Raw genomic sequence first — 45,161 nt, forward strand, 5'->3', positions numbered from 1 at the left:
GGCGGGGCCCGCTGTCGCGCGGTGCCGCCTGGGTGTACCGGTTCGCGGTCCTCGAGGTGCTCCTGGTGCTCGCGTGCCTGCCCGGCCTCGTGGTCGCGCTGCTGCTGGACCGGCACCCCTCCAACCTGCCGCTCGCGGTGCTCGCGCTCGCGCCGGTCGGGCCAGCCCTGGTTGCCGGTGTCGCGGCGAGCGCCGCGTGGCGGCGCGACGACGACCTGTCGCCCGCCCGGCCGTTCGTGCGGGCGTACCTGCGGGACGTGCGCGCGACGCTGCTGTGGTGGCTGCCGACGGTGCTGCTGCTCGCGGTGCTCACGTTCAACCTCGTGCACCTCGACGCGGTCGACGGCGGCGCCGCGCTGCTGCCCGCCCTGCTGCTGGTGACCGCGGCGGTCGCCGTGTGGTCGGGTCACATGGTCGTGCTGACCGCCTCCTTCCACCTCCGCACCCGCGACGCCGCACGGATCGCGGTGGCCGCGCTGGTGCCCCAGTGGCGCCTGAGCCTCGGCGTGCTGTCGCTGCTGGTCGTCGCGGGCGCGGTGCTGCTGTGGTCGGAGATCGCGCTGCTGCTGCTCGCCTGGGCGTTCGTCGCGCTGCTCGCGGTGATGGCGCGACCGCTCGTGGCCCACGTCACCGAGAGGTACACCCGACATGACTGAGCCGGGCGCCGTCGTCGTGCCGCCGCTGCGCAGCCCCGCTCCGGCGCCGACGCCGGCGCGGCTGCCTCGCCTGGACCACGTCGCCTACGGCGGCGACTACAACCCCGAGCAGTGGCCGAAGGACGTCTGGGACCTCGACCACGAGGCGTTCGACGCCGCCCGCATCACGACCGTGACGCTGGGGGTGTTCGCCTGGTCGCTCACCCAGCCCGCCGAGGACGTCTACGACTTCACGGTGCTCGACGAGATCGTGCAGCGCGCGGCCGACGCGGGTCGCTGGATCTGCCTCGCGACCGGCACCGGCGCGCTGTCGCCGTGGATCGCGCGGGCCTACCCGGAGGTCACCCGCGTCGACTTCCAGGGGCGCAAGCACCGCTACGGCCAGCGGCACAACGCCTGCTGGAGCTCGCCCGCCTTCCGACGCCTCGCCGCCGGCATCGCCGGTAAGGTCGCGGAGCGCTACGGCGACCACCCGAACGTCGTCGCGTGGCACGTCGGCAACGAGTACGGGGGCGACGGCGGCGCCTGCTACTGCGACCTCTGCGCCGCCGAGTTCCGCGCCTGGCTGCGCGAGCGCTACGGCACGCTGGAGGAGCTGAACGAGGCCTGGTGCACGACGTTCTGGTCGCACCGCTTCACCGACTGGGACGAGATCGAGCCGCCCAGCGCGCTCACCGAGCACTGGAAGGACCGCCGCTACACCGCGTTCCAGGGCATCACGCTCGACTACCGGCGGTTCTCGACCGACAACGCGATCCGGCAGTTCGCGGAGGAGAAGGCGGCGATCCGTGCCCACTCGGACCTGCCGGTGACGACCAACCTCATGGGCTTCTTCGAGCCGCTGGACTACCACCGCTGGGCGCCGCACCTGGACTTCGCGTCCTGGGACAACTACCCGCCGCGGTCCGACGAGCCCTGGCGCACCGCGCTCACGCACGACCTGGTGCGCGGCCTCAAGGACGGGGCGCCGTTCTGGCTGATGGAGCAGACCCCGACGGTCACGGCGTCGCGCGACGTCAACCCGGTGCGCCGGCCCGGCGTGATGCGGCTGTGGTCCTGGCAGGCGGTCGCGCACGGCGCGGACTCGGTGCTGTTCTTCCAGATGCGCGCCTCGCGCGGTGCGTGCGAGATGACCCACGGCGCGGTGCTCGACCACTCGGGCCGCCTCGACACGCGGGCGTTCCGCGAGGTCGCCGGCCTCGGCGCCGAGCTGGAGCGGCTCGGCGACCTCGTGCTCGGAGGCCGCACCCCGGCGCGGTGCGCACTGCTGGTCGACTGGGACTCCTGGTGGGCCGTCGAGATGGCCGACGGTCCGAACCGGCTGATCGGCTACGTCCCGACCGTGCTGTCGTGGGGCCGGGCGTTCTGGGAGGCAGGTGCGCAGCTCGACGTCGTGCCGGTGACGGCGGACCTGTCCGGCTACGACGTCGTCGCGGCGCCGCTGCTGCACATGGTCAAGGGCGACCTGCCCGAGCGGCTGCGCGGCGTCGCCGAGCGGGGCGGCACCGTGCTCACCGGCTACCTGTCCGGACGCGTGGACGAGGACGACCGGCGCTTCCTCGCCGACGTGCCCGGGCCGCTCGCGGGGCTGGCGGGCGTGCGGGTCGCCGAGACCGACGCGGCCGAGCCCGCGGTCGGCAACCCGGTCGCGTTCGACGGCGGCCCGGTCGTCGACGGCCGCATGGTCTTCGAGGTGCTCGTGCCCGAGGGGGCGGAGGTGATGGCGCGCTACCGCGCCGACTTCTACGCCGAGGCGCCCGCGGTCACCCGGCACCGGGTGAGGGCTGCGGACGGGGGCGAGGGGCACGTCTGGTACGTCGGCACCCAGCTCGACCAGCCCGGCGTCACCCACGTCGTGCGGCGCGCGCTCGCCCGCCACGGCCTGCTCGGTCCCTACGCGGAGATCGAGGGCCTGGAGCTGGCGACGCGCGAGACGCCGTCGGGCGCCGTCGTCGACTTCCTGCTGCACCACGGGCCCGCGGAGGTCACGGTGCCGCTGCACGCGGCGGGCGAGGACGTGCTCACCGGGCGCCGCTACGCCGTCGGCGACCGTGTGACGCTGCGCCCGACCGACGTGGTCGTGCTGCGTCGCGACGAGCCCACCGAGGTGGCTGTTCCTGGATAGGTTCGGGGACGTGAGCACCGAGCCGTGGTGGCGCCGCGCCGTCGTGTACCAGGTCTACCCGCGCAGCTTCGCCGACTCCGACGGCGACGGCATCGGCGACATCCGCGGCATCCTGCAGCGGCTCGACCACATCGCCGCGCTCGGCGTCGACGCGGTCTGGCTGTCGCCGGTCTACGTCTCTCCGCAGGTCGACAACGGCTACGACATCTCCGACTACCAGGCGATCGACCCGACGTTCGGCACGCTGGCCGACCTCGACGAGCTCATCGAGGCGATGCACGCGCGCGGTCTCCGGCTCGTCATGGACCTCGTCGTCAACCACACCTCCGACCAGCACCCCTGGTTCCAGGAGTCGCGCGACCCGGCGAGCCCCAGGCGCGACTGGTACATCTGGCGGCCGGGGCGACCCGACCCCGACGACCCGGGTGCGACGCTGCCGCCGAACAACTGGTCGTCGGTGTTCCTGGGCTCGGCGTGGGAGCTCGACCCGGTCAGCGGCGAGTACTACCTGCACTCGTTCACCCCGCAGCAGCCCGACCTCAACTGGGCGGAGCCGGCGGTCCGGCAGGCCGTCTACGCGATGATGCGCTGGTGGTTGGACCGCGGGGTCGACGGCTTCCGCATGGACGTCATCAACCTCATCTCCAAGCCCGAGGGGCTGCCCGACGCCGAGCAGGGCAACCAGCTCGAGATGGTCGTCAACGACCCGGGCCTGCACCGCTACCTCGCCGAGATGCGGCGCGAGGTGTTCGACGCCTACCCCGACCGCACGTTCCTCACCGTCGGCGAGATGCTCGCCGTCACGCCCGAGCAGGCGGTGCTGGCGACCGACCCCGCGCGCCGCGAGCTCGACATGGTGTTCCAGTTCGAGCACATGGACGTCGACCACGGCGCGCTCGGCAAGTACGACCCGCAGCCGCTCGACCTGCGTGCGCTCAAGGCGTCGCTCGCGCGGTGGCAGGAGATGCTGGCCGGGCAGGGGTGGAACTCCCTCTACCTCAACAACCACGACCAGCCGCGCGTGGTCTCCCGCTGGGGCGACGACGGCCGCTACTGGCGCGAGTCCGCGACGCTGCTCGGCGGCGTGCTGCACCTGCACCAGGGCACGCCGTTCGTGTACCAGGGCGAGGAGATCGGGATGACGAACTACCCGTTCGCCCGCCCCGAGGACTACCGCGACGTCGAGGCCGCCCGCGCCTACGAGATCGCGACGATGATGGGTCTGCCCGAGGAGCTGATCCTCGGCAGCATGGCGCGGATGAGCCGCGACAACGCGCGCACCCCGATGCAGTGGGACGGCGACGCCGAGGCCGGCTTCACGACCGGGCGGTCGTGGCTGCCGGTGCACCAGAACCACCTGTGGCTCAACGTGGCGGCGCAGCAGGACGACCCGCACTCGGTGCTGTCCTTCTACAAGCGCCTGATCGCGCTGCGGAAGACGGAGGACGTGATCACCACCGGCTCGTTCCGGCTGCTGGAGCCCGACCACGCGCGGCTGTGGGCGTTCGTGCGCGAGTCCGGGGACCAGCGGCTCCTCGTCGTCGCGAACGTCTCGGGCGACCCGTTGCGGCTTCCGGCCGGCGACCCCTTCGCAGCGCTCGACGGCGGCCGGCTGCTGATCGGCAACTACCCGGACGGCGCCGGCGACGCACCCGGCGGGGCCGAGGGCGGCGCGGGTGCCGAGCCGGGCGTGCTGCGCCCGTGGGAGCTGCGCGCCGTCTACGTCTGACGATGGTCGGCGGGAGGGTCCGCGCGCCACACCGTGCCACGCCGGTCGTGGCCGATCCACCGCTCGATCTCGACCGCCAGGCGGGCCGCGCAGCAGCCCCGCCGCCCGGAGGTAGAGCGCCCCGGAGTCGGACCCGGCGAGCACGAGCCCGTCGCCGCCACGTCGCTTCGCCTCCGCGATCCGCCCGGGCAGAGGGTCGTCGGCGTCGCGCTCGATCCAGCCGCCCGCCACCACGAGCACGTCTGCACGCTCGGGCGTCCATCCGACCAGGCCCGCGTAGCGGGTGCCGTAGCAGCCGGTCACCTCGGTCGCGCCGTCGGACGTGACGAGCACCGACTCGACGTCGGCACCGAGGAGCCGGGCGCGGCAGAAGACGTCGTGGGGCAGGGTCGCGTCCATGTCCGCGACGCCGTCGAACATGAGGACCTCGACGCGCATGCCGGGACGATAGGTGGGCGGCGCGGAGCGCACCAGTGCTGGGTCGCCGCGCCCCGACACGGTCGGGCCGGGCGAGGCTCAGCCGCGGCCGACGTCGACGCGGCTCGGCAGGCCGCGCTCGAGAAGGAACGCCTCGAGCGCGAACGTCGCCATGCCCAGCGCGACCATGTTGCCCTCGACCTGCGAGCTCGCCAGCGTGACGACCCGGTAGGAGCCGGGCAGCGCCTGCGCCTCCAGCCGCTCCTGCGTGGCGGGGACCAGCCAGCGCCCGAGCTGCCAGACGGTCCACCCGGTCAGCGTGATGTGCTCGGGGTTGACCATGTTGACGAGGTCGCCGAGCGCCGCGGCGAGGTAGTGCGCGGTGCGGTCGACCAGCTGCTGCAGCGCGGGGTCGTCTCGGCGCAGGCCCTCGGCGACGGCGGCGACGAAGTCGCTCTGCATGTGCTCGGCCACCGCCGGGTGGTCCGGGTCGATCTCGGCGAGCGTCTGCACCATGCCCTCGGCGCCGACGTAGGCCTCGACGCAGCCCTGCCGGCCGCACCGGCATCCTCGGCCGTCGAGCACGAGCATCGTGTGGCCCCACTCGCCGGCGTTGTTGCTGGGTCCGCGCACGATCGCGCCGCCGATCGCCAGCCCGGCGCCGACGCCGGTGCCGAGGTTGACGACGGCGATGCTGCGGCTGACCCGCCCGACGCCGAACCAGAGCTCGGCGATCGCGATCGCCTTGAGCGGGTTGTCGATGCGCACCGGCAGCCGCAGCCGCTCGGTGAGCAGGTCGTGGATGCCGACGTCGTGCCACGACCAGTGGGGAGCGAACACCGACACGCCCGCCTCCGGCTGCACCTGGCCGGGCAGGCTGACGCCGACCCCGATGACGGCGTCGCGGCCCACCCCGGCGGCCGCCAGCGCCTGCTCGACGGCGTCGGCGATGCCCTCGACGACGTACCCGGGCGCGTGGACGTGCTCGTCGAGGGCGACCGAGCGGGTGGCCAGAGCACCGAGCGCGAGGTCGAAGACGGTCGCCTCGACGTAGGTCTCGGCGACGTCGACGCCGACGAGCCGACCGCGGTCGGGGTCGATCGAGAGCCGGGCGTGCGGGCGCCCGACGCCGGTGCTCACGGTCTCGGCGACGCGGACCACGCCCTCGCTGATGAGCTCGCTGGTGAGCGTCGAGACCGTCGCGAGGCTGAGCCCGCTCTCGCGGGCGAGCTCCATGCGGGTGGAGGGGCCCAGCGCGAACAGGGCGTGCAGGACCTCGAACCTGCTCTCGCTGCGGATGTCGCGCGCGGTGCGCCTCGCCATGATCGAATCCCCGTCCAGCCCCTGGGTGGTGTGGGACGTACCGTACGGCTCAGCGCGCCGCGGCGCCGTGCAGGGCCTGGTCGACGAGTCGCGGCACCAGGCTCTCGTCGAACGGCACCCGGAGCACGAGCAGCCGGTGGTAGCAGGCGCCCCAGAGCTGGTCGACGATCACGTCGAGGTCGGCGTCGGGCCGCAGCTCCCCCTGCTCCTGCGCGACCCGCAGCCGCTCGCGCGCGAGCTCGCGGCGCGGGCGGGCGTACTGCTCGGCCCAGGCGCGCGCGACCTCGGGGTCGGTCTGCGCGGCGCCGATGAGCGCCGCGACGGGCTCGGCCGCGGCATCGCGGGTCAGCCAGCGCACGAACGCGGTGAGCTGGGTGACGAGGTCCGCCTCGACGTCGCCGGTGTCGGGGAAGGCGAGCACCGGGGCGCTCTGCGCGAAGTACGCCTCGGCGGCGAGCGCACCGGGGGAGGGCCACCACTTGTACAGCGTGACCTTGCTGGAGCCGGCCTCGCGCGCGACGCGGTCGAACGTGATCGCGGGCAGCCCCTCCTCCAGCAGCAGCCGGCCGGTCGCGGCGAGCACGGAGGCCCGGACCTCGGCCGCGGGGCGGCGACCCCGGCCTCGCCTGACGCCTGCGCGCTCCTGGCTCACGCGATCTCCTCCCGGTGGTGGCTGACGCATCTTGTGAACGCACTGTACATTTCCCGCCGTGAGGATTAATGTACAGATCGTTCACATCTTGGGAGGAGTCCATCATGACGGGCAGCAACGAGCGGGTCGCGATCGTCACCGGCGGCTCGGGCGGCATCGGGCGGGCCAGCGCGCTGCGGCTGGCCGCCGACGGGACGGCGGTCGTCGTCCACTACCGCGGCAACGCGGTACGCGCCGAGGAGGTCGTGCGCGCGATCACCGACGCCGGCGGCCGTGCGCTCGCGGTCGGCGGCGACGTCGCGGACGAGGAGCAGGCGGCGGCGCTGTTCGACACCGCGGAGCGCGAGCTCGGCGGCGTCGACGTGCTCGTGCACACCGCGGGCATCATGCCGCTCGCGCCGATCGCCGACCTCGACCTCGCGGTCTTCGACGAGGTGCAGCGGGTCAACGTCCGCGGCACGGTCGTCGTCGACCAGCTGGCGGCGCGGCGGCTGCGTGCGGGTGGCGCGATCATCAACGTCTCCACGTCGATCACGCGGCTGCAGCCGCCCGGCTATGGCGCGTACGCGGCCTCGAAGGGCGCGGTCGAGGCGCTCACGCTGATCCTCGCGCGCGAGCTCCGGGGCCGCGACGTCACGGTCAACGCGGTCGCCCCTGGCCCGACCGCGACGCCGCTGTTCCTCGACGGCAAGAGCCCCGAGCTGGTCGAGCAGATCGCCAGCGGCAACCCGTTCGGCCGGCTCGGCGAGCCTGCCGACATCGCCGAGATGATCGCGTTCCTCGCCGGCCCCGGCCGCTGGGTGAACGGCCAGACCGTGTTCGTCAACGGCGGCGCGGCGTAGCGTGGCGGTCCGGAGGGTGCCGACGGTGCGAGCGGTCCGAGGTCGTGCGGCCCGACGGCGCGGGGTCGCGACGGCGCTCGCGGTCGCGGCGGTCGTGGCGCTCGCGGCCGGCTGCACCGCGCCGGACGGCGCCCCGCCCGTCACGTCGTCGGAGCAGCCGACCGGCTCGACGACGCCCAGCCCCACGAGCGGAGCGGGCGCGACCGAGCCGGGTCACGCCGTCGCGACGCTGGGCGAGCCCGAGGAGCTGACCACCGGCCTCGAGGCGCCGAGGGGGCTCACGTTCCTGCCGGACGGCTCGGCGCTGGTGTCCGAGCGGCGCACCGCACGCATCCTGCGCGTGCCGGCCGACGGCGGGGACGCCACGGTGGTGGGCGTCGTGCCGGACGTGACGCCGTCGGCCGAGGGCGGGCTGCTCGGGATCGCGGCCTCACCGGGGTTCGCCGAGGACCGCACGGTGTACGCGTACGTCTCCGGCGCGTCCCAGAACCGGGTGGTCGTGCTGACGGTCGCCGACGACCTCGGCTCGCTCGCCGTCGAGCGGGTGCTGCTCGACGGCATCGAGACCGCGGACCGCCACCACGGCGGCCGGCTCGTCCTCGGCCCCGACGGGCACCTGTGGATCGGGACCGGTGACGCGTTCGAGCCGACGAACGCCGCCGTCGAGGACTCGCTCAACGGCAAGGTCCTGCGCATCACGACCGACGGCGAGGTGCCCGCGGACAACCCGGGAGGCTCGCCGATCTTCTCCAGCGGCCACCGCAACGTGCAGGGCATCGCGTTCGGCCCGGACGGCACCGCGTACGCCTCGGAGCTGGGTCACCGCACGTGGGACGAGGTGAACGTGCTGCGACCGGGCGAGGACTACGGGTGGCCGGATACCGAGGGCATCGAGGGCGACACCGGGGTGGCGCCGATCGCGACGCTCCACCCGGACGAGGCGAGCCCGTCGGGCGTCGCGTACGCGGCGGGATCGCTGTGGATCGGTGCGCTGGGCGGCCAGCGGCTGTGGCAGCTGCCGGTCGACGGCGGGGTCGCCACCGCCGACCCGATCGAGCACCTCGTCGGCACCTACGGCCGGATCCGTACCGTCGAGGTCGCCCCCGACGGCGCGCTGTGGCTGGTGACGTCCAACACCGACGGCGCGACCTGGGGCGGCACGAGCCCGGCCGAGGGCGACGACCGGATCCTGCGCGTCGAGGTCGTGCCGCCGGCCGGGTGAGGCAGGTGCGTGGCCGAGGCCCCGTCCGCCGCGCTGGCGACGTCGGCGTTCGGCTCACGGACACGTCCGTGCCGGTGAGCGGCGCTCCACGGTGGGCCCCGTGGGGCTCGAACCCACAACCCACGGATTAAAAGTCCGCTGCTCTACCGATTGAGCTAGAGGCCCGGGGTCAGCGTAGTGACCCTGCCGGGCGCCGCCGTCAGGCGATCTGCACGGGCGAGGTGTGGTCGTCGGCGGGGAGGTCGCCGTCGACGGTGGCGGTGACGGTCTGCGGGCCCATCCGGATGCCGGCGCCGTAGCTGGAGAGGAAGGCGGTGTCGGCGGCGTCGCGGCCGGTCGAGATGCGCAGCAGGCTCGGGCGCGGCGCGAGCCGGGTGCCGTCGACGACGTACCAGCGGCCGTCCACCCACGCCTCGGTGACCGCGTGGAAGTCCATCGGCGACAGTCCCGGCGCGTAGACCGCCACCAGCCGGGCGGGCACGTCGAGCGCGCGCAGCAGCGCCACGGTCAGGTGGGCGTAGTCGCGGCAGACGCCGGCGCCTGCCAGCAGGGTCTCGACGGCGCCGTCGGTCACACGGCTCGAGCCCGGCACGTACCGGAGCCGGCCGTGCACCCAGTCGGCCGCCGCCTGCACCAGGTCGAGGCCGTCGGCGCCGCCGAGCTCGCGGCGCGCGACCGAGAACAGCCGGTCGGACTCCGCGTACCGGCTGGGGCGCAGGTAGATGTCGCGGTCGTCGGGGTTGTCCGGCGCGGTGGTCTCGAGGTCGTCGTCGCTGCCGACCTCGGCGTCGTACCGCAGCCGGATCGTGCGGCCGCCCGGGGTCTCCGGCGGCAGCGTGACGGTGTGGATGACGCCGCCGTGCGCCGTCGGGACCTCCGCAGCCTGGAGCGGGGCGCCGTCGATCGTGAGCGCGAGGGTCTCCTCGACCTGCAGGCCGGGCACGCGCGCGACCGCGAGCTGCATCACGAGGCGGGTCGCCCCGGCGAGCGTGGTGAGCTCCAGCTGGGCGCTGACGGTGCGTCGCATCGGGCGCCTCCTGGTCCTGGGAAGCCTCGATGCTAACCGGTCAGCGACCCAGCACCCGCTCCGTGTAGGCGTTGCCGAACACCCGGTCGGGGTCGACGGCGTCCCGCACCCGGCAGGCGTCGTCGAACCTCGGGTACAGCGCCGCCAGGTCCTCGGCCCGCCGCCGGTGCAGCTTGCCCCAGTGCGGGCGGCCGGCGTGCTCGGTCATGATCGCCTCGACGGCGCGGAAGTACCGCGCGTACGGCAGCCGCCGGGCCTGGTGGACGGCGACGTAGGCGGTGTCGCGGCCGTGCGCCGTCGACAGCCAGACGTCGTCGGCGGCGGCGAACCGGACCTCGACGGGGAACGGGACGTTCTCGCCCGTGCGGCGCAGCCACGCGTCGACCTCCCGCAGCGCCGGCACCACCCGGTCGCGGGGGATCGCGTACTCCATCTCGCGGAACACGACCCGGCGCGGGGAGGTGAAGACCTCGTAGGAGGGCGCGGTGTAGCGGCGCTCGCCGAGCGCGCGCGCCGCGACGCGGTTGATCGTCGGGGTGAACGCGCGGACGCTCGCGCACAGCTCGGTGGTGAGCGTGAGGGCGCCGTTGGAGAGGATCTCGTCGTCGAGCAGGCGCCGCAGCGGGTGCAGCGGCCCGGCGCCGGTGCCCGCGCGGTCGTTGATCTTGGTGAGCGCGACGTCGGTGTAGGGGAACCAGTAGAACTCGACGTGGTCGTGGGCGTCGACCAGCCCGCTGCCGTCGGTCGGCTCGATCGCCTCCAGCACCTCGGCGAGCGGGCGCGGCGCCTCGTGCGCCTCGAGCGTGAAGGCGGGCACGACCCGCAGCGTGACGGCGGTCACCACGCCCGCGGTCCCGAGCCCCAGCCGCGCGAGCTCGAAGACCTCGGGGTGCCGGGTCGCGTCGGCCTCGACGACGTCGCCGGCCGCCGTCACCAGCCGGACGGCGCGCACCTGGGTCGCGAACCCGCCCAGCCGGGCGCCGGTGCCGTGGGTGCCGGTCGAGATCGCGCCCGCGATCGACTGCCGGTCGATGTCACCCATGTTCTCCAGGGCCAGGCCCCGGGCCGCGAGCTCGCGGCACAGCCGGTGCAGCCGGATGCCCGCGCCGACGCGGACCTCCCGCGAGCCGTCCGGGGCCGGTGGCCCCACGTGCTCGACGCCGTCCATCGCGTCGAGGTCCAGCAGCACGCCGTCGGTGACGGCGCAGTCGGTGAAGGAGTGCCCGGCCCCGACGGCGCGCACCCGCGTGCCGCGCGCCGCCGCCCAGCGGACGAGCGCGGCCACCTCCTCGTCGCTCTCCGGCCTCGCCACCAGCTCGGGATCGGCGCTCGCCGTGCGCGCCCAGTTCCGCCACACCACGGGGCACATCCTGGCAGGGGTGACCCGCGCTACGCCCGCAGCACCTCGACGGCCAGCCGCGCGGCGCGCCCGATCGCCCGGTCGACCTCGGGCTGCACCTCGGCGGGCACGCTGGACTCGGTGAGCGCGGCGATCGCGATGCGGTCGCCGGTGCTGGTCTCGACCACGCCGACCTCGTGCCGCGTGTGCAGGAACGTCCCGGTCTTCGAGCGCACGGACACGGTGTCGGAGACCAGCTCGGCGCCGAGCCGGAACCGCAGCAGCGGTGTGCCCAGGAGCTCGCGCACCCGTGCGGTCGCGACCGGCACCGAGACGGCGTCGGTCCAGACGTCGGCCAGCAGCGCGACCAGCGCGCGGGCGGTGCCGACGTTGCCCGAGGACACGTCGAGCACCGGCAGCGTGTGGCCGCCGCCGCTCGTGGTCGCGGCCGCCGCCATCCGCAGGGCGAGCCGCATGTCGTTGTCCGACCAGCGCGCGACGGCGTCGTAGAGCGCCCGCATCGGGTGCCGGACGACGATGTCCTCATACCCCCACGCGTGCAGCCGGCTCGTCACCTCCTCGGGCGGCACGAGCGCGAACAGGGCGTCCGAGGCGGCGTTGTCGCTGAACGCCGTCGCGAGGTAGGCGAGGTCGTCGACGGCGACGCTCGCGGGGTGCCGGAACCGTGCCACACCGGTCGGGCCCGGGGTGCGGCTGTCGACGTCGAGCCGGACCTGGCGGGCGCCGTCGAGCTCGCCGCGCGCGATGTGGTCCTCGACGACGAGCACCTGCGGGAGCTTGACGACCGAGGCCAGCGGGAACGGGCGGTCGACGGCGAAGCCCAGCTCCTCGCCGGTGCCGAGGTCGCGCGCGAGCAGCGCACCGCGCAGCCCCAGCGCCTGCCAGCGGTCGAGCACCTCGTGCGCGACCTGCAGAGCCTCGACCGACCCACCGACGACGCTCATGCGGCCACCTCCGCGACCTCGCCGCCGACGGCGTCGGCGAGCAGGGCGAGCACGGCCGCGCGGTCGTCCCCGACGATCACCGCGCCGGGGTGCTCGGGTGCCACCCGCAGCCGGTAGCCGCGGACGACGTCGAGAGCGAGGTGCCGGAACGGCAGCCCCTGACGCGCGGCCTCGACCTCGGCGCACACGAGCACGTCGCCGCGCTCGTGGACCGCCGTCCACGCCTCGGCGAGCGGCAGCCCGGTGACGACGTGGTCGGCGGCGAGACCCGCGGCGTGCGCGTGCTGGGTGAGCAGGTCGCGCACGTGCGGGACGTCGTCCTCGTCCTGGATGAGCAGCCGCGGCGGGTCGCCGGGCTCGTCCTCGGAGGGGCGCAGCTGCTCGAGGTGGAGCCGCCGGCCTCGCAGCCGGGCGGGCAGGCTCGCGCCGCCGAGCCGCACGCGCACCTGGGCGCGGTCGGGCGCGACCGGCAGCAGCGCCAGCTGCACGACCCCGCGCGCGAGCGCCTCCTCGCGGGCGGCGGGGGCGTCTTCGTGCAGCGCGAGCGAGACCCCGCGCCCGCGCAGCCGCTGCCGCAGCCGGGCCAGCGCCTGCGGGTCGGCGTGGACGGGCAGCGCTGCGCGGACGTCGCTGAGCACCTGCGCGCGGGCGACGTCGAGCAGGTGGTCGGTGCGCACGACGACGTCCCGGGCGTGGGGGAGGACGGCCTGCCCGAGCGTGGTGAGCCGGACGCCGCGCGGCTCCCGGTCGAAGACCGGCCCGCCGAGCTCGCGCTCCAGCGACGCCACCCGTCGGCTCAGCACCGGCTGGGGCGTGGTCGTCGCGGCCGCGGCGCCGGTGAAGCTGCCTTCCTCCGCCACCGCGACGAACGCGCGCAGGCGCATGAGCAGGTCCACGGCCTCAGGGTATGCGATCCGGGTATACCTGCATGACGTAGACGTCTTCGACATCGCGCACGGCAGCGTTCACACTCGCGACCATGAGACGGAGAGCAGCAGCAGGCGCCGCGCTCGTCGGCGTCGTCGCCTCGGCCGGTCTGGTGGCGTGCAGCGGCAGCGGCGCGGCCGGAGGATCGGAGCACGAGCGCGTCGCCCACGAGCTCGCGGAGGCGTTGGAGACGGGCGAGACCACCTACCTGTGGACCGGCGTCGACCTCGCCGAGCACCTGACGAACCTCGTCGACCTGCCGCGGCGGGTGGCGGTGACCGAGGTCGGCGAGCCGCACGTCCTGGCCGACGACGGCCCGCGGGTCGCCGACGTGGAGCTCGAGTGGGCCTGGGACCTCGACGCCGACGGCACCGACGACTGGACCTACGCGACGAGCACGCAGCTCATGGAGGACCAGGACGGCGCCTGGCGGGCGCCCTTCGACGCCGCGGCGCTCGCGCCGGAGCTCGCCGCCGGTGGTGAGCTGCGGCTGGCGCGACCCGCGCCCGAGCGCGGCGACATCCGTGACGGCGGTGGCCGCCCGATCGTCACCGCGCGGCCGGTGCACCGGGTGGGCATCGACAAGACCGCGCTGCCGGAGCCGCTGACCGACGAGCAGCTGCGGGCCGCCGCCGTCGACCTGGCCGAGTTCGTGGGCCTGGACGACCCCGTCGCCTACGCCGACCGGGTGCTGGCGTCGGGGCCGCGGGCGTTCGTCGAGATCATCACGGTGCGCCAGGGGTCGGACGACGTCCAGCTGGACGCGCTCGCGGACATCCCGGGCGCCGTCGCCCTGCCCGGCGAGCTGCCGCTGGCGCCGACCGCCACCTGGGCGCGGCCGCTGCTGGGGCGGGCCGGCGAGGCCACGGCCGAGATCGTCGAGGAGTCCGACGGCGCGGTGCGGCCGAGCGACGTCGTCGGGCTCTCGGGGCTGCAGCGGACCTACGACACCCACCTGCGCGGCGTCCCCGGTCTGGTTGTGACGCACGACCTCGGCGGCGAGAGCACCGTCCTGCTGGAGCGCGAGCCGGAGCCCGGGCAGGACCTGCAGCTGAGCCTGAGCACCGACCTGCAGACGGCGGCCGAGCACGTCCTCGCGGACGTGGCGGCGCCCGCCGGGCTCGTGGCGATCCGACCGTCGACGGGCGAGGTGCTCGCCGTCGGGAACTCGCCCGGCACCGAGGGTTACGACCTGGCGATGCGGGCGACGCTGGCGCCGGGGTCCACGTTCAAGATGGTGACGGCGCTGGCGCTGCTGCGGGCCGGCGTCGGCCCGGGCGACGTCCTGGCGTGCACCGAGTCCGCGACCGTGGCCGGGTACACGATCCGCAACTACCCCGGGTACCCGGCGGCGTACGTCGGCGACATCACGCTGCGGGACGCGATCGCGCAGTCGTGCAACTCCGCGCTCGTGAACGCGCGGAACCGGCTGAGCGCGGCCGATCTCGCGGACGCGGCCGCGAGCCTGGGCCTCGGCCAGCCGCTGCGGGTGGACTGGCCCGCGTTCACGGGCTCGGTGCCGGCCGAGATGACCGAGACCGAGCTGGCCGCGTCGCTGATCGGCCAGGGTGACGTGCTCGCCTCGCCGCTCGCGATGGCGACGGTGGCCGCGACGATCCAGGCGGGCGAGGTGGTGCGGCCGCGGCTGGTCGTGGGGCCGTCGGAGCTGGCCGACGAGGGTGCGCTCGCGAGCGAGACGCCGCCGCACCCGCTGACCGCCGAGGAGGCCGAGACGCTCGCGGAGCTGATGCGGGCGGTCGTCGACACCGGGACGGCACGGCTGCTGCAGGACGTGCCGGGGGAGCCGGTGCACGCGAAGACCGGCTCCGCCGAGGCGGGTGAGGGCGACGAGTACCGGGTCGACTCCTGGATGATCGCCTTCCAGGGCGATCTCGCCGTCGCCGCCCTCGTGCAGGGCGGCGGTCACGGCGCGGGTGCGGCGGGCGAGGTCGTCGAGAGCTTCCTGACGGAGGCCGGGCGGTGACGGCGTCCGACGGTGACGACGGCGGGGCGGCGAGTGGTGAGCCGGGCGCGGCGGCGGGCGGTGCTCGCGACGCGTCGGCGAGCGACGGGCGGGACGGGACCGCGGTTCGCGCGGAACCCGCGCAGCGCGGTTTGGCGGTGCCAGGAGCGAGGGGGAGCGGGGTGCGCACCGCGGCGGCTGGGCTGCTGGTCGTCGCATGGCTGGCTGCCCCGGTGCTGGCCTACGGCGCGATGATCACGGCCACGCCGTTCTTCGGCGAGCTCCCCACCCCGGAGGAGCAGCGTGACGCGTCGGTGCTGGCGCTCGCGGCGGCCGCGCTCGCGTTCGGGGCCCCCGTGCTCGCGTGGACGCTCGCCGGGCGGGGGAGCGCGCTGCGGGTGGTTGCGGCCCTGGAGGTCACGTTGGCGGTCGTCGCGGTGGTCGTCGTCGGGAGCGTGTCGCTGGGGTAGGGCGTCTGGCGGGCCTCGAGGTCACCGGCCGGCCCGGCGCCGACCCCGCCGCGGCACGCCGGGAGGCGGGAGGCAGGCAGGTGGGCGCCGGGCTCGCACCACGCGGCGTCCCGCGCCTCGACCAGGACCCCCGGCCCTCGCACGCGCGCACCGAACCGACCACAACGCCACGAATGCCGGCGCCGACACCGCCTCAGCGTGCAGAAGTGACCGCAGCGGCACGAATGCCACGCGAGCACCCCGCCTGCGCGTGCAGAAGTGACCGCAACGGCACGAATGCCCCGCGACCGCCCCGGTGCACCACGCCTACGGGGCGGCACAGGGAGGCGAGGCCCCGAGGGCATGGCGGCTCACCAACAGAGGCCTCGGGGCCGCGGCTCGGGGCCGGCGGCCCCGACGCCGTCCCCTGCCCCGATGCACGACCGGACCCGACGAAGCACTGCCGCTCCGTGCACGACGGAACCCGTAGACCCTCGCGGGTGAGCCGCAGCGAGGGGGCTTCCGCCGCCGAGTCGGCCACCAGCCACCGACAGCCACCGACTCGACAACGGCCACCCACCCACGTCACACCCACCGCCACACCCCACCCCACCCCTCGGGCGACAATGTCCCGGTGAGCGCACCCGCACCCTGGCGCCGAGCGACGGCGTCGCTCCCGGCGCCGCTGGCCGTCGTCGACCTGGACGCGTTCGAGGCGAATGCGCGCGACCTGCTCGCGCGCGCCCAGGGCACACCGATCCGGGTGGCCTCGAAGTCCCTGCGGGTGCGCGGCCTGCTCGAGCGCGTCCTGGACCAGCCGGGCTTCGCCGGGGTCATGGGGTTCTCCCTCGCCGAGGCGCTGTGGCTGGTCGAGCACGGCGCCACCGACGTCCTCCTCGGCTACCCGACGGTGGACCGCGCCGCCCTCGCCCGCCTCGTCACCGACCCCCGCGCCCGCGCGGCGATCACCCTCATGGTCGACGACGTCGCCCAGGTCGCGCTGATCGAGCGCGCCCTCACGCGCGCCGGCTCCCCCGAGGGCCCACCCGTGCAGGTGTGCCTCGACATCGACGCCGGCTTGCGCCTCGGCCCGCTGCACGTGGGCCCCCGGCGCTCCCCGGTCCGCACCGTCGCCGACGCGCTGGCGCTCGCCCGCGCCTGCGAGCGCACCGGGCGCCTGCGGGTCCGCGGCGTCATGTTCTACGAGGGCCAGGTCGCCGGCGTGAACGAGGCCGGCCCCACCGGCCCCGTCGTGCGCGCCATGAAGGCCGCGAGCCTCGCCCAGCTCCGCCGCCGCCGTTCCGAGGTCGTCGCCGCCCTGACCGACGCGCTCGGCCGCGACCTCCTCGTCAACGGCGGCGGCACCGGCTCGGTCGGCGACACCGTCGCCGACCCCACGATCACCGAGGTCACCGCCGGCAGCGGCCTCTACTGCCCGACGCTCTTCGACCACTACCGGGCGTTCCGCCCCCGCCCCGCCGCCTTCTTCGGCCTCGACGTCGTCCGCAGCCCCGCCCCGGGCATCGCCACCGCCTTCGGCGGCGGCTACGTCGCCTCCGGGCCCACCGGCGCCGACCGCCTCCCGCGCCCGCTCGGCGGCGGCCGCCTCCTCGCGACCGAGGGCGCCGGCGAGGTGCAGACCCCGGTGCGCTTCCGCTCCGGCGCCACGCCCGCCGTCGGCGACCGCGTCTGGTTCCGCCACGCCAAGGCCGGGGAGATGATGGAGCGCTTCGACACCGTCCACCTCGTCCGCGGCGACACGCTCGAGGAGACCCTGCCGACGTATCGTGGGGAGTCCCGCACGTTCGGCTGAGCGCTCGCCGCCGCCACCCCCACGCCCCCGACCGGGAGGAGAGCTCCGTGACCGAACGACGCTTCCGCCGCCCGGCGATGCTCGCCCCCGAGCAGGCCGAGCAGATCGTGAGCGACATCGACCCCGCCGTCCGCTCCGAGGCCGCCCACACCGCCGCCGGCGCCATCGTCCACCGCGGCCGCGCCGGCTCCGACGACCCCGAGCTCGTCGACCGCCTCGTCCACCTCGTCGACACCGAGGGCCTCGACACGGTCGCCGCGCTCTGGGCCGACAGCCCCGCCGACACCCTCCCGGGCGCCCTCTGGCGCCTCTACGCGCTGCGGGAGTGGACCCGCCGCGACCCCCGCACCATCGCCGAGCGGTACCGCCTCGGCATCGACCGCGCCGAGGTCGCCGGCGCCGTCGCCGGTGTCGCCGACACCCCCGGCCCCGAGGAGATCCGCACCATGGCCGACGCCGTGCTCTCCGGCGTCTTCCGCGGCGACCTCGACGTCGCGCTCGAGCGGGCCGGCGCCTTCTGCCGGGTGCTCGCCGTCGGCTCCGCCGTCGACGCCGACGCGATCGCCGGCTCCGACGACCTCGTCGCCACCCGCGTCACCCGCTCGGCGAGCGCGCTCCTCGACACCGCGGGCGAGCTCGAGCACGCCGCGGTCCTCTGGCGCGCGGAGCGCCTCGACTGATGCCGTCCGTCGACCCCGGCCAGGTGCGCGCGCTCGCGACCGTCGTCCACGAGCACGACGGCGTCGCCGCCTTCTCCGAGCAGACCCTCCTCAACCTCACCACGCCGGGCCGCGACGTCGTGCACCTGCCGGTCGTCGAGGGCGAGACCCTCGTCGCCTACGCCCAGCTCGACGACGGCTCCGCCGAGCTCGCCGTGCACCCCGATCACCGCCGCCGCGGCCTCGGGGGCCGGCTGCTCGACGACGTCCTCGCCGCCGCGCCGCAGACCCGGGTCTGGGCGCACGGCCCGCACCCCGGCGCCGCGCGGCTCGCCGCCGGCCGCGGCATGCACGTCGTCCGCGAGCTCTGGCTCATGACGGGGCCGGTCCCGCCGGCGCCCGCACCGCCCGAGGTCCCCGACGGCGTCACCGTCACGACGTTCGACCCCGACCGCGACGCCGAGGACTGGCTCGCCGTCAACGCGCGCGCGTTCGCCCACCACCCCGAGCAGGGCCGCATGACCCGCGCCGACCTCGACGCCCGCCTCGCCGAGCCCTGGTTCGACCCGGAGGGCTTCTGGCTCGCCCGCGACGCCGGTACCGGCGCGCTGCTGGCCTCGATGTGGACCAAGGTGAGCGACGGCGTCGCCGAGATCTACGTGCTCGGCGTCGACCCCGACGCGCAGGGCCGTCGCCTCGGCACCCTGCTCACCGCGCTCGCGATGCACCGGTTCGCCAGCCAGGGCCTGCGCGAGGTCGAGCTCTACGTCGAGGGCGACAACGAGCCCGCGATCCGCACGTATCGCCGAGCGGGACTCGCCCGCGTGCGGGCCGACGTCCAGTACGCGCAGGGTTAGGTTCGACCGGTCGGGAGGAGACCGGGAATGACCCTGCGCTGGTACAGCGTCGTCGTCGACACCCCCGACCCGCGAGCGCTCGCGCGCTGGTGGGCGGAGGCGATCGACTGGCGGATCGTGTTCGAGTCCGACGACGAGGTCGCCCTCGTCCCCGGCTACGTCCGGGGCGAGGAGGACGTGCGCGCGATGGACTGGGAGCGCATGCCACCCGGCCTCGTCTTCGTCCGGGTGCCGGAGCCGAAGACGGCGAAGAACCGCCTCCACATCGACCTCGCCCCGCACACCTCGCAGGACCGCGAGGCCGAGATCGCCCGGCTGGAGGCGCTGGGCGCCACCCGGGTCGACGTCGGCCAGGGCCCGGACGCGTCCTGGACCGTGCTCGCCGACCCCGAGGGCAACGAGTTCTGCGTGCTGTCGGCCCGCGACATGTAGCGCGCCGTTCACCGGCGGGTGTCACGATGTGCACATGAGCGTGGACCAGGCGGCGCCGGCGGCGTCGGACGTCGAGGACGGGGCCGGCGGCCCGGGCGGGGAGCTGCAGCAGCCGCACCTGCCCGAGGACCGCTTCGCCGACCGCGAGCTGTCGTGGCTGCGGTTCAACGAGCGCGTGCTCGAGCTCGCCGAGGACCCCGACATCCCGCTGCTGGAGCGGGTCCGCTACCTCGCGATCTTCGCCTCGAACCTCGACGAGTTCTTCATGGTCCGCGTCGCCGGCCTCAAGCGCCGCATCGCCACCGGCATGGCGGTCACCGCCGCCTCGGGCCTGACCCCGCGGCAGGTGCTCGAGCAGATCAGCGTCACCGCGCACGAGCTGACCGCCCGTCACGCGCGCGTCTTCACCGACGTCGTGCAGCCCGCGCTGCAGGCCGAGGGCATCACGCTCGTGCACTTCGACGCGCTGTCGGACTCCGAGAAGGAGCGCCTGCACAAGTACTTCCGCCGCATGATCTTCCCGGTGCTGACGCCGCTCGCGGTCGACCCGGCGCACCCGTTCCCCTACATCTCGGGGCTCTCGCTCAACCTCGGCGTCATCGTTCGCAACCCCGCCACCGGCAAGGAGCACTTCGCCCGCGTCAAGGTGCCGCCGCTGCTGCCGCGGTTCATCGCCGTCGACGCCCGGGGCAAGCCCCGCTCGCCCGACGACGTCACCGCCGAGATGGCCACCGAGTCCTCGTTCGTGCCGATCGAGGACGTCATCGCCTCCTTCCTCGACTACCTGTTCCCCGGCATGGACGTCGTCGAGCACCACGTGTTCCGGGTGACCCGCAACGAGGACCTCGAGGTGGAGGAGGACGACGCCGAGAACCTGCTCAAGGCGCTCGAGAAGGAGCTGCTGCGGCGCCGATTCGGGCCGCCGGTGCGGCTCGAGCTCGCGGCGGGCTTCACGCCCAAGCTGCGCGAGATGCTCGTGCGCGAGCTGAGCATCGGCGAGCAGGACGTGTACGAGCTGCCGCCGCCGCTGGACCTCACCGGCCTCAACGTCATCGCCGACCTCGACCGCGCCGAGCTGAGCTTCCCGCGGTTCGTGCCCACCACCAACCGCGACCTCGCCGAGGTGGAGAGCGCCAACCCCACCGACATCTTCGCCGCCATCCGCGCCCGCGACGTGCTGCTGCACCACCCCTACGACTCGTTCTCCACGAGCGTGCAGCAGTTCCTCGAGCAGGCGGCCGCCGACCCGCGTGTGCTCGCGATCAAGCAGACCCTCTACCGCACGTCCGGCGACTCGCCGATCGTCGACGCCCTCATCGACGCCGCCGAGGCCGGCAAGCAGGTGCTGGCGATCGTGGAGATCAAGGCCCGTTTCGACGAGCAGGCCAACATCGAGTGGGCGCGCAAGCTCGAGCAGGCCGGCGTCCACGTCGTCTACGGCATCGTCGGGCTCAAGACCCACTGCAAGCTCTCGCTCGTGGTGCGCCAGGAGACCGACGGGCTGCGCCGCTACTGCCACATCGGCACCGGCAACTACAACCCGAAGACCGCGCGGCTGTACGAGGACCACGGGCTGCTCACCTGCCACCCCGACGTCGGGCAGGACCTCACCCGGCTGTTCAACCAGCTCTCCGGCTACGCGCCCAAGTCGAAGTTCCACCGGCTGCTGGTCGCGCCCCGGTCGATCCGCACCGGCCTGATCGAGCGCATCGAGCGCGAGATCGAGCACCACCGCGCCGGCAAGGACGCGTGGATCAAGATGAAGATGAACTCCGTCGTCGACGAGGCGACGATCGACGCGCTCTACCGCGCCTCGCAGGCCGGGGTGCCGATCGACGTCGTCGTCCGCGGCATCTGCGCGATCAAGGCCGGGGTGCCCGGGCTGTCGGAGAACATCCGGGTCCGGTCGATCCTCGGCCGGTTCCTCGAGCACTCCCGCATCTACGCGTTCGCCAACGACGGCGACCCCGACGTCTTCATCGGCAGCGCCGACCTCATGCACCGCAACCTCGACCGCCGGGTCGAGGTGCTCGTCAAGGTCGTCGAGCCCGACCACGTCGCCGAGCTCGTCGGGCTCATCGACGCCTCGGTCGCACCGACGACGGCGTCCTGGCACCTCGAGCACGACCCGGGCGGCGACCAGGTGTGGCGGCGCGTGCACCGCGACGCCGACGGGCAGCCGCTCGCCGACCTGCAGTCGCTGCTGATGTCCGCGCACCGGCGTCCCACCGCGGCGGGCAGGTAGTCGCGGGTGGGCCGGAGGTCGTCGAAGGTCGTCGTCGCGGCCGGTGCGGTCGTGTGGCGTCAGCGCAAGCGCAGCGTCGAGGTGCTGCTCATCCACCGTCCTCGCTACGACGACTGGTCGTGGCCCAAGGGCAAGCTCGCCCCCGGCGAGAGCCTCCCGGCCTGCGCGGTGCGCGAGGTCGCGGAGGAGACCGGGGTGCAGGTGGTGCTCGGGCGCCCGCTGCCCGCGGTCAGCTACCGGCTCACCAGCGGCGCCACCAAGGTCAGCCACTACTGGGCCGCGACCGTCGCACCCGAGGGCGCGGCCGCCGTCAGGGCGCGGACGCGTGTCAAGCCCGCCAAGAACGAGGTCGACGAGGTCCGCTGGGTGTCCGCCGAGAAGGCGATGCGGATGCTCAGCCGCCGCTCGGACCGGGCGCCGTTGTCGGCCCTGCTCGACTACCTCGACGAGGGCAGGCTCGACACCTGGACCGTGCAGCTCGCCCGGCACGGCCGGGCACGGTCGCGCAGCGCGTGGACGAAGGGCGAGGACACCCGGCCGCTCACCTCGGCAGGTCGTCGGCAGGCCCTCGGTCTGGTGCCCTTGCTGTCGGCGTTCGGCGCCGAGGAGGTCGTCACCTCCCCGTGGGCACGCTGCCGCGACACCGTGGCGCCGTACGCTGAGGCCGCCGGGCTCGACCTCGTGCTGGCGCCGCAGCTCACCGAGGACGGCGCCGAGGCGGACCCGCGCAGCGCCCGCGCGCTCGTGCTGGAGACGCTGCGCACCCGCAGCCCCGGCGCGGCCCTGTGCCTGCACCGGCCGACGCTGCCGCTCGTGCTCGACGCCGTCAGCGCGCGCAGCGTGCACCGCGTGCGCGACGTGCTCCCCGAGACCGACCCGTGGCTCGCCAAGGGTGAGCTGCTCGTGCTCCACCTCGCGACGCCCGGCAAGCGCAGGGCACGCGTCGTCGCCGCCGAGCTGCACCGCACCTGAACGCTCCTCGACGGCCCCGTCGCCCCGCCGTCACCCGCTCGTCACCGCGCTCGTGACACGGATCACGACGGCGTGCCGCCGCCGTTCACCTGGCGTTCACCTGGTCGGGGGAGTGCGGTCACCAGCCGCACCTAGCGTCGGGACCGCCCGAGGGAATCGGGCCCCATGACCACAGATAAGGATCGAACGTGAAGCGTGCAACTTGGCGCCCCACCCGCGTGGCGGGCCTTGCGCTCCTGGGCGCGGTCGCGCTCACCGTGGCCGCCTGCGGCCCGGGCGGCGTCGATGGCGACAGCGGGAACGACGACACAGCCGCGACCGGTGGCGGCGCGGACGAGACCAGCGAGCTCTCCGGCGCAATCGCCGGCTCCGGCGCCTCCTCGCAGGAGAACGCCCAGCTCGGCTGGGTGGCCGGGTTCACCGAGGCCAACCCGGGCGTGACGGTCAGCTACGACCCGACCGGCTCCAGCACCGGTCGCGAGCAGTTCCTCAACGGCGCCGTGCAGTTCGCCGGCACCGACTCCCCCCTGAAGCCGGAGGAGCTCGAGGCGGCGCAGGAGCGCTGCGGCGACGGCGAGGCCCTCGAGCTGCCGCTCTACATCTCGCCGATCGCGGTCGTCTACAACCTCCCCGAGGTCGACGCCGAGCACGTCAACCTCACCCCGGAGGCGCTCGCGGGCATCTTCGCCGGCGAGATCACCCGCTGGGACGACCCCGCGATCACCGAGGCCAACGAGGGCGTCGAGCTGCCCGACCTGGCGATCACCCCGGTCAACCGCTCCGACGGCTCCGGCACCACCGAGAACTTCACCGAGTACCTCGCGGCCGTGGCGCCCGACGTCTGGACCCACGAGCCGTCGGACACCTGGCCGATCGAGGGCACCGTCTCCGGTGCGCAGACCCAGGGCATGATCGACACCGTCAGCAGCCAGGAGGGCGCGATCGGCTACGCCGACGCCTCCCGCGCGGGCGACCTCGGCACCGCCGCGATCGGCGTGGGCGAGGAGTTCGTGCCGTACTCCGCGGAGGCCGCCGCGGCCGTCGTCGACGCCTCGCCGCCGACCGAGGACGCCTCCGACCTGCGCCTGACGATCGAGCTGGCCCGCGACACGACCGAGTCCGGCACGTACCCGATCGTGCTGATCTCCTACCTGGTCGCCTGCTCGACGTACGAGAGCGAGGCCGACGCCGCCAACGTCGCCGCCTACCTCTCCTACGTCGCGAGCGAGGAGGGTCAGGAGCGCGCGGCCCAGCCGGACGTCGCCGGGTCCGCCCCGATCTCCGACACCCTGCGCGAGCAGGTCGATGCCGCGATCGAGCAGATCACTGCTGCGGGCTGATTCCCGAGCGGGCTCGGGCACGGGCGGGGAGCGCGACGGCTCCCCGCCCTGTGCCGCGCCCGGAACCGTGACGAGAGGAGTGACCGGTGGCTGCGGTGGCCGGTAGCGAGACGATCCGGCGCGGGCGCGCACCCGGCCGGGTCGGCAACGCGATCTTCCGCGGGGTCTCCTCGAGCGCCGGGATCACGATCGTCGTGCTCCTGGGGCTCGTCGCCGCGTTCCTGGTCTACCGGGCCGTGCCGGCGCTGCTCGCCACGCGCGAGGAGCTCGCCGACGTCGGCTTCATGCGCGGGCAGAGCCTGCTCGGCTACGTCGCGCCGCTCGCGTTCGGGACGGTGCTCTCCTCGGTGATCGCGCTCGTCGTCGCGGTGCCGCTCAGCATCGGGATCGCGCTGTTCATCTCCCACTACGCGCCGCGCCGGCTCGCGCAGGGGCTCGGCTACCTCGTCGACCTGCTCGCCGCGATCCCGTCGGTGATCTTCGGGCTCTGGGGGCTGCAGTTCCTGCAGCCGCTCGTCGGCCCGCTGTTCCAGTGGCTGTCCGACCACATGGGCTGGTTCCCGCCGTTCTCCGGCTACGTCGGCCCCGCGAAGAACATCATGACGGCGGGGCTCGTGCTCGCCGTCATGATCCTGCCGATCATCACCGCGACGATCCGCGAGGTGTTCCTGCAGACGCCGCGGCTGCACGAGGAGGCCTCGCTCGCGCTCGGCGCCACCCGCTGGGAGATGATCCGGCAGGCGGTGCTGCCGTTCGGCCGCTCCGGCATCATCTCCGCCGCGATGCTCGGCATGGGCCGGGCGCTCGGCGAGACGATGGCCGTGCTCATGGTGCTGGCGCCCGGGTTCGCCATGAACCTCTACGTGCTGCGACCGGGCCAGCACCAGTCGATCGCCGCGAACATCGCCAACCAGTTCCCCGAGGCCGGGGCGCTCGGCGCCGACGTGCTCATCGCGACCGGTCTGTTCCTGTTCCTGCTGACGTTCGCCGTCAACCTCGCCGCCCGCTGGGTGATCAACCGGCGGGCCGAGTTCTCCGGAGCCAACTGATGACCGCGGTCTCGGTCCCGCCCAAGCCCGTCCGGCGCCGCCGGCGGCTGCCCGCCTACGCGCCGTGGGCGGTGCTCGCGGGCGCGCTCGGCGTCGGCGCGCTGCTGTCGCTGCTGAGCGGCACCTTCACGTTCACGGGTGCGCTGCTCTTCGGCGCGCTGGTGCACGTCGTCGCGATCACGACGCTCTCCGCGGTCGTCGAGGGCCGCCGCTGGGCGACCGACCGGCTCGCGACCACGCTGGTGACGGCGGCCTTCGTGCTCGCCGCCATCCCGCTGGTCTCGCTCGTCGTGCTGGTGCTGCGGTTCGGCATGGAGCGGTTCAGCTGGACCTTCCTCAACGACGACATGGTCGGGATCTTCGGGGCCTCGGTCGAGGGCGGCGTCTTCCACGCGATCATCGGCACGCTCTGGGTGACCGGGCTGTGCTCGCTCGTCGCGATCCCGCTCGGGATCCTTACCGCCGTCTACCTCGTCGAGTACGCCCGTCCCGGCCCGCTCAAGCGCGCGATCACCGTGCTGGTCGACGTCATGACCGGCATCCCCTCGATCGTCGCCGGCCTGTTCGCGGCGACGCTGTTCATGGTCGTCGTCGGGCCGCAGTACAAGGCCGGCGTCATGGGCGCGGTCGCGCTCGCGCTGCTGATGACGCCGGTGGTGGTGCGCTCGGTCGAGGAGATGCTGCGGCTCGTGCCGAACGAGCTCCGCGAGGCCGCGTACGCGCTCGGCGTCCCGAAGTGGCTGACGGTCGTCAAGGTCGTGCTGCGCACCGCGATCGCCGGCATCACGACCGGCGTCATGATCGCGATCGCCCGCGTCATCGGCGAGACGGCGCCGCTGCTGCTGACCGTCGGCATCGTCGCCAACGTCAACTGGAACGCCTTCGACGGCCGCATCGCCACGCTGCCGGTCTACGTGTTCCGGCAGTACGCGCAGGGCGGCGCCAGCGTCGACCGCGCGTGGGCCGGCGCGCTCACCCTCATCCTCATCGTCATGCTGCTCAACCTGGTGGCCCGCCTCGTGAGCAGGTACTTCTCCCCGAAGGGCGCCCGCTGACGCGGCGCCCTCGACGACCCACCCCAGGAGCCCCCACCGTGTCCAAGCGCATCGACGTGAGCGACCTCGACGTCTACTACGGCGACTTCCTCGCCGTCGAGGGCGTCACGATGACGATCGAGGCGCGCTCGATCACCGCCCTCATCGGGCCCTCCGGCTGCGGCAAGTCCACCTTCCTCCGCACCCTCAACCGCATGCACGAGGTCATCCCCGGTGCGCGCGTCGAGGGCAAGGCGGTCATGGACGGCGTCGACCTGTACGGCAAGCACGTCGACCCGGTCGAGGTGCGCCGTCAGATCGGGATGGTGTTCCAGCGCCCCAACCCGTTCCCGACGATGTCGATCGCCGACAACGTCCTCGCCGGTGTCAAGCTCAACAACCGTCGGCTGCCGCGGTCGGAGCAGGAGGAGATCGTCGAGCGTGCGCTCACCGGCGCGAACCTCTGGAACGAGGTCAAGGACCGGCTGAACCGGCCCGGCTCGTCGCTCTCGGGTGGTCAGCAGCAGCGGCTGTGCATCGCGCGCGCGATCGCCGTCCGGCCGCAGGTGCTGCTCATGGACGAGCCCTGCTCGGCGCTCGACCCGATCTCCACGCTGGCGATCGAGGACCTCATGAACGAGCTCAAGGACGACTACACGATCGTCATCGTCACCCACAACATGCAGCAGGCCGCGCGGGTGTCCGACCGGACCGGCTTCTTCAACATCGCCGGCACCGGCAAGCCGGGTCGTCTCATCGAGATCGACGACACCTCGGTGATGTTCTCCAGCCCGTCGCAGAAGGCGACCGAGGACTACATCTCCGGCCGCTTCGGCTGAGCCGGTTACAGCCCGGAGCCCTCGAAGCTCTCGGTGACCGTGCGGAGGTCCTCGTGGAAGGCGAGGCAGATGATCTCGCGGTCGCCCACCGTCCAGGTCGCCTCCGAGGGGCCGAGCCCGTCGTGCTCCAGCTCGGACTCCGACGGCGGGGTGCCGACGAAGCCCTCGAACGCGGCCTCGCACTCGGTCGCGATCGCCTCGGTCACCGCCTGGTCGCCGGGGAAGTCGCCGTCGGGCAGGTCGACGACGGCGAACACCTGGGCGTCGTGCTCGGTCGTGCAGTCGACGGCGGGGAGGTCGGAGACGCCCTCGGCGGTGAGGATCTCCATGAGGTTGATGCAGGCGCCGACGTCGGCGGTCGGGACGTCCTCGATCCCGGGCGTGCCGTCGTCGGCGGGGTCGGTGGTGCCCGCGTCGTCGGTCGGCTCGGCCGGCTCGGTCGGCTCGGTCGCGGCGTCGTCGGTGGCGGCGTCCTCGGTGGTCGCCGACCCGGTCGGGTCGGCGGGCGCGGGGTCCTCGGACCCCCCGCTGCACGCCGCGAGGGCGACGAGGAGGCTCGCCGACCCGGCCAGGCCGAGCAGGGCGCGGGCGGCGGGTCGGCGAGCTCTCATCAGGTCTCCCTCGTGGCGCGTGCGGATGACGCGGCTCAGATCGCCGCGCCCTCCCACGACTCGGTCGTGGACTCGCCCACGGCGAAGCAGATGACCTCGCGGTCGTTGGCCTGGTCCCAGGTGTCCTGCGACGGGCCGACGTAGGTCATCTGCAGCGAGGACTCGTCGAAGGAGATCCCGACGAAGCTCTCGAAGGCCTCGCGGCAGCCCTCCTCGGCGGCGGCGCTGATGCCCTCCTGGCCGGGGAAGTCGCCGTCCTCGATGTCGAACTTGCCGATGACCTGGCTGTCGTGCTCCTCGGAGCAGTCGACCGTGGGGATCTCGGTGATCTCGCCCATGAGGTCGTCGGAGTTCACGCACTCTCCGACCTCGGCGGTGGCGACCTGCTGGTTGCACGCGGCCAGCGAGCCGATGAGGCCGAGGCCGGCGAGCGCAACGAACGAGGTCCGGATGATGCGGGTCTTCACAGGTGCTCCCCTGAGCTGTCGAGTCTGACGGACGGTGCGAGTCTAGGGGCAGGCCTCCCGGCGGCACCGCCGCCGCGATGGGCAGGCCTCCCCACCCCGCGACAGGCGCGACGCGCAGGACTCAGAGGCGCAGGACTCAGAGGAACAGCGAGATCAGCAGGTAGAGCCCGGCGGCGACCGCGGCCGCGGCCGGGATCGTCAGCACCCAGGCCGTCGCGATCGAGCGGGCCACGCCCCACCGCACGGCCGAGAGCCGCTTGGTGGCACCGACGCCCATGATCGCCGAGGTGATCGTGTGCGTCGTCGAGATCGGCGCGTGGAACACGAACGCGGTCGTGTACAGCACCGACGCGGCCACCGACTCCGCGACGAAGCCGCGCGCGGGGTCGAGCTCGATGATCTTGCGACCGAGGGTGCGCATGATGCGCCAGCCGCCCGCGTAGGTGCCGGCCGAGATCGCGAGCGCCGCGGCCAGCTTCACCCACAGCGGGATCTCGTGGTCGGTCTGGAAGCCGCCGACGACGAGCGCGAGCACGATGACGCCCATCGTCTTCTGCGCGTCCTGCAGGCCGTGCCCGAGCGCCATCGCGCCGGCCGAGATCGTCTGCGCGATCCGGAACCGGCGGAACGCCTTGCCGGGGGCGGCGTTGCGGAAGATCCACAGCACGCCGACCATCAGCAGGAACGCCAGCGTGAACCCGACGAGCGGCGACACCACCATCGGGATGACGACCTTGTCGAGGATGACCTGCCAGTGCACGCCCGTGAACGAGGCGACGCCCGCGCCGGTGAGGCCGCCGATGAGGGCGTGCGTCGAGGAGGACGGCAGCCCCAGCCACCAGGTGATGAGGTTCCACACGATCGCACCCACCAGACCTGTGAGCACGACGACGAGGCCGTCCGGCCCCGTGGGGGCGTCGATGATGCCGCTGCCGATGGTCTGCGCGACCCCGGTGCCCAGCAGCGCACCGATGAGGTTCATGACCGCCGCGAGGATGAGCGCGGTGCGCGGCGTCAGCGCCCGCGTCGAGACCGAGGTCGCGATCGCGTTCGCGGCGTCGTGGAAGCCGTTCGTGTAGTCGAACGCCAGCGCGAGGACGACGACGAGGACGACGAGCAGGAAGGTGAGGTCCACCGGTCCTCAGGACTCCTTGAGGCAGATCGTCTCGACCCAGTTCGCGACGGTCTCGAAGCTGTCGGCGGCCCCCTCGAGGGCGTCGATGACGCCCTTGAGCTTCATCATCTCCACGACGCCGGCCGGGGTGGCCTGGTAGCGCGGGTTGCTGAACAGGTCGGCGTTGAGGGCCCGGTAGGCGCGGTCGGCCTCGTTCTCGAGCCGGTTGACCTCGATCCAGTACTCCTGCAGGCCCTCCATCGTGCGCAGCCGCGGCATCGCGTCGGCCGTCAGCTCCGCCGCCCGCTGCAGCGTGACCACCTGGTCGTTGACCTTCGCGGGGAGGTCGTCGACGGCGTAGAGCACGACCATCTCGCCCGCCGCCTCCATGAAGTCCATGCAGTCGTCGAGGTTCGAGGCGAGCGCGTAGATGTCGTCACGGTCGAACGGGGTGACGAACGTCTGGTTGAGCCGCCGCATGATGCCGTGGGTGGCATCGTCGGCGAGGTGCTCGACGTCGCGCAGCTTCTCCGTCAGCGGAGGGCGCTCAGCGGGTGGCGCGCCGATCACCTGGGCGAGCACGTCGGCTCCCGTCACCAGGTGGCCTGCGAGGCTCGCGAACAGGTCGAAGAACGTGGTGTCGCGAGGAGTCATGCGGAACCGCATGGGTGTCTCCGTGGTCTCGAGAAGCCAAATCGGTGCCAAGGCTAGGGCACTCGGGGGACTCGTGGCGCCCGTCGGGCGCATGCGGAGGTGCGGTGAACGTCACGCCCGCGTCGTCGCGCACGGCGGGCCCATGTTGCGCGACGACGTGCCGGCCACCTCGGAGGGCTGCGGTGATGATGCCGGGCCGTCCAGCGCCTGACGGCGCGAAGGCCGCTCGTAGCGGCTGTGTGTGGAGCCCGGGGCCGGTAAGCGGCCCGGCATCGCGACGAGTCTAGGTGCCGCGACCCGGTGCACCGCACCACGGGCCGGGGGTCGCGGATCTCAGCGGTGACCGCTGCGCTGCTCGGAGAGCCCGTCCCGGTCGGCCCGGTCCGCCGGGTCGGTCTGCTCGTCCGTGCCGGTGCCGGTGCCGGTGCCGTCGACGTCGTCGCTCGGGCGGGCGTCACGCCGCTCGCGCTGGGGCTCGAACCGGTACCCCACGTTGCGGACGGTGCCGATCATCGAGTCGTGCTCGGGTCCGAGCTTCGCGCGCAGCCGCCGCACGTGCACGTCGACCGTGCGCGTGCCGCCGAAGTAGTCGTAGCCCCACACCTCCTGCAGCAGCTGCGCCCGGGTGAACACCCGGCCCGGGTGCTGCGAGAGGTACTTGAGGAGCTCGAACTCCTTGTAGGTGAGGTCGAGCGCACGCCCGCGCAGCCGGGCCGTGTAGCCGCCGGCGTCGATGCGCAGCTCGCCCGCCTCGATCTCCTCGACCTCGTTCTCTGCGGGGGAGACGTGGCCGCGGTCGATCGCCAGCCGCAGCCGGGCGTCCAGCTCCGCGGGCCCGGCATCGGCGAGCACGACGTCGTCCATGCCCCAGTCGACGCCCACGACCGGCAGCCCGCCCTCGGTCAGCACGAGCAGCAGCGGCACGTCGATGCCGGTGGAGCGCATCAGCTGGCACGTCGAGCGCGCGCGTGCCAGGTCGCGCCGGCCGTCGACCAGGACCGCGTCGGACTCCGGCGCGTCGAGCAGCGCCGAGGGCTCCAGCGGCACCACCCGCACGCGATGCGGCAGCAGAGCCAGGGCGCCGAGCACCTGCGCCGACCCACCTGGCTCCGAGGTAAGCATCAGCAGATCCGCCATGCGTCTTCCTCCCGCACCAGTCGTCGCAGTCTAGAGCCCCGGCGTGCCGGGCGACTCCGGGTAGGTTGAGCGCTGGACGGCGCAGCGCGCGTGGACGCGTCGTCGACTCGGTCGAGGGGTTGGGCTGGCGATGATCAGGGGTGCCTTCCGCAGCGTCGTGACGGCGACCGCCGCCGCCGGCGTCGGCATCACCGCGTTCGGCGAGCGGCCCCTCCTCGTCGGCACCGTGCTCGGCGTGTCGGCCCTGTTCTCGGTCGGCTGGCCGAGCCTTCTCGGGCTCCCCACACGTCGGGGTGCGGTCGCCGTCCTGCTGCTCACCGCGGCGAGCGCGGTGGCGGTCGTCGAGCTGACCGCGGACGTCGCGTGGCTGGCGCTCGTGCTGGCCGGCGCGGTGCTCGCGGGGTTCGTGCACGAGCTCGCGCGACGCGACGGCCGGCCCCGTCTCGTGGAGTCGGTCTCCGGCATGGTCGCCGGCAGCGTCGTCGTCGTCTCCGCCGCCGGGTGGCTCGCGCTCGGCACCGGCGGCGCCCAGGTGGCGCTGCTGCTCACCGGTGCGGTGACGCTGGCCGCGGCCTCGGCGGTGATGGCGATCCCGCTGCCCTCGCCCTACTCCTCGGTGCTGACGATCACGCTGACGGCGCTCGTCGGCGTCGGCGTCGGCTATCTGCTGGTGACGGTCGGCATGACCACCGGCGTGCTGGTCGGCCTCGCGGCGGGCCTCCTCACCGCGACCGTGCACCACCTGTTCGGGCAGTTCCCCGCCTCCGGCCGGCTCTGGCCCGCGATCTCGGCCGCGATGCTCGCGGTGGCCGTCAGCGGGCTGCCTGTCTACGTCGTCGGCCGGGTCCTCCTCGTCACCTGACCGGTACCGCCGCCTCGTCGTAGGCTCACGACGTGACGTTCTCCTTCCCCGAGGGGCTGGCCCCGGAGGTCTACCCGCTCGCCTGGCTCGTCGGAGGCTGGCGCGGCCCGGGCTTCCTCGAGTACCCCGACATCCCCAAGCGCCCGATCGTCTCCGAGGTCACCTTCGACCACGACGGCGGCCCGTACCTGCTGTACCGGGCGACCACGTGGCTGCTCGACGGCGAGCTCGACTCGATCGAGGAGCGTGTCGACCTCGACACGCTGCGCCCGGGGCAGCTGTGGTCGAGCGAGTCCGGCTACTGGCGGGTGACCCCGCGCCCGCCGGACGACGCGAGCGCGCTCACCGAGCAGCCCTCCGCGCCCGGGACCGTACCGAGCGAGATCGAGGTGCTGCTCGCCGACCCCAGCGGGCACGTGTCGGTGTACCTCGGGCAGGCGCAGGGCCCGCGCGTGGAGCTGGCGACCGACGTCGTCGCGCGCACGAACTTCGGCGCGGAGGTCACCGCCGCCAGCCGCATCTACGGCCTCGTGCAGAGCGAGCTGTTCTGGGCGTGGGACCTCGCCGCCTTCGGGCACGAGCTGCAGTCCTACGCCTCCGGGCGGCTGCAGCGGCTGTGAGCGCGGCCGGTCGCAGGAATGCCCACGACGCGCGGGCGTTGAGGACGGTATGAGCTCTCCGTTGCTGACCAGGCCGGGCGCGGTCCCCGCGGGCGGACCCGACGAGGGCGTCGCCGCGCACTACGGCGACCCGGTGGCCGAGCAGCGCGCGCTCGAGCGCGGCATCGGCGTCACCGACCTGTCCCACCTCGGGGTCGCGGCCGTCACCGGCCCGGACCGGCTCACCTGGCTGCACTCGCTCGCCAGCCAGCAGCTGGCCGACCTGGCGCCGCTGGTCCCGACCGAGATGCTGCTGCTCGACCCGCAGGGGCACGTCCAGCACGCCGCGGCGGTGCTCGACGACGGCACCACGACCTGGCTGGTCACCGAGCGCGACGGCGTCGGGCCGCTGGTCGCGTTCCTCGACTCGATGCGGTTCATGCTGCGCGTCGAGGTCCGCGAGGTCGACGAGCTCGCGGTGCTCGGCACGCACGGCGACGGGCCCGGGCTGCGGCTGCCCGACGGGGAGGAGCCGCTGCGCTGGCTCGACCCCTGGCCGCGGGTCGCGGACAGCTCGACCGCGTACGGCCCCACCACCGGCCACCCCGGCGAGCAGCGCTCGGCCGCCTGGTGGCTCGTCCCGCGGGACCGGCTCGAGGCGGTCGTCGACGCCGCCACCGCCGCGGGCGCCCGGCTCGCCGGCGTCTGGGCGTGGGAGGCGCTGCGGGTCGCCGCCTGGCGGCCGCGGCTGGCCCGTGAGGTCGACGAGCGCACGCTGCCGCACGAGCTCGACTGGCTCCGCACCGCCGTCCACCTCACCAAGGGCTGCTACCGCGGCCAGGAGACGGTCGCGAAGCTGTTCAACCTCGGCAAGCCGCCGCGGCGGCTCGTCGCGCTGCACATCGACGGCTCCGACCACCTGATCCCCGAGGTCGGTGCGGCGGTCATGGCCGGGGAGCGGGAGGTCGGCAGGCTCACCTCGGTCGCGCGGCACCACGACCTCGGACCCATCGGGCTGGCGGTCGTCAAGCGTTCGCTCGACCCGACCCTGGAGCTCGTGGTCGACGGCGTCGCGGCCGCGCAGGAGACGATCGTCTCGCCCGACGGCGTCGGGACCGGACGCCCCGACCCGATCGACCGCGCGGGGCTGCGCCGCCGCCCCTAGCGCGGCACCGGAGCGGCCCCGGCGATCCCACACAGCGGTGGCGTACGCTGCTCGGGTGAGCGCGATCGGCCTGCTGCAGATGTATCTGTTCCTGGGCCTCTCGCTCGTGGGCGTGGCGCTGGAGATCTGGGCGCTGATCCACGCGGCCCGCACGCCCGCCCCCAGCTTCGAGGCGGCCGACAAGCGCACGAAGACCTTCTGGGCGGCCGTGCTCGCCGGTGCGGTGCTCGTCGGGTTCCTCGGCATCCCGCCGCCGATCGGCGTCTCGCCGCTGCCGGTCCTGTTCGTGCTGATCGCCGTCGTCCCCGCCGGCGTCTACCTCGCCGACGTGCGCCCCGCCGTGGACCGCTACTCGGGTCGCGGGCGCCGCGACGGATCGCGCTGGTGACCCCGCAGCCCCACCTGCTGCGCACCCCGCCCGGCGAGCCGCTGGCGTGGGTGGTGCGCGGCCGCGTCGCGGAGTCCGTGCACACCGGCCACCTGCTGGTCACGTCGGCCGGCGGCGACCGGCTCGTCCTCGGCGACCCCGACGCCCCGGTGCTGGCCCGCTCCTCGCTCAAGCCGCTGCAGGCGCTCGCGATGCTGCGCACGGGTGTGCGGCTCGACGACCGCCAGCTCGCGCTCGCGTGCGGCTCGCACGCCGGCACCCCCGCCCACGTCGAGGTCGCGCGCTCGGTCCTGCGCTCGGTCGGTCTCGACGACGACGCGCTGCAGAACACGCCCGACTGGCCGCTGGACCGCGAGGCGCGCTCCGCCGTCGTGCGCGCCGGCGCGGGCCCGGCGTCGATCACGCAGAACTGCTCGGGCAAGCACGCCGCGATGCTCGCGACGTGCGTCGCGGCGGGCTGGTCGACGGCGGACTACCGCTCGCCGGACCACCCGCTGCAGCGGGCGATCGCCGAGGTGGTCGCCGAGGTCAGCGGCGTCCGGCCCGGCGAGGTGACTGTCGACGGCTGCGGCGCCCCGCTGTTCTCCGGGACGCTGCGCGGGCTGGCACGGGGGCTGAGCGCGCTCGTCGACGCCGAGCCAGGCACCCACGAGCACCGCATCGCGCACGTGATGCGCAGCCACCCCGAGCTCGTGGCGGGCGAGGGCCGCGTCGACACCGAGGCGATGCGCACGGTGCCGGGGCTCGTCGTCAAGGGTGGCGCCGAGGGCGTGCTCGCCGCCGCGCTGCCCGGCGGCCGCGCCGTCGTCGCGAAGGTCGCCGACGGCAGCCAGCGGCCGGTGCCGGTGGTGCTCGCCGAGGCGCTGCGGCTGCTGGGGGAGCGCGGCCCGGGGGAGTGGGCGCGCGTGCCGGTGCTCGGGCACGGCGAGCCGGTGGGCTCCGTCGTGGCGGCCTTCGGGGGCTGAGGGCGTGCGAGCGGTCCTGCAACGCGTGACGTCCGCGCGGGTGCGCGTCGACGGCGAGGTCGTCGGCGAGATCGGCGCGGGACTGGTCGCGCTCGTGGGTGTCGCACCGACCGACGGCGAGGACGACGCCGCCACGATCGCGCGCAAGATCGCCGAGCTGCGGATCCTGCGCGACGAGCGGTCGGTCGTCGACACCGGCGCCGGCGTGCTCGTCGTCTCGCAGTTCACGCTCTACGGCGACGCCCGCAAGGGGCGTCGCCCCTCGTGGTCCGGCGCCGCTCCCGGGCCCGTGGCCGAGCCGCTGGTCGACCGGGTGGCGGCGCTGCTGCGCGAGCGCGGCGTCGTCGTCGCGACCGGGGTGTTCGGCGCGATGATGGAGGTCGAGCTCGTCAACGACGGCCCGATGACGCTGCTGCTGGAGACCTAGCCGAGGGTCCGCGTCTCGCCCACCGCGCGGGTGAACCGGCCGGTCTCGCGCCAGGCACGGAGCCGGTCGCACGTGACGGCGGCGTAGGCGGCGGCCTCGGCGCGCAGCGACGCCGTGCTCGTGGTGAGCAGGTCGTTGCCCAGCAGCAGCTGACGACCGGCGACCAGCGTCTCGAACGTCGCCTCGTCCACCTCGGGCAGCGGCCGCACGGTCGCGTACCCGGCGCGCATCGCCGCCTCGGCGGCGTCGCCGGAGGCGGACCAGCCGCGCAGGTAGAACGCGCTGATCGCGAGGTCCAGCACGGGTGTGCCGAGGCCGGAGTCGTCGAAGTCGAACACCGCGAGTCGGCCCTCGTGCCACTTGAGGTTGCCGCCGTGCAGGTCGGCGTGGATCGGGATGAGGTCGGCCTCGCCGATGGCGGCGTACGCCGCGCAGGCGTCGGCGAGCGCGCCGAGCACCAGCTCGGCGCCGCCGTCGGGCAGCGGCGAGGAGCTCAGCACGTCCTCGGCGCCGAACAGCGGGTCGTCATAGACCGGCAGCGACGCGCCCTCGGGCGGGTGCCACCGCTCGGCGTGCTCGTGCATCCGCGCCATCGTGGCGCCGAGCGTGTGCGCCTGCTCCTCGGAGAGGTCGGTGCCGACATCGTCGCCTGGCAGCCAGGAGGCCGCGACGACGACGACGTCGCGACCCACCTCGGCGCTGGCGACGACCGCGTGGTCCTGGCCGTCGGGTCCGAGCACCGGGTCCGGCACGGCGATGGCGGTGTCTCGCGCGAGCGCGTGCATCCACGCGTGCTGCGCCGCCAGCTGCGCGGTCGTGCTGTCGGAGTTCGTCAGCACCCGCACCGCGACGACCTCGCCCTGCGGCGTGGTCAGGCGGAACGTCGTGTTGTAGGCGTGGCTCACCAGGGCCAGGTCGGCGGCCTCCAGCCCCAGCTGGCGGGCGCCCTCGGCCGCGACCGGCCGCAGCAGCTCGACCTGGGAGTCGGCGTCGAGGTCGGCGTAGGTCATCGGCCCAGCGTAGGACCGGCTGACGCCGCGGGGCCGGGCGCGGCATGATCGACCGCATGATCGTCGAGCTCCCCGACCGCGACGGCCCGCACGTGCACGACGGCGCCTGGGTCGCGCCCACCGCCACCCTGATCGGCGACGTCCACCTCGCCGAGGGTGCCAACGTCTGGTACGGCGCCGTCCTGCGCGGCGACGAGGACCGCATCGAGATCGGTCCCCGGTCCAACGTCCAGGACGGCTGCGTCATGCACACCGACCCCGGGCACCCGGTCCGCGTCGGCGCGGACGTCACGATCGGGCACGGCGCGATCGTGCACGGCGCCACGATCGCCGACGGCGTGCTGATCGGGATGGGGTCGATCCTGCTCAACGGCGCCGTCATCGGCTCCGGCTCAGTCATCGGTGCGGGTGCGCTCGTGTCGGAGGGCGTCGAGATCCCGCCGAACTCGCTCGTGCTCGGGGTGCCCGGCAAGGTGCGCCGCGAGACCACCGAGGAGGAGCGGGCCGCCGTCGCCCGCAGCGCGCCCGGCTACGTCGCGCGCGCGCAGCGGCACCGGGGAGCGACCACCCGGTGAGCACGGGCGCGACCATCGAGGCCGTCCAGGGCGACATCACGACCCAGCAGGTCGACGCGATCGTCAACGCGGCGAACTCCTCGCTGCTGGGCGGCGGCGGTGTCGACGGCGCCATCCACCGCGCCGCCGGCCCAGCGCTGCTGGCCGAGTGCCGGCGACTGCGCGAGGAGCGGCTCCCGGACGGGCTGCCCACCGGCCAGGCCGTCGCCACCGGCGCGGGGAACCTCCCCGCACGCTGGGTGATCCACACGGTCGGCCCCGACCGCGGCCGCGGTCAGACCGACCCCGCGCTGCTCGCGTCCTGCTTCGCCTCCAGCCTGCAGGTCGCCGCCGACCTGGGCGCGACGTCGGTCGCGTTCCCGGCCGTCTCGGCCGGTGTCTACGGGTGGGACGTCACCGAGGTGGCGCGGGCCGCCGTCGGGACCGTCCGCGAGGTGCTCGACGACGGCCGGGCCGGCCCGGTGCGCCTGGTCCGGTTCGTGCTGTTCTCGCCCGCCGCGCTCGCGGCGTTCGACGCCGCGCTCGCGCAGGCCTGAGGTTGCCAGGCACGCGCAGGTCGCCGGTACCCCCGCGGGCAGGGCGTGACACGCCTCTCCGCCTGCGGCGAACACCGGCAGAACCGGGGGGTGGGCGTGGTTAGCCTTGACGAAACCCGCCCCCGCTCGTTGGGAGAAGTGTCATGTTCGAGAGGTTCACGGACCGTGCTCGCCGCGTGGTCGTCCTCGCGCAAGAAGAAGCGAGGATGCTCAACCACAACTACATCGGCACCGAGCACATCCTGCTCGGGCTGATCCACGAGGGCGAGGGCATCGCCGCGAAGACGATGGAGTCCCTCAACATCTCCCTCGACGCGGTGCGGCAGCAGGTGCAGGACATCATCGGCGAGGGCCAGCAGGCCCCGGTCGGTCACATCCCGTTCACCCCGCGCGCCAAGAAGGTGCTCGAGCTGTCGCTCCGCGAGGCGCTGCAGCTCGGCCACAACTACATCGGCACCGAGCACATCCTGCTCGGCCTCATCCGTGAGGGCGAGGGAGTCGCCGCCCAGGTGCTGACCAAGCTCGGCGCCGACCTCAACCGCGTGCGCCAGCAGGTGATCCAGCTGATCTCCGGCCACCAGGGTGGCAAGGAGGCCGTCTCGGCCGGTGGGCCCGCCGAGGGCACGCCGTCGGGCTCGGCGGTGCTCGACCAGTTCGGGCGCAACCTCACCCAGGCGGCCCGCGAGGGCAAGCTCGACCCGGTCATCATGCGCAACAAGGAGATCGAGCGCGTGATGCAGGTGCTGAGCCGTCGCACCAAGAACAACCCGGTGCTGATCGGTGAGCCCGGCGTCGGCAAGACCGCCGTCGTCGAGGGCCTCGCGCAGGACATCGCCCGCGGCGACGTCCCCGAGACCCTCAAGGACAAGCAGCTCTACACGCTCGACCTGGGTGCGCTGGTCGCCGGCTCGCGCTACCGCGGTGACTTCGAGGAGCGCCTCAAGAAGGTGCTCAAGGAGATCTCGACCCGCGGCGACATCATCCTGTTCATCGACGAGATCCACACGCTCGTCGGTGCGGGTGCCGCCGAGGGTGCGATCGACGCGGCCAGCATCCTCAAGCCGAAGCTGGCCCGCGGCGAGCTGCAGACCATCGGTGCGACGACGCTGGACGAGTACCGCAAGTACATCGAGAAGGACGCCGCGCTCGAGCGCCGCTTCCAGCCGATCCAGGTCGCGGAGCCGACGCTCACGCACACGATCGAGATCCTCAAGGGTCTGCGCGACCGGTACGAGGCGCACCACCGCGTCACGATCACCGACAGCGCGATCGTCGCGGCCGCGAACCTCGCCGACCGCTACGTCAACGACCGCTTCCTGCCGGACAAGGCGATCGACCTGATCGACGAGGCCGGCGCCCGGCTGCGCATCCGTCGTATGACGGCGCCGCCGGAGCTGCGCGAGCTCGACGAGAAGATCGCCGAGGCCAAGCGCAGCAAGGAGTCGGCGATCGACGACCAGGACTTCGAGCGCGCCGCGCGGCTGCGTGACGAGGAGAAGCGCCTCGTCGCCGAGCGTGCCGAGAAGGAGAAGGCCTGGCGCAACGGCGACATGGACAACGTCGCCGAGGTCGACGAGGAGCTGATCGCGGAGGTGCTCGCCGCCTCGACCGGCATCCCGGTCTTCAAGCTCACCGAGGAGGAGTCCAGCCGGCTGCTCCGCATGGAGGACGAGCTGCACAAGCGCGTCATCGGCCAGGACGAGGCCGTCAAGGCGCTGTCGCAGGCGATCCGTCGCACGCGTGCGGGCCTCAAGGACCCGCGCCGCCCGGGTGGTTCGTTCATCTTCGCCGGCCCGACCGGCGTCGGGAAGACCGAGCTGGCGCGCGCGCTGGCCGAGTTCCTCTTCGGCGACGAGGACTCCCTCATCCAGCTGGACATGAGCGAGTTCGCCGAGAAGCACACGGTCTCGCGGCTGTTCGGCTCCCCGCCCGGCTACGTCGGCTACGAGGAGGGTGGCCAGCTCACCGAGAAGGTGCGCCGTCGGCCGTTCTCCGTGGTGCTGTTCGACGAGGTGGAGAAGGCCCACGCGGACATCTTCAACTCGCTGCTGCAGATCCTGGAGGAGGGCAAGCTCACCGACTCCCAGGGTCGTCAGGTGGACTTCAAGAACACCGTCATCATCATGACGACGAACCTGGGCACCCGGGACATCAGCAAGGGTCTGCTCACCGGCTTCCAGGCCGGCGGCGACCTGTCGACGAGCTACGACCGCATGAAGGTCAAGGTCAACGACGAGCTGAAGCAGCACTTCCGCCCGGAGTTCCTCAACCGCGTGGACGACGTCATCGTCTTCCCGCAGCTCGGCAAGGACGAGATCTTCCAGATCGTCGACCTGATGATCGCGCGCCTGGCCAAGCGGCTCGCGGACAAGGACATGCAGATCGAGCTCACGCCCGCGGCCAAGGAGCTGCTGGCCGAGCGCGGGTTCGACCCGGTGCTGGGTGCGCGGCCGCTGCGCCGCGCGATCCAGCGCGAGATCGAGGACCAGCTGTCCGAGAAGATCCTCTACGGCGAGCTGAAGAGCGGCCAGAAGGTCGTCGTCGACGCCGAGGGCGAGGGTCTGCTGGGCGAGTTCACGTTCGCGGGCGTCGCCAAGGACGTCACGACCGAGGACGCCCCGGTCGAGGACGCCGAGATCGAGCCGGTCGGCGTGGGCGCGGCCACCACCGACGCCCCGCCGTCGAGCACCGGCGAGGCGCGCGGCACCGCGTGACCGCAGCGCGCTGAACGACCCGAGGGTCGCCGTCGAGACATCGACGGCGGCCCTCGGTGCGTCCGGGCAGGGGTCCCCACCGGTCGTGCGACCTCCACGGTCGCCCGACGCCCTACCCTGGGCGGCGTCCGGGGAAGGGGTGCACATGACCGAGGAGGTGTCGCCGCGGCTGACGCCGCGCGACCGCGGGGCCGAGCGCGAGCGGACCGCCCGCGGCCGACGGCGCGGCCTGACGATCGCCGCTGCGGTGCTGGTCGTCGCCGCGCTCGTCGTGGGTCAGCTGGCGTTCGGGCTGATCACGCGGGTGGTCGAGGTGACCGGCTGGACGTGCGGGCGAGGGTGGGACCGCGTCGGCACCGACGAGCTCGACGAGCTGACGATCGTGCGCTGGGGAACACCCGAGGCTCGCGAGCTCGTCGACCCGCAGCGGCTCGCCGACCTGCCGCCGGGTCTCGACCAGCCCAGCCTCACCACCTACCCGCCGAGCGACCCGCGCGACTTCAACCCCACCCTTCACCCCCTCGGTGACGGCGCGGTGCTCCTGAGCGACGGCTACACCGAGCACACCTGGGTGGTGGTCGACGCCCGCACCGGTGAACCCCTGTGGGGGGTCCGGGCCGGTGACGGCCATGACGTCAGCACCGTGGGTGGCAGGCTGACGGTGCTCGGCGCGGCCGGCGACCGCACCGACCTGACGACGTTCGATGCCCGCACGGGTGAGCGGCTGTCGTGCGTGCGGCTGGACGGTCGACCGACCGCGATGGCCGACCTCGGCGACGAGGTGGCCGTCGGGCTGCACCTGCGCGACGCCGGCGAGGACGGGGATCCGGGACGGCTGGTCGTGCTCGACTCGGTGACCGGCCGCGTGCGCTGGGACCGGACGCTGCCGGTGCGTCCGACCGCGTTGCACGCCGCCGCGGGCACGATCGCCGCGTCCGCCACGAACGGCCAGGGCCTCCTCGAACGTCCCTTCCTGCCGGCGGGCCCCGCCGTCGTCGCGGTGTCCGCCGAGGACGGCGACGAGCTGTGGCGCCTCGACGCCGACGCGACCGTGCCGGCGGTGCTCGACGCAGTGACGACGGCGGACGGCGCCGGTGCGACGCTCGTGCAGTCCGTCTCCGACGAGCTCCGGGACCGCGACGCGGTGGGTTACTCGCTGCTCGACGCCACCGGCCAGGAGGTGTGGAGCGTCGAGCTCGCCCGACCGGTCGAGGTCGGGAGCTGGCAGAGCGGGGACGTGCTGCTGCTGCCGGACGGCTCGACGTCGGTCGCTGTCGACGTGGGGACGGGCGAGCGGCTGTGGGAGGACGGCCCGTACCTGCTGCCCGACGACGTCGTCGTGCTCGGCGGCGCGTTCGTCGTCACCGACCGGTTCGTCGAGGGCGGCGACGGCGAGCAGCGCGCGATCGCCCTCGTGCTGGACGCGCGCACGGGCGAGGTGCTCGACACCGTCTCACCGTTGCTCGACGTCCGGCCGTCCGACTCCTACCTGCTCGCCGACACCGGCTCCACGCAGGTCGTGATCCCGCTGACCGGCTGACGTCGAGGGGCTCAGCCCGAGCGGTAGGCGTCGAGCCAGAGATCGGCGAGGAACCGGTGGCCGTCGGGGGTGGGGTGCACGCCGTCGTAGGCGAGCGCGGCCGGGCCGACGGCGGCGGCGCGCTGGGTGAGCGGGCCGTCGGTCGCCACGTAGTCGGTGCCCAGGTCGAGGGCGATGCGGCGCACCGCCTGGATCTTGGGGTCGAGGTCCTCGCGCCAGTCCCACTGGTCCGGCCGCACCGGCAGCAGGAACGGCTCGACGAGCATGATCCGGCCCACGCCCGCGTCGCGGGCCTGCGTGACGAGGTCGCGGTAGCCGCTCTCGAACTGCTCGACCGAGGTCGGGTCGTCGGAGTCGTAGCGGCGCCAGGTGTCGTTGATGCCGATCTTGATCGACAGCACCGCCGGTGCGTGGACGAGCACGTCGTCGTGCCAGCGCGCCAGCAGGTCGACGACCCGGTTGCCGGAGATCCCGGTGTTGACGACCCTCTGGTCGGGCAGCGCCTGCGCGACCAGGGCGGGGTAGCCCTCGCCCAGGCTGGTCGGGTCGGTCCGGTCACGTCCGGCGTCGGTGATGGAGTCTCCGGTGAGCACGATCGTCATGGCACGCACTCTGGCACGGCCGGAGGTGGCCGCGCGCGCCCGGGAACGGCGCGGCGTCCCCTAGCGTGGTCGACGACGACGAGCACGGAGGGGGTCGCGTGAGCGACGAGCCGGCGCCGGGCCTTGCGCCGCGCGACCACGAGGCCGAGGGGCGAGCACGAGCGCGCCGTCGGCGACGGAACGTGGCGATCGGTGCCGTCGCGGCCCTCGCCGTCGGGCTGGGCGTCGCGGAGCTGACGACCGGGCTGGTGAGTCGCGCCGTCGACGCCACCGGGCTGACCTGCGGGGGCGGCTGGAGCCGGATCGATGCCGACGAGCTCGACGGCATGCGCGTGGTCCGGTGGGGCACGCCGGAGGCCCGCGAGCAGGACCTCGACCCGGTGGACCTCACCGACCTGCCGCCCGGGCTCGCCGAGCCCAGCCTCACGACGGCGGCGTTCCCCGACGACGGGGCGTACGACCCGCTGCTCTACCCGCTGGGCGGGGACGTCGTGCTGCAGGGGGCCGGGTACACCGAGCAGACCTGGGTGGCCGCCGACGCGCGCACGGGCGAGCCGCTGTGGGGCGTCGCGACCGACGGCGCCGTCAGCGGGGTGCAGGGCGTCATCGGGCTGCTCGCCGTCTCGGGCGACCGCACCGATCTCACCACCCTCGACGCACGCACCGGGGACGAGCTGTCGTGCGTCGGTCTCGACGGCGCGGTGCTCGACGTCGCGCCCGTCGGCGACCGCGACCTCGTCGTCGCGACCGACGTGGGCGACGCGCACGAGGAGGACGGCAGCGCCTACCGGCTCACACGCGTCGACCCCGTCGACGGCGAGGTGCGCTGGTCGACGCCGGTGACCGCCTTCCCGGGCGGTCTCCACGTCGCCGGCGGGACGATCGTGGTCTCCTCGCGCAGCGCGGGCGCGATCACGACCGGCTGGCAGGAGGACACCGGGGGCGACCGGGACCTGGTCATCGGCGTCGACGCCGAGACCGGGCGCGAGACGTGGGCCCACCGCGACCCCGCGCAGTCGGCCGTGCTCGACGCGGTCGCCCTGCCCGACGGCGGTACCGGCGCGCTGCTGCTCGAGGTCCCCGACCGGCAGGCGTGGGACGAGGCGCAGGGCGAGTACGTGCTCCTCGACGACACCGGGGAGCAGGTGTGGCGGACGCCGGCGACCTACCGACGTGACGACGTCGCCGCGTGGCACGCCGACGGCGTCGGGGTCGTCCTCGAGGACCTCCACCCCGTCGGGCTGGACCTGGGCACCGGCGAGCGGCTGTGGCGCGCCGAGGGTGCGGGGCTCGAGGGCGACGTCGGGCTGCTCACGGGCGGCGACGGCGCGGTCGTCGTGCTCGCGAACCAGCGCGTCGAGGACGACGACGGCGGGCGCTTCGTGACGCACGTGCTCGACATCCGCACGGGCGCGCTCACCGTGCACGAGGCGCCGCTGCGCTCGTTCCGGGTCACCGACACCTACGTGATCAGCAGCACCGGCGCCACCCAGCTCGTCATCCCGCGGCTCGAGCGCTGACGGGGTGACCCCGGCCACACCGGCACCGCGGGGCCCCGCGGTCTGCGACAATGGACGCAGCGGGCACCTCGCCCGTGGCATCGCGGTTCCGAATGCGCCGGCTCAGGCCTGGACGCACCAGTGACATCTGCACTGCGGTGAACCCCCTCAGAAGAAGGCAACACATCTCTGTGTCAGGCATGACTTTCGGCGCGCTCGGCGTGCCCTCCTCCCTCGTGGCGTCGCTCGAGAAGCGCGGCATCACCGAGCCCTTCCCCATCCAGACGGCGACCCTCCCGGACACCCTCCGGGGCCGTGACGTCCTCGGCCGTGGCCGCACCGGCTCCGGCAAGACGCTGGCGTTCTCGCTGCCGCTCGTCGCCCGGCTGGCCGACGGCGGCCGCGCCCGGTCGCGCACGCCGCGCGCCCTCGTGCTCGCGCCGACGCGTGAGCTGGCCACCCAGATCGCCGACACCCTCGGCCCGCTCGCGGCGGCCGCCGGTCTGAGCCACACCGTGATCTTCGGCGGCGTCGGCCAGAACCCGCAGGTCAACGCGCTAGCGCGTGGCGTCGACGTCGTCGTGGCCTGCCCCGGCCGGCTGGAGGACCTCCTCGGCCAGGGCGCGCTGCGGCTCGACCAGATCGAGATCACCGTCCTCGACGAGGCCGACCACATGGCAGACCTCGGGTTCCTCCCCGGCGTCAAGCGCATCCTCGACAAGACGCCGCGCGGCGGGCAGCGGATGCTGTTCTCCGCGACGCTCGACAACGGCGTGGACGTGCTCGTGAAGCGCTACCTGTCCGACCCGGTGACGCACTCGGTCGACCCGGCCAGCTCGCCCGTGGCCGCGATGACCCACCACGTGTTCACCGTCGCCGGCAAGGACGAGAAGCGCGAGGTCGTCGAGACGCTCGCCTCCGGCACCACGCGCCGGCTGCTGTTCACGCGCACCAAGCACCAGGCGAAGCGGCTCGCGAAGCAGCTGACCGCCGCTGGCATCCCCGCCGTCGACCTGCACGGCAACCTGTCCCAGAACGCCCGGCAGCGCAACCTCGAGGCCTTCAGCACTGGTGCGGTGCGGGTGCTCGTGGCGACCGACATCGCCGCGCGCGGCATCCACGTCGACGACGTCGAGCTCGTCGTGCACGTGGACCCGCCGGCCGAGCACAAGGCGTACCTGCACCGCTCGGGTCGTACCGCGCGTGCGGGCTCCGGCGGCGACGTCGTCACGATCGTGCTCCCGGAGGAGCGGGGCGACTTCCGCTCGCTGGCGCGCGCCGCGAAGATCACCGCGGCTCCCGAGCAGCCGACCGCGGCACGCCTCGCCGGCCTCGTCGGCGAGGTCGCCCCGCGGGTGACCCCCGCCCCGACGGTCGCGCCCGCCGGCCGTGGCGAGCCCGCCGCGCGCGGCCCGCGCCG

Annotated in this window: 42 protein-coding genes and 1 tRNA gene (1 of these 43 only partly in view); 29 read left to right on the forward strand and 14 right to left on the reverse strand. The window is 74.0% G+C overall.

Features of this window, described 5'->3' with window-relative positions; translation table 11 throughout:
* The 3 genes in view from GPA02_RS07670 to GPA02_RS07680 are tightly spaced (at most 10 nt apart) and all read left to right on the forward strand, a layout consistent with a single transcriptional unit that may run on beyond the window.
* Nucleotides 1–656 carry the 3' portion of a YesL family protein gene (locus GPA02_RS07670; RefSeq protein ID WP_156199320.1) on the forward strand. The gene continues 67 nt to the left of window position 1, outside the view, so the window shows 656 of its 723 coding nt (coding positions 68–723); its start codon lies beyond the left edge, outside the window; it ends in the stop codon at nt 654–656.
* Nucleotides 649–2,781: a beta-galactosidase gene (locus GPA02_RS07675; protein ID WP_156199321.1), complete on the forward strand. Its 2,133-nt coding sequence runs from the start codon at nt 649–651 to the stop codon at nt 2,779–2,781. Before GPA02_RS07670 ends, GPA02_RS07675 begins: the two co-directional genes overlap by 8 nt.
* 10 nt (nt 2,782–2,791) lie before the next feature.
* Nucleotides 2,792–4,510, forward strand: coding sequence for a glycoside hydrolase family 13 protein (locus GPA02_RS07680; RefSeq protein ID WP_156199322.1), 1,719 nt, complete (start codon nt 2,792–2,794; stop codon nt 4,508–4,510).
* Between the two features lie 516 nt (nt 4,511–5,026).
* Here the strand turns inward: GPA02_RS07680 and GPA02_RS07685 are convergent.
* Both GPA02_RS07685 and GPA02_RS07690 read right to left on the reverse strand, forming a co-directional pair.
* Nucleotides 5,027–6,250 carry an ROK family transcriptional regulator gene (locus GPA02_RS07685; protein ID WP_156199323.1) on the reverse strand — a complete coding sequence of 408 codons (1,224 nt, stop codon included), beginning with the start codon at nt 6,248–6,250 and terminating at the stop codon, nt 5,027–5,029.
* 49 nt (nt 6,251–6,299) lie between these two features.
* Entirely contained in the window at nt 6,300–6,902 is a 603-nt protein-coding gene (locus GPA02_RS07690) for a TetR/AcrR family transcriptional regulator (protein WP_156199324.1), read from the reverse strand.
* Between the two features lie 104 nt (nt 6,903–7,006).
* Here GPA02_RS07690 and GPA02_RS07695 point away from each other — a divergent pair, with 104 nt between their 5' ends.
* Nucleotides 7,007–7,744 carry an SDR family oxidoreductase gene (locus tag GPA02_RS07695; RefSeq protein WP_156199325.1) on the forward strand — a complete coding sequence of 246 codons (738 nt, stop codon included), beginning with the start codon at nt 7,007–7,009 and terminating at the stop codon, nt 7,742–7,744.
* 25 nt (nt 7,745–7,769) lie between these two features.
* Nucleotides 7,770–8,966, forward strand: coding sequence for a PQQ-dependent sugar dehydrogenase (locus GPA02_RS07700; protein ID WP_156199326.1), 1,197 nt, complete (start codon nt 7,770–7,772; stop codon nt 8,964–8,966).
* 92 nt (nt 8,967–9,058) lie between these two features.
* On the opposite strand, the gene GPA02_RS07705 is transcribed toward GPA02_RS07700, so the two are convergent.
* The 5 genes from GPA02_RS07705 to GPA02_RS07725 form a co-directional block, all read right to left on the reverse strand.
* Nucleotides 9,059–9,131, reverse strand: a tRNA-Lys gene (locus GPA02_RS07705).
* Nucleotides 9,132–9,165: 34 nt separating this feature from the next.
* On the reverse strand, nt 9,166–9,993 hold the full coding sequence (locus GPA02_RS07710; protein ID WP_156199327.1) for a transglutaminase-like domain-containing protein: 828 nt from the start codon (nt 9,991–9,993) through the stop codon (nt 9,166–9,168).
* Nucleotides 9,994–10,033: 40 nt separating this feature from the next.
* Complete coding sequence (locus GPA02_RS07715) at nt 10,034–11,362, reverse strand: D-arabinono-1,4-lactone oxidase (RefSeq protein ID WP_156199328.1); 1,329 nt, start codon at nt 11,360–11,362, stop codon at nt 10,034–10,036.
* 20 nt (nt 11,363–11,382) lie between these two features.
* Nucleotides 11,383–12,297, reverse strand: a complete 915-nt coding sequence (locus GPA02_RS07720) for a serine hydrolase (RefSeq protein WP_156199329.1) — start codon at nt 12,295–12,297, stop codon at nt 11,383–11,385.
* A complete protein-coding gene (locus GPA02_RS07725; protein WP_162457723.1) occupies nt 12,294–13,193 on the reverse strand; it encodes a LysR family transcriptional regulator in 900 nt (299 codons plus the stop codon). The genes GPA02_RS07720 and GPA02_RS07725 overlap by 4 nt, the downstream gene beginning before the upstream one ends.
* 83 nt (nt 13,194–13,276) lie before the next feature.
* On the opposite strand from GPA02_RS07725, the gene GPA02_RS07730 reads away from it, so the two are divergent.
* The 12 genes from GPA02_RS07730 (at nt 13,277) to pstB (ending at nt 26,876) form a co-directional block, all read left to right on the forward strand.
* The gene (locus GPA02_RS07730) at nt 13,277–15,208 is read left to right on the forward strand and encodes a penicillin-binding transpeptidase domain-containing protein (protein ID WP_156199331.1); all 1,932 of its coding nucleotides are present in this window, start codon (nt 13,277–13,279) and stop codon (nt 15,206–15,208) included.
* A 161-nt stretch (nt 15,209–15,369) separates the two neighbouring features.
* Nucleotides 15,370–15,657 carry a hypothetical protein gene (locus tag GPA02_RS07735; protein WP_156199332.1) on the forward strand — a complete coding sequence of 96 codons (288 nt, stop codon included), beginning with the start codon at nt 15,370–15,372 and terminating at the stop codon, nt 15,655–15,657.
* A gap of 613 nt (nt 15,658–16,270) precedes the next feature.
* Nucleotides 16,271–17,449: an alanine racemase gene (locus GPA02_RS07740; protein WP_156199333.1), complete on the forward strand. Its 1,179-nt coding sequence runs from the start codon at nt 16,271–16,273 to the stop codon at nt 17,447–17,449.
* A gap of 77 nt (nt 17,450–17,526) precedes the next feature.
* Entirely contained in the window at nt 17,527–18,129 is a 603-nt protein-coding gene (locus GPA02_RS07745) for a hypothetical protein (protein ID WP_156199375.1), read from the forward strand.
* A complete protein-coding gene (mshD, locus tag GPA02_RS07750) occupies nt 18,129–18,965 on the forward strand; it encodes a mycothiol synthase (protein ID WP_156199334.1) in 837 nt (278 codons plus the stop codon). The genes GPA02_RS07745 and mshD overlap by 1 nt, the downstream gene beginning before the upstream one ends.
* Before the next feature lie 27 nt (nt 18,966–18,992).
* Nucleotides 18,993–19,397, forward strand: coding sequence for a VOC family protein (locus tag GPA02_RS07755; protein ID WP_156199335.1), 405 nt, complete (start codon nt 18,993–18,995; stop codon nt 19,395–19,397).
* A gap of 34 nt (nt 19,398–19,431) precedes the next feature.
* Nucleotides 19,432–21,642 carry an RNA degradosome polyphosphate kinase gene (locus tag GPA02_RS07760; protein WP_156199336.1) on the forward strand — a complete coding sequence of 737 codons (2,211 nt, stop codon included), beginning with the start codon at nt 19,432–19,434 and terminating at the stop codon, nt 21,640–21,642.
* Nucleotides 21,643–21,648: 6 nt separating this feature from the next.
* Nucleotides 21,649–22,614 carry an NUDIX hydrolase gene (locus GPA02_RS07765; RefSeq protein WP_156199337.1) on the forward strand — a complete coding sequence of 322 codons (966 nt, stop codon included), beginning with the start codon at nt 21,649–21,651 and terminating at the stop codon, nt 22,612–22,614.
* Between the two features lie 188 nt (nt 22,615–22,802).
* Nucleotides 22,803–23,954 carry a phosphate ABC transporter substrate-binding protein PstS gene (pstS, locus tag GPA02_RS07770; RefSeq protein WP_156199338.1) on the forward strand — a complete coding sequence of 384 codons (1,152 nt, stop codon included), beginning with the start codon at nt 22,803–22,805 and terminating at the stop codon, nt 23,952–23,954.
* 86 nt (nt 23,955–24,040) lie between these two features.
* Nucleotides 24,041–25,003 (forward strand): phosphate ABC transporter permease subunit PstC, encoded by a 963-nt coding sequence (gene pstC / locus GPA02_RS07775; RefSeq protein ID WP_156199339.1) that lies wholly within the window; start codon nt 24,041–24,043, stop codon nt 25,001–25,003.
* Nucleotides 25,003–26,058 (forward strand): phosphate ABC transporter permease PstA, encoded by a 1,056-nt coding sequence (gene pstA, locus GPA02_RS07780; RefSeq protein WP_156199340.1) that lies wholly within the window; start codon nt 25,003–25,005, stop codon nt 26,056–26,058. The genes pstC and pstA overlap by 1 nt, the downstream gene beginning before the upstream one ends.
* A 38-nt stretch (nt 26,059–26,096) precedes the next feature.
* Nucleotides 26,097–26,876, forward strand: coding sequence for a phosphate ABC transporter ATP-binding protein PstB (pstB, locus tag GPA02_RS07785; RefSeq protein WP_156199341.1), 780 nt, complete (start codon nt 26,097–26,099; stop codon nt 26,874–26,876).
* 5 nt (nt 26,877–26,881) lie between these two features.
* Here pstB and GPA02_RS19445 read toward each other — a convergent pair whose 3' ends face one another.
* The 5 genes from GPA02_RS19445 to GPA02_RS07810 all read right to left on the reverse strand — a co-directional run bounded on the left by GPA02_RS19445 (nt 26,882) and on the right by GPA02_RS07810 (nt 30,859).
* Nucleotides 26,882–27,487 carry a septum formation family protein gene (locus tag GPA02_RS19445; protein WP_156199342.1) on the reverse strand — a complete coding sequence of 202 codons (606 nt, stop codon included), beginning with the start codon at nt 27,485–27,487 and terminating at the stop codon, nt 26,882–26,884.
* 35 nt (nt 27,488–27,522) lie between these two features.
* A complete protein-coding gene (locus tag GPA02_RS07795; RefSeq protein WP_156199343.1) occupies nt 27,523–27,954 on the reverse strand; it encodes a septum formation family protein in 432 nt (143 codons plus the stop codon).
* Nucleotides 27,955–28,090: 136 nt separating this feature from the next.
* A complete protein-coding gene (locus GPA02_RS07800; protein WP_156199344.1) occupies nt 28,091–29,089 on the reverse strand; it encodes an inorganic phosphate transporter in 999 nt (332 codons plus the stop codon).
* A 6-nt stretch (nt 29,090–29,095) separates the two neighbouring features.
* Nucleotides 29,096–29,734: a DUF47 domain-containing protein gene (locus GPA02_RS07805; protein WP_156199345.1), complete on the reverse strand. Its 639-nt coding sequence runs from the start codon at nt 29,732–29,734 to the stop codon at nt 29,096–29,098.
* A 321-nt stretch (nt 29,735–30,055) separates the two neighbouring features.
* Nucleotides 30,056–30,859 carry a response regulator transcription factor gene (locus GPA02_RS07810; RefSeq protein WP_156199346.1) on the reverse strand — a complete coding sequence of 268 codons (804 nt, stop codon included), beginning with the start codon at nt 30,857–30,859 and terminating at the stop codon, nt 30,056–30,058.
* Nucleotides 30,860–30,989: 130 nt separating this feature from the next.
* On the opposite strand from GPA02_RS07810, the gene GPA02_RS07815 reads away from it, so the two are divergent.
* From GPA02_RS07815 to dtd, 6 genes are read left to right on the forward strand one after another with little or no spacing between them, the layout of a single operon-like run.
* Nucleotides 30,990–31,721, forward strand: a complete 732-nt coding sequence (locus GPA02_RS07815) for a hypothetical protein (RefSeq protein ID WP_156199347.1) — start codon at nt 30,990–30,992, stop codon at nt 31,719–31,721.
* 32 nt (nt 31,722–31,753) lie between these two features.
* A complete protein-coding gene (locus GPA02_RS07820) occupies nt 31,754–32,341 on the forward strand; it encodes a heme-binding beta-barrel domain-containing protein (protein ID WP_156199348.1) in 588 nt (195 codons plus the stop codon).
* 49 nt (nt 32,342–32,390) lie between these two features.
* Nucleotides 32,391–33,485 (forward strand): CAF17-like 4Fe-4S cluster assembly/insertion protein YgfZ, encoded by a 1,095-nt coding sequence (gene ygfZ, locus GPA02_RS07825; RefSeq protein WP_156199349.1) that lies wholly within the window; start codon nt 32,391–32,393, stop codon nt 33,483–33,485.
* A 55-nt stretch (nt 33,486–33,540) separates the two neighbouring features.
* The gene (locus GPA02_RS07830) at nt 33,541–33,873 is read left to right on the forward strand and encodes a DUF2516 family protein (RefSeq protein WP_240133942.1); all 333 of its coding nucleotides are present in this window, start codon (nt 33,541–33,543) and stop codon (nt 33,871–33,873) included.
* On the forward strand, nt 33,870–34,838 hold the full coding sequence (locus GPA02_RS07835) for an asparaginase (protein WP_240133943.1): 969 nt from the start codon (nt 33,870–33,872) through the stop codon (nt 34,836–34,838). The genes GPA02_RS07830 and GPA02_RS07835 overlap by 4 nt, the downstream gene beginning before the upstream one ends.
* Before the next feature lie 4 nt (nt 34,839–34,842).
* Nucleotides 34,843–35,265 (forward strand): D-aminoacyl-tRNA deacylase, encoded by a 423-nt coding sequence (dtd, locus tag GPA02_RS07840; RefSeq protein ID WP_156199350.1) that lies wholly within the window; start codon nt 34,843–34,845, stop codon nt 35,263–35,265.
* Here dtd and GPA02_RS07845 read toward each other — a convergent pair.
* Nucleotides 35,262–36,275 (reverse strand): phosphotransferase enzyme family protein, encoded by a 1,014-nt coding sequence (locus tag GPA02_RS07845; protein WP_156199351.1) that lies wholly within the window; start codon nt 36,273–36,275, stop codon nt 35,262–35,264. The two genes, dtd and GPA02_RS07845, sit on opposite strands and share 4 nt — an antisense overlap.
* A 56-nt stretch (nt 36,276–36,331) precedes the next feature.
* Here GPA02_RS07845 and GPA02_RS07850 point away from each other — a divergent pair, with 56 nt between their 5' ends.
* The 4 genes from GPA02_RS07850 to GPA02_RS07865 all read left to right on the forward strand — a co-directional run bounded on the left by GPA02_RS07850 (nt 36,332) and on the right by GPA02_RS07865 (nt 41,640).
* A complete protein-coding gene (locus tag GPA02_RS07850) occupies nt 36,332–36,850 on the forward strand; it encodes a gamma carbonic anhydrase family protein (protein WP_204986529.1) in 519 nt (172 codons plus the stop codon).
* Entirely contained in the window at nt 36,847–37,386 is a 540-nt protein-coding gene (locus GPA02_RS07855; RefSeq protein WP_156199353.1) for an O-acetyl-ADP-ribose deacetylase, read from the forward strand. Before GPA02_RS07850 ends, GPA02_RS07855 begins: the two co-directional genes overlap by 4 nt.
* A gap of 143 nt (nt 37,387–37,529) precedes the next feature.
* Complete coding sequence (locus GPA02_RS07860; protein WP_156199354.1) at nt 37,530–40,100, forward strand: ATP-dependent Clp protease ATP-binding subunit; 2,571 nt, start codon at nt 37,530–37,532, stop codon at nt 40,098–40,100.
* Nucleotides 40,101–40,245: 145 nt separating this feature from the next.
* Nucleotides 40,246–41,640 carry an outer membrane protein assembly factor BamB family protein gene (locus GPA02_RS07865; protein ID WP_156199355.1) on the forward strand — a complete coding sequence of 465 codons (1,395 nt, stop codon included), beginning with the start codon at nt 40,246–40,248 and terminating at the stop codon, nt 41,638–41,640.
* Between the two features lie 11 nt (nt 41,641–41,651).
* Here the strand turns inward: GPA02_RS07865 and GPA02_RS07870 are convergent, their stop codons facing one another.
* On the reverse strand, nt 41,652–42,242 hold the full coding sequence (locus GPA02_RS07870) for an SGNH/GDSL hydrolase family protein (RefSeq protein ID WP_156199356.1): 591 nt from the start codon (nt 42,240–42,242) through the stop codon (nt 41,652–41,654).
* Nucleotides 42,243–42,340: 98 nt separating this feature from the next.
* Here GPA02_RS07870 and GPA02_RS07875 point away from each other — a divergent pair, with 98 nt between their 5' ends.
* Nucleotides 42,341–43,762: an outer membrane protein assembly factor BamB family protein gene (locus GPA02_RS07875; protein WP_156199357.1), complete on the forward strand. Its 1,422-nt coding sequence runs from the start codon at nt 42,341–42,343 to the stop codon at nt 43,760–43,762.
* A 179-nt stretch (nt 43,763–43,941) separates the two neighbouring features.
* On the forward strand, nt 43,942–45,161 hold a 1,220-nt coding region (locus tag GPA02_RS07880), incomplete at its 3' end, for a DEAD/DEAH box helicase (protein WP_156199378.1).

Source organism: Actinotalea caeni, from assembly GCF_009733795.1.
GTDB classification, from domain to species: domain Bacteria; phylum Actinomycetota; class Actinomycetes; order Actinomycetales; family Beutenbergiaceae; genus Pseudactinotalea; species Pseudactinotalea caeni.

What these genes read in the sequence shown, in the direction of transcription:
- GPA02_RS07865 (WP_156199355.1), top strand. Translation starts at nt 40,246, where the DNA reads ATGACCGAGGAGGTGTCGCCGCGGCTGACGCCGCGCGACCGCGGGGCC.
- GPA02_RS07850 (WP_204986529.1), top strand. Translation starts at nt 36,332, where the DNA reads ATGATCGTCGAGCTCCCCGACCGCGACGGCCCGCACGTGCACGACGGC.
- pstA (WP_156199340.1), top strand. Translation starts at nt 25,003, where the DNA reads ATGACCGCGGTCTCGGTCCCGCCCAAGCCCGTCCGGCGCCGCCGGCGG.
- GPA02_RS07720 (WP_156199329.1), bottom strand. Translation starts at nt 12,297, where the DNA reads ATGAGCGTCGTCGGTGGGTCGGTCGAGGCTCTGCAGGTCGCGCACGAG.
- GPA02_RS07805 (WP_156199345.1), bottom strand. Translation starts at nt 29,734, where the DNA reads ATGCGGTTCCGCATGACTCCTCGCGACACCACGTTCTTCGACCTGTTC.
- GPA02_RS07760 (WP_156199336.1), top strand. Translation starts at nt 19,432, where the DNA reads ATGAGCGTGGACCAGGCGGCGCCGGCGGCGTCGGACGTCGAGGACGGG.
- GPA02_RS07755 (WP_156199335.1), top strand. Translation starts at nt 18,993, where the DNA reads ATGACCCTGCGCTGGTACAGCGTCGTCGTCGACACCCCCGACCCGCGA.
- GPA02_RS07715 (WP_156199328.1), bottom strand. Translation starts at nt 11,362, where the DNA reads ATGTGCCCCGTGGTGTGGCGGAACTGGGCGCGCACGGCGAGCGCCGAT.
- GPA02_RS07870 (WP_156199356.1), bottom strand. Translation starts at nt 42,242, where the DNA reads ATGACGATCGTGCTCACCGGAGACTCCATCACCGACGCCGGACGTGAC.
- GPA02_RS07860 (WP_156199354.1), top strand. Translation starts at nt 37,530, where the DNA reads ATGTTCGAGAGGTTCACGGACCGTGCTCGCCGCGTGGTCGTCCTCGCG.
- GPA02_RS19445 (WP_156199342.1), bottom strand. Translation starts at nt 27,487, where the DNA reads ATGAGAGCTCGCCGACCCGCCGCCCGCGCCCTGCTCGGCCTGGCCGGG.
- ygfZ (WP_156199349.1), top strand. Translation starts at nt 32,391, where the DNA reads ATGAGCTCTCCGTTGCTGACCAGGCCGGGCGCGGTCCCCGCGGGCGGA.
- mshD (WP_156199334.1), top strand. Translation starts at nt 18,129, where the DNA reads ATGCCGTCCGTCGACCCCGGCCAGGTGCGCGCGCTCGCGACCGTCGTC.
- GPA02_RS07730 (WP_156199331.1), top strand. Translation starts at nt 13,277, where the DNA reads ATGAGACGGAGAGCAGCAGCAGGCGCCGCGCTCGTCGGCGTCGTCGCC.
- GPA02_RS07810 (WP_156199346.1), bottom strand. Translation starts at nt 30,859, where the DNA reads ATGGCGGATCTGCTGATGCTTACCTCGGAGCCAGGTGGGTCGGCGCAG.
- GPA02_RS07845 (WP_156199351.1), bottom strand. Translation starts at nt 36,275, where the DNA reads ATGACCTACGCCGACCTCGACGCCGACTCCCAGGTCGAGCTGCTGCGG.
- GPA02_RS07710 (WP_156199327.1), bottom strand. Translation starts at nt 9,993, where the DNA reads ATGCGACGCACCGTCAGCGCCCAGCTGGAGCTCACCACGCTCGCCGGG.
- GPA02_RS07675 (WP_156199321.1), top strand. Translation starts at nt 649, where the DNA reads ATGACTGAGCCGGGCGCCGTCGTCGTGCCGCCGCTGCGCAGCCCCGCT.
- GPA02_RS07695 (WP_156199325.1), top strand. Translation starts at nt 7,007, where the DNA reads ATGACGGGCAGCAACGAGCGGGTCGCGATCGTCACCGGCGGCTCGGGC.
- GPA02_RS07685 (WP_156199323.1), bottom strand. Translation starts at nt 6,250, where the DNA reads ATGGCGAGGCGCACCGCGCGCGACATCCGCAGCGAGAGCAGGTTCGAG.
- GPA02_RS07745 (WP_156199375.1), top strand. Translation starts at nt 17,527, where the DNA reads ATGCTCGCCCCCGAGCAGGCCGAGCAGATCGTGAGCGACATCGACCCC.
- GPA02_RS07815 (WP_156199347.1), top strand. Translation starts at nt 30,990, where the DNA reads ATGATCAGGGGTGCCTTCCGCAGCGTCGTGACGGCGACCGCCGCCGCC.